Here is a 57,671-nt window from a genome sequence, read left to right as displayed (position 1 = left end):
TTAATTCTTGTCGAAAATAATCTATTTGAGACAGGGTGATTTCATTTACCAAGGTATTACCGAATTCGGGGATTAGGTATTTATCGAGTGTATTGCGGATGGTGCTTTTATAACTGTTTTTCCAAGCGCCTTTTTTGCGTTCAAACCATTGGTTGGCAAAATTATCAAAGAAAGGATATTCACGGTCAGGATGTTTGTCGCGTTGCAGTTGCTCAAATTTAGCGACTTTTTTACTTTTTGGAAAATAGTCACGATATTGAAAGCTGCCTAAATCAATCTCAGCATTCATTTTTTTGAGCATGGCTTTAGCTTTGGTGAGGTTTTTAGGGGTTGCCATCAGTTTGGTGCCTTCACGAAAGCGGCAGCCATAAAGATGCATGTCGAACTGAATGCGCCCGTTTGGACGTATGCGAATATGAGCCATAGTGGCCTCCATTGATTGCAGATCGTTAAATAGATCTGTCCCTTACCAATGGAATTCGTTAGAATTTGCCCATCGGCTGGGTTGGGTTAATAGCTAGTGCAGCCGGTACGGGGTAGAGTGGTTGCCGCCACTCTGCCCCAACTGCTTCTTTTTAAGTTTCTTTGGGTTAACAGGGCTTTTAAAACGCGCAAGTTAACTCATTACTGCCTACTTCTTACTTCTTAAATATTACCTTCCTATCTTTCATTTCGTATTTTTCCCAATAGCACTTATCTTAAACACTGCTGGTTAAAAATACATCTATCACTATAACTAACACTGTTTATTTGTCCAGTATTTTGTTGTCTGATATTTGTTTTTTATAACGTCATTACTAAAAAACCATTAACTCCAATTGTTCGTTCTTATCTAATCCATTTTCTTGCCGTATTGTTTCAAGTATTTCCTGGACAGTCTTTGTGACACAGCCATTTTTGATTTTTTTGATATCGCTTTCACTTATATCAATGGCTTCTACAGGAATTTGTACATAGGGCAGGCTTCCTTCTTTTGTGCTGCTATAAAACTCAAAAAAGCGTTCATGATTTTTATTGATGACGATACAAATTTTAACTTGCTTCATGCTAGTGAGATCATTTATGTGAGTGTTTATTAGTTCTTTGGGGTGAAAACGGTATAAACGGGTTTGATCGGATTTTATCGATTTGGCATATACAGCTTTTGATAAGCCGTCATCACTCATTGTCGAAGACATATATATTTTGCTATCGTCGATTAAGAAGTAACATTGGTCGGCTTTTTTTGCTTTCTTATAATCAGCGTGAGATTCGATTTCACCTTTAAAGGATTGAATATCTGCTATGAGAGTGACTTCAATCGTTGATTGGTTTTGTTGTGTTTCTATAAATGCAGTGAGCCCTGCAATTGAGCGTGTCACTGTTTTTTCAGGGCTACGGATGGTAATTAATTCACCTTCTTGCGCAATAGCCACTGTTTGTGATTGCGTTTCTTGGCAAATATGGCGCAATTGTTGATAGGTTTCATTATTAATTGTTAGAGTTACTGGCAGTGGGATATTGCTTGATAACGTTTCTATTCCAACGTTTCCTCCACGCTGAAAGCGTAGGTTATGTGAGTTGGTTTCGAGCTGTAAATATTCAAAGTTGCCTAATGGATTTACATTCATATCTAGCTTATCTAAATCAGCGATCGAAAACTCAACAACCGCACGTTGTGGCAGCGTATCAATATACTCAACATGCTTTTTAAAAGCAGCTAACAGGTCAAATTTACGACAAGATGGATAGATAGGATTGAGTGACGGTATCGATATATCGGGTATTTCAACATGAGTGGCATTTATGTATTTCCCATTCTTGTATTCCAATTCAAATATGAGTGGCAAAAGTAGGGAACCAGTGCTTTTTCTATTGAACGCAATTACTGATTTAAGTGAGTGTTTAAAAAAGTCACCTGGAATGTAAAACTTAGCCTGTTTAAGTCCATGGCCTTTTTCTATAGGTTGAACGATGAGCGAGTAGTTAGGGTTGCTACCGCCAACCCAGGTTACCGTTGCATCTTTTGGTGAAATGAAAACACTGACGCCGTAATCCACTTTTTTGGCTTGCAGTTGTTTACTAATCGCTTCAAAAGAGCGAAATAGCGTGTGTGGGATGACGAGCTCATTCATAAATACCTCTTCTACTGAAGTGATTGGAAGTTTGTTAAAAACTGATGTAAATGCTGATAAATACCTCGGTCTAGCGAGGGCTGGGACTTTGCCTTATTTTTAGTGTTTAACTTCAATTTAAAAGTAATGATTAAATGACTATTTCCAGTTGATTGTTTAATGCAGCGATAGGTGTCGCCTTTAATCATAAATTGTTCTTTAAGCAGCGTTTCTTGTCTTTGAATGTTGGTCTTTCGATTGCAGACTAATTCAAAATCAAGGGATAACCAGTGCCATTGATGAGTCCTAAAAACGCGAGTGATCAGTTGAGCATTCTTACTGTTACATGCCAAGATAATGTGCAAAGGAAACTCAGCTTGATTATTGCTATCGAGTACAAAAGCAGGAAGAAGCGACAATGCTGTTTTTTGCTTTTTAGTTAATGGCTTATAGGTGTGCTTTCCTGAACGTTGCCAAATTAGACTGAACATTTTCCAATTTAATTCTCCTAAGCGTACTTGCTTTAATAAATCATTTAGAAAATGGCCTGATGGACATGAGGCGCAGCTTGAAAGCCAAATAGATGCTAAGTCATTGCGTGCGATGTCATAGGAGTCAGTGGGTGGCAAATCTTGAACTGCAGGTATGCTTAACGTTGATTTTTGCGATGCTTTAAATAACCAATTTTTGAGCGTTACCTCAGTCAATAGAATAGCGTCTTGTTGCTTCTGACTAGGCATTTTATCCCGATAATCAGTATTAATTAGACTGAGTTGTCGTGATAGGTAATTTGATGTAGGACTAAGTCTTAGCAAGTACTTTAACTCATTGTGGTTAAATTCACGTTGTTGTCGCTCGCCAAAGCCATAGCGGTAAAAAGGGTATAGCCAATCAATACCATGAAGGTAAGACCAACGGGTTGTGGAGTAGTATTTATGCCCAATTTGCTGACAAATTTCACTTAGTAATAAATTGTCATTATATTGTGAGAAATGCTTGGTTTTTACCCAATATTGAAATCGCTTTGCTATGGCGCTTGGACTGAGTAAACGAGGTAAATAGCTTTCATCGGTGGTTTCATTAGGTGATATTTCATAAGCGAGATGCAGTGCCTGTTGCATAAAAAGGTAAATGCCACTGTGGCGAAGGTGATGAAATCTGACATCCTCACCAGCAACAGCCTTAATTGCTCTGGTAATAGGGAGTAGATAGTGTAACTGCCTAGAATGCATTTTTTCATCTGCAAACCCAATTAATGGTTCATTTACGGAGGCCGATTGCTTGATGTCGATAAGCATCCTGACTAAGCAAGCGTATTCTTCGGGGATCACGACATGTACCATTCTGGAACTTTTATTTTTTGTACTGCCTTCAGTGGTTTCTCTGATATCAAAATGAAACTGCTGTTTGTCTGTGCTGTAACAGAAGATATCTTGAATCCTAAGGCGTAATACTTCCCCTCTGCGTAACATTGCAAAGTAGCCAATGATGCAGGCTACTGCGCAGAACAGTCGTTGCATCATTTCTCCAGTGTCTTGCGTGAGCAAGGCGTTAATGACTTCGTCTAATTCCGCTAATGTGAGGTAATTAGGGTCAACACTGGGGGTGGATGTTGGTGGATCAAACTCTGAAATATCTAAATTCTCGGTTAAAGGATGGTGACTCATAAAGCGAAAAAGGTAGTGAACATATTTTTGATGTCCCTCATTGCTTAAGCTGTCATAAACCGTGTGCGCCCATAAGTGCAATGCGTCACTATCAAGTGTTTTTTCGTAAGGTAGTGGGTTATCTTCAAAAACTTGTTCAATATTGGTGTATGCATTAATTGTGTCATCAGACAACGTTTCTTTAATGACACCGCCATACTTGATTAAATCAGCTTTATAATGAAAAAGCATTGCTGGCAATATGTTATGAGGGTTCCACTCTGGGACTGGTGCTGGCTTTTGTGAACTGTTTAACGGTGTTTTTCGTAATGTTTTATGTGGCCATCGATTAACTTTGGCTTTTGAGCTGAGCCCTTCAAACCAATTTTCATTCCAATCCTTTTGATAAATGGCTGTTAAGGCAAGATGCTTTTCTTTTGTTTTGATGATTGGTTTATTAAACGCAACATGCCTTTCTGGATCACGAATGTCTTTTAAAAAACTCGGTACGATATTGTCTCTATATAGCCAAACCGATTGAAGGCGCAGGTGCCATTTTTGAGCATTTAGCTCTGGTAACGAAAAAGGCGTTACTGGTGTATATAGATTAAGTTTACGCACCAATTGGCTAGCAGTTACTTTTTTGTTCTTATGGTCTAAAGTTGAGTGCTTATCATTGGCAAAGGTTGTTGCGTAATAGTCCTGTAAAACACGGTATACAAACAAAGGTAAATGATAGCGGGTGAAATGCTGTTTTTGCTGTAGTTTACTTTTTTTTGCTAAGTGAGTGATATCAAGGTAAAGCGAAGTGCCTTCTTGTTTGATACTGCTAGGTTCATTGAGAACATGTGCTAGATACTCAATTGAAAGCGGGGCGACCTCTAAACCAATAACTAAAGCGGTAAATTCACTATTTACAGCCTGGCGTACTTTAATATATTGAGTACGAATTGCTTCGTATCCATCTTGAAGCATACCTGCTTGATGGGCAAATTGGTTGAGCTGATTAAACCACTGTAAATCTTTATCTTTTAACTGACTAACGACTTCTGTTGGTACTTGCCAGTGAAGTGCATCGCTTAAATAGCAGAGTAGATCATTGAGTGCATTTCTAAGCTTTTTTTGTCTCCCTGTAGGGATTGTCTTGATGATTTTTCTTAAGTAATTTATTTCATCAGAAGTGACTTCGCGTTGGTATGCAGATTGTTCACTTGCAGGCCTGATGCTATCAGGCCAATGATCAATAACCCATAAAAGTTCATCCTCTTCTGCGCAAGTGCCACCCCCACGTTGATAAAAGTGAATAATGTCGGCAGGTATTAAGCCATTAAACCGATTAGACATAGCAAACCTCTTTGATGTCAAAGCGACTAGCCAAACTGTTTAAATGCTGCTTTATCGTGGTTAAGTTTGCAGGAAAAAGATGATCACTTCCAAAGTGCTCACCATATTCTGAATGCCCCATTAATCGGTCGATCTGACTGGTTGTTAGCCTGATAGGATAAACACTGGTTAGTGCGCATTGAGCAAAAGTGTGCCTCAGCATGTAGGGGGTTTTATTTTTTAATCTGTCATGCATAAATAGCTTTAACTTTTTAGCCGTTAATGGGCAAGCTTGTCCACTAGGATCACATAAATACCATAGATAAGGACTGTTAAATGAGCTGGAAAGGTGAGTGCTTAATGAGCGTTGTAAACTGAGGTAGAGTCTGAGCTGTTGGCTAAAGTAATCACATAAAATGATTTGCCTCAGTCGCCCTTTATCACTGACGGCACAGGTACTTAATCTGTAACAACGTTCCTTTTCAATTGAAATCGCATGAGTTGGACGAACACCAGTGAGAAATACAAACAGTAAAGCAAGGTGGTAAGTACATAAGTTGTAATACTCAATATGCTGACTTAATTCAACTTTACCAACAGGCTTAGAGCGAATAATTTCATCATGTAATGAAGCAAAAAAATGAGTCACTTCATGTTCTTGTAGTACTTTTGAACTGCCTATTTGGATCGGAATATCAGCTCTTTCCTCAGTCCCTCCTTGGTATTGTATTTTACGCAGTTGGGCAATTCTGCCTTCTTCGATGAGTTCATCTGGCAATGATTGCCCTCGGTGTTTATTGATTAAGTAGAGTTCTGATTTTTGTTCTTTATTTGAGGACTTAATTGAAAGCATCGCTTCCCAATTGAACAACCTTACTTGAGTAAAAATATGCTCTAGATAACGTTCGTGCGCCTGATATATTCGATAGCGGATCCGATCACTGTCTTCAGCTTGATACGCTTTGGCGTTGCGGTGGTGCAATTTGTGCTCTCGTAGCAAGACATATTTACTCATGCTTGAAAGCTCATTATCAACCTGAGTGCAATTTGTGAAGTAATTGAATAATTTGTCTTTTCTTGCGCTAGGAAATCCTATGACAGATGTTGATTTTCTCCATTTTTTAGTCAGTATCTCAATAATTAAATTTATCTCACTTCTTGATAGCCAAGGCGTGTTATATCGTTGTTTTGAAATAAACGGCCTAAACAATGCATTTAACCCTTTAGGTATTGGTTGCCAGAGAAATACTTCACCTTGTTTTGTGGGGTAGGGTTGAGCATATTCAGCCCAAGAGTGACTACCGTCTTTGACCGTTCTAAAAGCATGTTCTTGGCACTCTTCACTGCCTGTTACACGAATACAGTCAGGGATAAAAAAATCGGCGGGTTTACCATTTTTATCGTTGGTCTTATCTTTTGTTAGCCGTTGAGTGAGCCATAAATAGATAATAACGACGAGAAACTTTTCTTTGTTCACTTTTTTATAGTTTCTATTGTTCAACGTGCTAAAAAGCTTTATGAGCGCCGTTGCAATTTTGATGGGGTCGGGCATCACTCCACCGGCGTTTCGTTGGCGATTTTTTTTGGCGATAGAACTCGACTTACCCATGGCTGCCCCCTTGTGAGTGGGTTATTTTACGAAAAGCAGAAGGGGATATTTGGGCTAGCTGGCTTATTTGATTTTTACTTGGAGTGACTAAGTTAATTGATTTTGCTTTATCAAGTCGGCTATGCAATATCTCAGGAAGTCGTTTATATTTTTGGTAAAACAATGCGGGTTTAATTAAGGCTAGGGTGGATAATGTCGGTTCGGGTTCGCTATAAATATTTAATGATGCTGTTAGTTTATGGGAATCAGGATGACCAAGTAGCTGTTTTAAGATGGGCATTGGAGCCAATAAGTAATAAGCATCAACTTTTGCTCTTTTCACTACAGGGATTGGGCAGGAATCAAGAATACTCTGCAGTTGTGCAAAGCTAATAAACTGAAGATCGGGAAGCGTCGATAGCTGATGGCAATCGCCAGACAACAAAGTTGTGAGCTTTGGATGCTGGTGCCATTCAAGTGAGTTTAGCGGCAACTTTTTTGTCTTTGGCATAACAATATTCTCCTAAGTCATCTTATGTCCTTATTTTTAGATGCATTTATTTAGTTATTAATTACTTGTACTGTTGATTTATACAGTTGTTTGGTTTATAAATCAACAGTGTTTTTTGATTATTATTCTATTTTTAGCAAGTTTACTTTTGTGATTATTAGTCGCTTAAGTTTTCAAGAATATGTTTTTGGTTTTTTGTAGGAGGCTGGTATGGAGCTTACACAGAAAGGTTTTAAAGTCGGACTTAAGGCCGTTTTAAAAATACTTGAAAAATGGGGCTGTAATGAAAATCAAATACTAGTCTTACTTTGCTTTAAGAATAAAGACGACATTAGCGCCGTTAATCAGCAAGACTTAAATCAAGATCAAGTCATACGTATAAGCTACATTTTGAATATCCATGGCGGGTTAAGACAGGTTTTTTCAAATCCAGATAATGTTTACGGCTTCATGACAATGAAAAATCAGCACTCATTATTTAACGGTCAAACGCCACTTTCGCTTTTATTGGAAGGGGAGCATGGAGACTTTGAAGCTGTTATGAACCATGTTTTAAATTTAGGGAACTTTTAACGTTCTGTACATTAGGGGGAAATATGATGGATCTAGAATATAAAAAGCAGCAGATTTTAGAGGCTTACTTTCCTGGCATTTCGAGCCTTAATGATGACGATGCGGATAATGTGTACCTTGATGCAAGCGATGCGCAGAAAAATAAGTATATTGCTGAATGTCAAAAACTGTTTGTAAAAGGCAAAGACCATTTAACTATGAATGAACCCTTTCGACCTGAGAGGGATATTTGTGATTTTCCTGATTTGCTTAGTTATGATATTCCCTACTGGCAATATCAAGAGTCCCATGATGACGCGATTTTAGAAGAAATGGAGCCCCCCAAATATATTGCAAAGGCGCCTGATAATTACGTAAGCAAGTTTTATGGCGACTGGGTGAGGCTGTATATTGATGGCATTTTTTATTACGGTTCCTTGTATACAGCGATGCATTTTATCCTACTCGCGGTAGAAGAAACGGTGACAAGCTGGATAGAACAGCGGTATCCATACCAACTACAACTCAATACTTATCAAAGCGAAAATCAAAAGGGTTGTGTGTCAGTCGAGTTTGCCACTAATAATGCAAGTAATGAAGAACAATCTTTTAAGGCTCGTTCGGTTATGCGGGAGTTTCTAAAAGAGTTAGCTCCAGAGCTTAATGATTACTTAAATTCACAAACGCCGGCAACGTATATTATTTATGGTGTTGATTATGATGGGGCGCAAACAGTTGACCTCATTTGTAAAAATGATCAAACACTGTCGTTAATTCGTCCTGCAACTTTTATGGATGATTTTTTACCTAAAACACAAAATCCAGCTTACTTAGATTTAATGACAAGACGCTATGCAAAACAAGCAATAGATAGGTTAATCGAGCTTGGTTTTTAAAGGGGTATATAAGGCGGGAGATAAAAACGAAAAGCCATTTAGAAATGGCTTTTCGCTTGTCTTCGGTGGGCTGCATTATTTAGCAGGGATATCCGAAGCTCATAGAATAAACCGTAGGGAGGTTTCAGCTTCCTGTCAACAGTACTAATCGAACGATATTTATTCAACTTTGTGGTGGTTACAGTGATGAATACTTATTGGCTTTACGCAAAACCCAAACAACTTAAGGAGTGTAACTTGCAATATATCTCTATTCCCACAAGTGCATTTGGCTTTGATTATGATATTGAATTACATGACTGGCACAGTAAATTACAGGCATATCGAGTCTTTAAAACTAAGGCCAAAGAGTTACTTGAAGGAGGTCTTGGACTGGGTTTTGATATTATCCACGATGAGCAATGCTTAGATGACTGGCTGAGTAACATTCCCACAGGGTATTTAGAACAAACTCAAGCATTTCCTGAGCATCAATATCAATTGTTATGGCTTGCTGCCAATAGTGACGTAGCAGCCCAATTACTCATCACTCGTCCACTATTGTTAGTGTTAATCTGTGAGCATTATACCGTAGATAACCAAATGGCATTAGCTGTTAGCCAATTAGGCCAACGACAAATATTGCATTGTCTAGGCTATGATGGTGCTAAGTCTGTGCTCAAGTTTATTGATAAATTAACCCTGACCTATGAACGAAATTTAGAGTTAGAGCATGTTAAAAAACAGCTAGATAAACACTGTCGACGCTATAGAGCTTTTAATCATTACCCTTCAGTTAACTATGTTGCATTAAGCTTAGATAATAAATACCCCTTTCTAACGGGCACTAAGCTAGGACTGGCGATAGCCAGTGAAAACCAACTAGGTAGAAGGGCATTACGTTCATGTTTATCAGATACCCTCGCATTGGGAGTCGAGCTGGGGGTAAATGACCCAGGTAAACGTGTTAGTCAGTTATCGTCATTTGCCGAGCTAGAGCATTTGCATCAGCAATGGATAAATAGGCGAAATGACATAAGGCGTGAAAAACTAAGACCTGTTGATGCCGACAAACCATACTCTATTCTAGTGCCAGATGAAGCAAACTTTGTAGCTATCAAGAATTATGATGAGCTTTTCACCGAAGGCGCTGAACAACACCACTGTATTGCGGTTTATCATACTCGTATTGTTTCTAGGCATTATTGTGTGTTCACTTTGAGCCAACCACAAAGAGTCACCATTGGTATCAAGCTTAACAAACAAACTGGCATTATCGAGCTGGACCAAATTGCAGGTTTGCGTAATTCGCTGCCTACAACTGAAACCCGAGAGTTAGTTTACAGCTGGTTTGAGAGAGTAAAAAAGGTGTTGAAATTGCAACAAGGTTCGGAATAAATATGTTTAATTAATAAGCGTCATAGGTTGACGTGAACTGACTGGAGTGATTGATTTTTAGGCGGCAGTTTAGTGATGCTTTGCCCTTATGAGGGGCGTCCTTTAAAGGGGCTTATTGTTATTTGCTTTTCTTCACCGTGAATTCAGGTGAGTTATGGCGCTCTCTGCCAAGCCACAACAATTTCTTATCGACAATGTCGATGAAATGTTTGAGTTCAATCGATGTGCTATCTACTATTGAATAATACTTTCCGTCCTTTAAACTTAGATTATCTGTTTTAGGTACTGTGTTCATAATTATAGTTCCTATTTAATTTATAGAGCAATTTTTTTATAATGGCTTCATAGGTTACTAATTCACTATGAGAGTGTAAATACGAAAAATGATAATTTTTATATGATCATAGAATGGTTAATAATGAATAAGTTACAACCAGAGATAGGGTCGTGGCCTATTTTATTAAATCTTAACGTTTTTTGGTTTTTTTAATTTGGGTTGTTCTGATTATTAGGGGGGCATACTGAAATGTACTTATGTGGCACTGCATAAGTAGCTGATTTTTTTGGATTTTATTTTATTTTTTATTTGCAAATTCTTGTGTTGAAGCGTATGGTGAGTCAACTAAAATTGAGTCTTAAGTAAATTTCTGATTAATTTTCGATGAAGATACGTTCAAAGTAATATTGAAAGGTTGAAACTAAAGTCTCTATTTGTTTGTTAGTAGATAAAAAATTGAGGAACGAGATAATGCATTTTTAAAATGAAAATTTAGCAAATGAATATATTAATAGTATGCGGTTCGTTGATGATTAAAATTTGTTTAGCGCGGCAAAGGTAACAATTTATATCATAGTTGTTAAATCTGGATTAAAGCGTTTAACTATAAGTCGTGTTGCTCGTAAATATAAAGTGCGTAAAGCTGAACTTACAGAACTTGTTGAGTCGTCAATTCCAATTTGTTTTTTTCGTGAACGAGCCAGAAAGGCTAAAGCTAAATATGAAAATTCATTTTATAAGCTTGAAAATACAGGTGCTATGACTAAAGAAGAAAAAGAAGCCGCAGAAAGAAATATTAAATCAATTAGACAAATATTAAAGCCAAAATGAATTTTTCAGAAGTGATTATTATTTCTTAGCAAGTAACTCGGAACGTGTTGAGTTGAAAAGAATGCGTAGAGAAAAGTCGTTTACTTAAGACTGAAAGTAGGAAGATTGATTGCATGATTGAAATTTTTGATAACAGAGAACAAAAAGTACATATGAAACTAGCCTTTAGAAGCAGTGTGGATCCTTTGGGAGCGCTCCAATTTTTTAATGATAACAGCCACTTTTCAACAATTTTCGCATTTAGACATGATTTTAAAGTTGAATCTGGGCCTTCTTTCAATGAAGGCGACTTTTTATTTACTACGGACAAATATCTAGCAGTAAAAGAGATTCTCGATTTTGATAAATATGCTTGTATTGAATTTGTGACGTGGCATGACGAAAACATAGCTGGACTGTCAGAGCTGGAAGCTAAGAGCTTGCAAACACAAGACGGCGGAACGTGGAAGCTTAGCTTCTCTGCTGGTGGAAATGACTTATTAACATGCCTAAGCTCTTGGGAATACTCTTATCTCGAGGATGTAGACGATAGAGTTTTCGAGATTAACGATGAAATTGAAGTGATCTCACACCTATTTATCGACCAACTTCTCAGTGCTGATGAATCACCATTTTTTATGTTGGATAGAGCTGAATTCGAAGAAGATATGATGAGTCTTGTTGAGGGGAGGATAAGATGGATAACATAAAAATAGAGCTAGCACCTGAAGTTAGCCACCTTTCTACAGAGCAAATTGAAGAGCTGTATCAGAAGTATTTATCTGGAGTGAAAAACTCAGAGCTAATTGAAGAGTTCTCAATAGAGGCTAACCCCAATAAGCTGATTAAGCTGTTGCCACCACAGTTACGTGATGACTGCTACTGTGATTACTGTGACCTCCCAATGCTACAGAAGCGTAAGAGTAAAAGCGGATACAGCAACTCTCACCCAATCGAATGTTCAACGTGCGACCATGAGATATACGAGAACAGTTACTCTAATCAGCAGTGCAGATGTCAGCAATGCGAACAAAAATGGATTGAAGCAAAAAGAGTAAAGGAGCTTGAAGACAGAGAGAAAATTGAAAGCAACTACTCTATTGAATCTAAGCAGCCTCTTCCATATTCATCTCTAAACTTCTTAAAAAAGCTCATACTGTTGACTTTATTCAGAGACCATACAGATGGGGAGTTTGACTGTATTCTTTCATTAAATGACTCAGTACGAGTTGACCCTTTATGTCCGAGTGAAAGCATGACAGATGAGTTCATAGAACAACTTTATAAAGCAGAAGTCATCATTGTTGACCCTAAGTCCCGTTTTAGTGCATTTAGTGAAGAGAAGAGTTTTGAGTCTTTCTACCCGTTCAGAGTGCAGTGGATTCCCAATATTTCTATTGATGAGGGCATACGTGCTGACTTAAAAACTCTTCATCTGGCTATCTATAGAGACCTAAGAGAAAGTGACAAGCGGAGCTGGGGAGAAGAACTATACGACCTACTGTATTCAGTCGCTACCGAAGAAGTTCTACAGTATCTTTACTATAAAGCTGATGAGCTAGACGTCCAATTCGGTGCAGATAAGAAAGCCCGTGAGATCATCCGAGTGCTACTAGAGAACTTTTCGGCATCTCAAATCTATTACTTTGTTCGCAAGGCTGTAGATAACGCTCACCTGTTTTATGCCAGAGGTAAATCCAAAGGTAAAAAACATGCTGGCAATACTATCCCTGGTGAGATGATGACTTGGGGAGAAAGAGCATTGAAAGAGGAATGGTCAATGTATACTCAAAGTCGGGTATCCGCTTGTCCTCAAAGTGCGTTGAGTAAAGTTCTTTTTGACCTATTACTTGAGGATGAAGACGCTGGTTTTACAAAGTCTCCAGAACTTTACTGGGTGGATGAATTAGCTCCTGCAATACTCCCTTGTGGAGATGATGAGCAGCAGCTAAAAGACACAGATGACTTATCTTGCTTAGAGTGCTCTTCTAAGACTGTAAATGCTGCTATGGATAGCGAGGGTGTAACTCTGACTTGTCACAATTGCGGGGCAGTACAAGAGTTTAAAGCACAATAACTTGACTGCAATACGCCCTTCATCATTAAGTGGTAAGCGTGTAGTGGTCACCGCACCACTTAATGATTATATTCAAGTTCTTCGCCTAGGTCCTGATGGATTGCGTTGTTACCGCGCATGATAGCCATGATTCTTATCAAGCTTTAATATAAATGCACAAGCGGAGGGTGGGGTAAACTGTCTCAAATGGCCATTTTAAGACAAATAAATGTCTCATGGTTAACGTGATTTCATTGTAAGTAACTGAATTTAATTTATAAAATCACTAATTGTAAAAAAGTCTAATAGGCCTAACTATTCGACATGTGACGCTAAGGTTTGTTTTCAAGCTTTAGCGTTTTTCATTTCTGTCTCAACATTAAAATATTGCGAAAAAAACTATCTCACGGTATTTTTATATACTGTGCAGACCACTGTGTAAGTCGAGACTGTCAAGTGGAATATCAATCCAAACCACATTGTAAGTGTAATCATCCCTTATATAGGTCATATTTTAAGAGAGGGTTACACTGGCATTTGCTGAGGCACAAAACTATGATTAATTGCATGGGAAATATCTACCAAAAGATTTATCCTTAAAATTGGTGTGGAATGTCGGCTGAATAATGTTAATTTGAAATTATTATCATGACTTATAGAGTAAAGAGGGAAATTTATAATTTATGCCGTCAACTAGCTTATCGTTCTACAGATTAAAAGAGCATTCTATTCATGTAAAAAATATAACTTTACCAATGAAATCTCAACCACTTAAAAGAAATTTTGAGGTCTTGCGCTCAGAAGGTGGTGAAGGATGCGAAGTTATTCAGTTTTATATCTTACCGGCAGAATGGGTAAATATATCACCAAGAACATCAATTGAACCGCTAGTTAGAGCACTCTATTTAATTGAAAAAGGTACGTTTACAATTAAGCTTTTTCAACCTGAAAAATTTGATACCTCTATTTCACGTTTACAATTAGAATCAATATTTTCCAGTTTGAAAATTAATTAGAAATAATTTAGGGCTGTTGAACTTTTACCTTGGCAGCCAATTTATCGTCCGATGTAGAGAAACCCTGTGTTCCAAAAACATAGGCAAGAATTAGAGCTTGAAATTGAAAAACATTTTAGCGAACGTCGAGTTCAATTTAATGCTTCTTTTGCTCAAATGGGTGAAGCCATAGATTCATGGAGCCCTGACAAAATGCTGCAAGGGCTCGAGTCTGTCAATAGCTGCTTTGGGGTCAGCCTTCAGTTTAAAAACTTTCAAGAGTTTGACGAGTTTATGCTCGATTCAAAAAGCACTTTTGAATTTTAAGCACATTGTTGGAGCGATTTTCTTTCCAATAACAATAAGAGGGTCGCTCGGCACAGAGATCCTTGAACTTTGCTCTTGCTATGCCCAAAACATAACATCTTTGTTAGGTGGCCAAATTAACTATGTCATTGCAAGTGATTAAATCCTGGCTTGAAGAATTACCCTGCCTCTCTTAAGTTATTTCTAGTTCATAGGGACAAAGGTACATATATATGTCCTAACTATGTCATATTTTGTCCTTATCATATGAATAAAAAAACGTTTCTACAACAAGAGAAATCATCAATTTTAGCACTCACTGCCGAGATAGGTGAGCCTATGGGGCTTGGTGAAATAGAATAATGGCTAACCTTTTCTATTTAACAAGAAAACCTTGCAAAGGCGTATGAAGTCGCTGGTTGAGGAAGGTGTGGTTCATATTGATGGAGAAAAAAATAACACTAAGTACTATGTCGATAAGGGCATAAGTGGGTTTTAAAGTGCCCCTATGGATCCGGTTGAGGACACTTCTGGGCAAAATGTAAGGACAAAAATAGAAGGTAAGGACAAACATCCTATCTTTTAGAGTGATGCGATGTCCTTAACTAGAAATATGACGATAAGGTTTTGTTTTTCATGCCTTAGTGTTTTTCATTTCTGTCTCAACATTGAAAAATCGCGAAAAAACTGTCTCACGGCATTTTCTTAGCTGTCATGGTGTGGTGAACAATCTGTTCCGCTTTGGTCGTCATCTACTACAAGCTAAGCATTATCGAACTCTACGTGATAGATCTTTTCTCAATGGATGCAGGTTAGTTGTGTACAGAAATTAGCTTATGGCTAAAATTTACAGCTTCAGTTGTCGATTTCAGATAAGTTGACAGTATCCTCATTCTTATTCGGTAAAATTGTTAGTGCAGGTTAGCTTACCTGCACATTTCAAATTCATTGATTTAGTCGTTTGCTTGCCATTGGTGACATTGGGTTTTAGTTTCTATTCGTAAAGTACGGGCTAAACTGATTATTGTCTTGGGTCATTAAGGTGACAAATTTAGGGTGAACAAATAGCTTCTCTTTACCCGATTGCACTTCTTGTAACTGTAGTGGTTCAGCAAAACTGGCCACGGCTTTATCCAGAAACGGGTTAGGGCGGCTAAATTATTTATGCCCCACTGTGAGTTACAAGCTATTCAAAGTCATTCAGAATAGTTCGCAAAGCAATGTAAATATAAGTGCTTATGGTTGCGTATAATAAAAATTATGCAAGCACTAAAGGTCATCAATATCAACGTCGATTTTAGGTTGGTTTAATCTGGATTTGACCAACTCAACTAGCCTTTTCTCATCTTCAGTCTCTGATTTAGCAATTCGCCTGTTAAATTCAGTAAATTCGGGCGCTGTATCCTCATAACGCTTAATGGGAGGACATAACACATCGAGCAAAATCGCATAGCTGTCTTTGTAGTCGTCTGTCAGTTCATCAGCTATAGCAAGTGCATGGGCGTACTCTTCGGGAGTAACAATCCCCTCGCTACCAAACGGTAAAGCGTTCTGTAATTCCTTAGCAAGAAACTTAATTTTTTTAATATCCACTGTTCAAACCTCTAGAACTACAGGTTAAGTTGAAGCCAAACCAAAGGAGTCATTTGGTAATTCTTTGTTATTATCAAACATTAGCATTGCTCTTCTATGTTCTTTGAGAGCGGAAACTGCTGTTTTAAAACACTTTTCACATAAGTCGAGGTGATAAATATTACCATCCTCCTGAGAGCCATATCCAAATCTAGCACTTAGCTCACCGAACTCAGCGTATCTATTTCCATGCACTTCAATCATAACGGTTTCCTCGCAAACATCACAAATTCTATTAACTTCGGTCTGAACCAGCTTTTCTTCAAAGACTTTCATTGTTAATCCTCATATTAGTTAGCCTAGATAGACCTTAGTAATGCAGTAATTTCATGCATCATTAAAATTGATTATGTTCAGAGACATGCCAGTGCGTAACTCGCTTTTGTCCAGAAATAAGCTAGGAAGCCTCTAAACTAGTGGTTTATGTTTATTGATCGCGACAGTTAAATTTAGCATCCGATATCAAGTAAGGGTAGGGTAACGGTCTCAAATCCCCATTTTCAGGAAAATAAATGTCTCATTATTCATTAGATTCCCTTTTTATCATCTATTCAAAAAACGCATCACTCTGTGTAGATATTCAACAAACCTTTCATTCCTTCATATTCCTTTTCGTTATACTAAACTCGTCATTAATAACTTTTACTATTGTTTGATACTGGTAATATAATTATATGTAAATTCAGCTTAACAATTATTAAAGGGATGACCCTGACATTTGGGTCTCTTTTTCTCATATGAATTATTGAAGGTTTATTGGAACTGATATGTCGACACAATTGACTCATTTAAAGCAACTTGAAGCAGAATCCATACAAATCATGCGTGAAGTAGCCGCTGAATTTGATAATCCCGTGATGTTGTACTCAGTGGGCAAAGACTCCTCAGTATTGCTTCATTTGGCTCGAAAAGCATTTTACCCAGGAAAAATTCCATTCCCGTTGATGCACGTCGACACCAACTGGAAATTTAAAGAAATGATCGCTTTTCGTGATCAAATGGCCGAAAAATATGGCTTTGATTTAATTGTGCACAAGAATCCCCGCGGAGTGGCGATGAATGTTGGCCCCTTTACACATGGTAGTGCCAAACACACCGACATTATGAAGACTGAAGGGCTTAAACAAGCGCTAGATGAACATGGCTTTGACGCTGCTTTTGGCGGTGCAAGACGTGATGAAGAAAAGTCTCGCGCTAAAGAACGGGTTTATTCATTCCGTGACAGTAAGCATCGCTGGGACCCAAAAAACCAGCGTCCTGAACTGTGGAATATCTATAACGGCAAGGTTGATAAAGGCGAAAGTATTCGCGTGTTTCCGCTTTCTAATTGGACTGAGTTGGATATCTGGCAGTACATCTACCTTGAAGGCATTGAAATTCCATCACTGTACTTATCTAAGCCGCGCCCTGTAGTAGAGCGCGATGGTACCTTGATTATGGTTGATGATGAGCGCATGCCAATTGAGCCTAATGAGGTGGTAGAACATAAAATGGTGCGTTTCCGCACTTTAGGTTGTTATCCATTAACGGGCGCAGTGGAGTCTGAAGCGACAACACTGCCTGAAATTATTCAAGAGATGTTGTTATGCACCACATCTGAGCGACAAGGCCGGGTTATTGATAATGACTCAGCAGGCTCAATGGAGAAGAAGAAAATGGAAGGCTATTTCTAACAGCAAAAATACATCTATTTTAATCCATCTAGTAAACCCTAAAAGAATTGATCAAGCTGCGCAGGATGTACGGCGATAGCTAAGGAAATAAAATGAGTGATAGCACAAGGTTAATCGCATCTGATATCGAAGCATATCTAAACGTTCATGAAAATAAAGACATGCTTAGAGTATTAACTTGCGGCAGTGTTGATGACGGTAAATCTACGTTAATAGGTCGTTTATTGTTTGATAGCAAAATGATTTTTGAAGATCAAATGGCGGCTATCGAGAAAGATTCAAAGCGTTTTAATACTACAGATGAGGCATTTGACTTAGCCCTATTAGTTGACGGCTTACAGTCTGAGCGTGAGCAAGGGATCACTATTGATGTGGCTTATCGCTATTTCGCGACTGAGCAACGTAAATTTATCATCGCTGATACACCAGGCCATGAGCAGTACACCCGCAATATGGCAACAGGTGCGTCAACATCCGATTTAGCAATTATTTTGATTGATGCTCGTCATGGAGTTCAAGTTCAAACGCGCAGACACAGTTTTATTTGTTCGCAATTAGGCATTAAGCACGTTGTTATCGCGATTAATAAAATGGATGCCGTTGATTATGACCAATCTGTTTATCAAAAAATTAAAAAAGATTACCGTGAATTTGCCCAAGACTTAGCCTTTGATGATATCCGTTTTGTGCCTATTTCTGCTTTAAAAGGCGATAACGTCGTCAACGAAAGTGACAACATGAAATGGTATCCAGGTTCTACCTTACTTAAGTTGCTTAATACGGTGTCTATTACTGAAGATACCAATGCATCTTTCCGTTTTCAGGTTCAATACGTTAATCGTCCAAACCTGAATTTTAGAGGTTTTTGCGGCACTGTAGCGTCAGGTGAAATCCGTGTCGGTGACACTATTGTTGCGCTGCCATCAGGTAAAGAAAGCAAGATTAAATCGATTGTGACCTTTGACGGTGATTTAGAAAAAGCCTCAACTGGAATGTCAGTAACGCTTACCTTAGAGGATGAGATTGATGTTGGCCGTGGCGATATGCTTGTTAGACCCCATGACCAACCTCATTCATCTAACCACCTTGAAGCAGATGTTGTTTGGATGGCTGAAGAGCCACTGCAACTAGACCGTGAGTATGAAATCAAAGCGGGCAGCAAGTCGGTTTACGGTTATGTGGATGCTTTTAACTTTAAAGTTGATGTGAACACATTAGCTACTGAAAGTAGCCAGCAACTGGCACTTAATGAAATGGGTAATTGTCACTTTACTCTAACAGCGCCTGTGCAATTCGACTCATACAGCCAAAATCGTTCAACGGGCGCGTTTATTATTATTGATAGGCTAACCAACGTGACAGTGGGCGCTGCAATGATCCGCTCTGCCATTGAAGGTGAGGTTAGTTCAAAGCACCAGTATTCTGAGTTTGAAGTTGAATTCAATGCATTGGTTCGCAAGCACTTTCCGCACTGGGGAGCCAAAGTTATTGGCTAGCTAGTGAAGTGGTCATTTAGAAGTGGTCATATAAAAGCGATCATATAGAAGCGCTCGTATGAAAGTGCTCTTACGAAAGTAAAAGTTCAGTGCGAGCACCTTGATTGTGCCAAGTTTACAAGTGACTAACGTTTGATGCGGGGGCTTATTGCTTGGGCTTAGTGCCTAGTGCTTTGGCTTATCGCTAACGAATTAGACGGCCATGAAGAGTGTTACCTTGAATCTGAGAATACTACATATAGCTGGCATTGATTAATGCTCTCCTTTAGTGATGTTCTTATTCCTATTATTTACTTAGCGTGAACCATTGTTATATGTCATTTGAAGCCTACGTTACAGTATTTATTTTTGTTGCCACTATCGTGGCATTATTGCGCTTTCAGAATCGGCCTGGCGCCGTTTTTGGCGTAACCTTATTACTACTAGTGGCTTCAGGCTTAGTAACCCAGCAACAGCTGTTATCTAGTATTGCTAATCCTGGGCTGATCACTTTAGTGTTATTGATCATTTGCTCTTTCGCATTAGAAAAAACCCGTCTCTTACGCCTTATAGCCTCTAAAGTGATTTTAAAAAGCTACAAGGCTACTTTTATTCGGCTGTTTTCGTTAACAACGATCAGTTCTGCTTTGTTAAATAATACCGCGGTCGTGGCGACACTACTTTCGCCGATTCGAAATAACCCACACCATTTTGCTAGTCGATTATTACTGCCCTTGTCCTATGCAGCCATTTTAGGGGGAACATTAACCCTGATTGGTACATCTACTAATTTAATTATCAACAGTCTCTATTTGGATACTGCAGGGCAATCGTTATCTTTTTTCTCATTTACAGCCATTGGTTGTTTATTGGTTGTTGGTTGTGGTGGGGTATTGGCCTTTTCTGTTCGATTTTTACCTGAAAATGCGCCCGTGTCGGATTGTAGTAAGGGCTATTTTATTGATGCCAAAATAACCGAGCATTCTGAGTTGATAGGAAGAACTGTCGAAAATAATGGCTTACGCAATTTAGAGTCATTATTTTTGGTGGAAGTGGTGCGTGATGGATGTTTAATCAGCCCTGTTTCTCCTAGTGAAATACTCAGGCAAGATGACAGATTAATTTTTTCAGGTGACATAACTAAAGTTGAACAACTAGCTCAATTTTCGGGCCTTAAAACCTTTGCTCACCAAAATGAACTGACAACCGCCAATTTAACTGAAGTGGTTGTGCGACCTGAAAGCATTTTAATTAGAAAAACACTTAAACATGTTGGCTTCAGAGCCTTATTCGATGCTGCTGTTGTTGCGATTAGACGTGATGGTGAGCAAGTGTCGGGTAAGTTAGGTGAAGTGTGCATTAAAGCGGGTGATTTTTTAGTACTTGCGGTCGGTGAAGATTTTAAATCTCGCCGTAATATCAGTAAAAACTTTATCTTTTTGAGTGGTGTTGAAACTGAAGTTAGATTAAATGGCTGGCGGGCGTGGTTAGCGGTGGGAGGTTTTGTTTCTACTGTTGCGTTAGCGGCTTTGGGATGGGTTGAATTATTTCAAGGGTTAGTGATTTTACTTGGCTGTCTTATTTTATCTCAGTCGATTAGCGTTAATGAAATTATGCGTAGGCTGCCCATTGATATTTGGTTAATTGTTTCAGCGGCTATTTTGTTATCTCATGCATTGGCCAATGCCGGTGTTGTGGGCTTGTTGGGTGATTGGATAAGTGATGGATTTGACAGTAATCATGTTTACTTAGCATTGATTATTATATATTTTTTAACTTGGTTTATGACGGAGCTTGTCACCAACAATGCCGCAGCCGCACTGATGTTTCCAATTGCGTACAGTGTGGCGTTGGGTTTTGGGGTCGATGTCTTACCGTTTGTGATGACGGTTGCATTTGCCGCCAGTGGCAGTTTTATTAGCCCCTATGGATATCAAACCAATTTGATGGTGTTTAACGCCGGTCAGTATAAGTTTAACGACTTTATTAAAGTTGGTTTGCCCGTCAGTATAGTTTATGGCGCGATTGTTATTATGGCAGTGCCTTATTTCTTTCCTTTTTAACGACTTAAGTATTACAAGGATTTACCATGTCACAAACGCCTTATCAGTCTATTGACGTTAGCGCTGAAAAATCAACCGATGTTGTCTGGCACCTTACTAGTGTTAGCAATGATGAACGCGCCAAGCTCAATGGACATAGCGCCGCGGTGTTGTGGTTTACAGGGTTAAGTGGCTCTGGTAAATCTACCGTCGCCAATGCTGTAGATAAAATGCTTTATGATTTGGGCTGTAAAACCTACGTGTTAGATGGTGATAACGTTCGCCACGGCTTAAATGGCGATTTAGGTTTTAGTGATACTGACCGAGTTGAAAATATTCGTCGTATTGGTGAAGTGTCAAAGCTATTTGTGGATGCCGGATTGATTGTTTCTACAGCATTTATCTCGCCATTTTTACAAGACAGAGAAGTGGTGCGAGCGCAGCTTAATCAAGGACAATTTATTGAAGTGTTTATTGATACGCCTATTGCAATTTGCGAGCAGCGAGACCCTAAAGGGCTTTATAAAAAAGCACGAGCGGGTGAGATTAAACACTTCACAGGTATCGACTCGGATTATGACATCCCTTTAACGCCTGAAATCCACGTTAAAACGGCCGAAAAAGACATTGAAGCCTGCGCCAAGCAAGTGATTAACTATTTAATTGCTAATCACTACATCACTGTGAAGTGATATGTCGATGGATTTTGATGTTTAATTCTATTCCCATAATGAATCTGCATTATGGGAAGTAAGTTATTTTATTTTATTACTAACAGCTAACAGCTAACAGCTAACAGCTAACAGCACTTCAGCTCAAACAAACCTCATCTTAACTCTTAATGTCAGCGCCTTTTGTAACTTCGCCTATAAAGCCGCTGGCATTAGCAAGACCTGTTTCATCGTGTTGAGTCATGTCCACATTGCGCCAAAGTTAACTACAGATAAGTTGTTTAGCTAATGCTACGTCGGTCACTGAAATTAAATTTAGTGCGACATAACTCGAACTCAATGATGTCCTGTCAATAAATATGGTTAAACTTGGCTAAAAATTAGGTAAACTTAGCCACAGTGAATCAAAGCATTCGATTTTTTAAAAGAGCTGTGAGCTGTTAGCTATGTGTTAAGTGCCATCAGCAGTCGGCCATGAGCTTGTAGTTTTTAATGGAGTGATAATGTCTCGTAAGTATTTTGGCACCGATGGGGTGCGTGGCAAAGTGGGTGAGTTTCCGATTAACCCATCGTTTGCGATGAAGTTAGGTTGGGCGGCAGGTACGGTTTTAGCCTCTGCTGGTACCAAAGAAGTGATTATTGGTAAAGATACCCGTATTAGTGGTTATATGCTTGAAACGGCAATGCAAGCTGGCTTTTCGGCGGCGGGTATTAATTGTGCGTTAGTTGGGCCGATGCCCACACCTGCGATTGCCTATTTAACCTCAACGTTCCGTGCTGACGCAGGAGTAGTGATTAGTGCGTCACATAACCCTTATTATGACAATGGCATTAAGCTGTTCTCAAATTCAGGCACTAAGCTTAATGATGCGCAAGAGTTAGAAATTGAGCATTTACTTGATCAAGCGATTAATCACGGCGCCATGACGTGTGTAGATTCTGCAAAGCTAGGTAAAGTACGTAGGATCAGCGATGCTGCAGGGCGTTATATTGAATTCTGTAAAGGCACGTTTGATAAAAACAAGTCATTAATGGGCCTCAAGATAGTGGTCGATTCAGCTAATGGCGCGGCATACCACATCGCTAAAGAAGTGTATGCTGAGCTTGGCGCTGAAGTGATTAGTATCAATGATAAGCCTGATGGTTTAAATATTAATGAACGTTGTGGTGCAACCCATTTAGATAGTCTTCAAACCGCTGTCATGGTTCATGAAGCTGACTTGGGCATTGCTCTTGATGGTGATGCCGACAGGGTGTTGTTTGTTGATCACAATGGTCACGCTGTAGACGGTGATGAGATATTATTTATCTTGGCACAAGCGGCTAAAACTTCTGGTGAACTAAGTGGCGGTGTCGTTGGTACATTAATGTCGAACCTAGGGCTAGAGTTAGCACTTAAAGAAATGGATATTCCTTTTGTTCGTGCAAAAGTTGGCGATCGTTATGTTGTTGAGCAACTTAAAAATACCGGTTGGCTTTTAGGTGGTGAAGGATCAGGTCATATATTAAGCCTTAAACATACCACCACAGGTGATGGTATTGTTGCTTCGCTTCAAGTGTTAAATGCTTTGATTGATTCAGGTAAAAACTTATCTGAAGTCAAATCTGGGATGACTAAACTGCCGCAAATCTTGATTAACGTGCGCCTTAAAGCAGATAACGCTGATGAAATTATTGCATCTGAGCAGGTTCAAGCAGCTGTTAAGGCTGCTGAGGTCGTAATGGGTGATAATGGCCGCGTCTTGTTACGAAAATCAGGCACAGAGCCGTTAATTCGCGTTATGGTTGAATCAACTTGTGAAGAGATGACGCAGACTCAAGCTCAAAGTATTGCTGATGCAGTTAAACTTGCGGGTTAATTGTTAGATTATAATTCAGCTTTAATTTGCTTCTGTAGCGATTAAAATTACAAAATGCCAGCGTAATGTACGCTGGCATTTTATTTTGTTTGATATAATCCGAAGCTTATTAGTCGCGACTTTACGCTGTTACAGGGACATTTATGTTTTTAATCACTGGTGGTGCAGGTTTCATTGGCGTTAATCTAATTCGCCATATTTTACACACAACCAATGAAACTGTGGTGAACCTTGATGCATTAAGTTATTCAGGCAATTTAGCCTCTTTAAAGAGTGTAGAATCAAATCCTAGATATCACTTCGTACATGGTAATATTTGTGATTCTGAGTCTTTGAAGCAAGTATTTTCGGACTTCAAACCTACAGCTGTTATGCATTTAGCTGCAGAGAGTCATGTGGATCGTTCCATAGATGGTCCTTCAGCGTTCATAGAGACGAATATTGTCGGCACATTTAAGTTATTAGAAGCAGCTAAAGACTATTGGCTATCTTTAAATCAGCAAGATAAAGATAATTTTCGGTTTATTCATATCTCCACTGATGAAGTTTATGGTGATTTAAGCCAAGATGAACCCGCATTCAATGAATTAACTTCCTATAAGCCAAGTTCACCTTATTCGGCTTCAAAAGCTTCCTCTGATCATTTAGTTAATGCATGGCATCGAACCTATGGTTTGCCTGTTGTAATAAGTCATTGCTCAAATAACTATGGCCAGTTTCAATACCCTGAAAAACTCATTCCCCATATGATTTTAAATGCCCTAGCTGGCAAACCTTTACCTATTTATGGTGATGGCTCACAAGTTCGAGATTGGCTGCATGTTGATGATCATGTTCATGGATTATTAAAGGTGATCACTCAAGGGAAAGTAGGCCAAGTGTATAATATTGGCGGGCAAAATCAGATCACTAATTTGGATGTAGTCAGCCAAGTTTGCGCGTTATTAGATGAGTTGGCGCCACGTAAAGGCGAGCATAAATCATATGCCGAGTTGATTACCTTTGTGACAGATAGACCAGGGCATGATGTGCGTTATGCTATTGATATCACTAAAATACACTCAGAGCTTGGTTGGCTGCCAAAAGAGTCCTTTAAATCGGGCTTACGAAAAACAGTACAATGGTATTTAAACCACTTAGATTGGTGCCAAAATATAATGGATGAGGGTTATCAATTAAAGCCATTTGACAGAGTGAATGCTAACTAATGACACACATTAAATCATCTGCTTATAAGGGTATTATTCTTGCTGGTGGCAGTGGCAGCCGGCTTTATCCTATTACCTTTGGCACTTCTAAACAGCTGTTACCTGTTTATGATAAGCCAATGATTTATTACCCTTTGTCAGTGCTTATGTTGGCGGGTATTCGAGATGTATTAATCATTTCAAGCCCTGATGATCTTGCTAATTTTAAACGACTATTGGGTAATGGCGAGCAATTCGGGATTAAGATTTGTTATGAAGAACAGGCTTCACCAGATGGGCTCGCGCAAGCTTTTTTAATTGGTGAATCATTTATCGGTGATAGTAATGTCGCATTAGTATTAGGTGATAATATTTTTTACGGCCAAAGCTTTAGTGAGCAACTTAAAAAAGCGGTGTCTAAACCATCTGGTGCGACGATATTTGGCTATAGAGTGAGTGACCCTGAACGTTTTGGAGTAATAGGTTTTGATGATGAAGGGCAAGTTACCGATATTGAAGAGAAACCGTTAAAACCGAAGTCAAATCATGTCGTTACAGGTTTGTACTTTTATGATAATGAAGTTATTGGAATAGCTAGGTCGATTAAGCCCTCTAAAAGAGGTGAGCTAGAGATTACAGATGTGAACTCTGCTTATTTGAACAAGAAGAAATTGAATGTTGAAATCTTAGGTCGAGGCTTCGCTTGGTTAGATACAGGTACCCATGACTCTTTGTTAGAGGCCAGCCATTTTGTGCAGACAGTAGAAAAACGTCAAGGGCTAAAAGTCGCCTGTTTAGAGGAAATTGCATTTATCAACCAATGGATAGATGTAGCACAAGTTAAGCAGCAAGCTTTAAGACATCAGCAGACGGCTTATGGTGATTATCTGATGCTGATTGAACAAGAACATGGCAATAAATATGACTAGTAACAGCATGAAAATCATTCCAACATCACTGGCAGGTGTCGATATTATCGAACCACAAGTATTCAATGATGACAGGGGATTCTTTTATGAAAGTTTTCAAGCTGAGCGCTATCAAAAAGCGTTAAATATTAATAAGCCTTTTGTGCAAAGTAATGTATCGCAATCTAAACAAGGTGTACTAAGAGGCCTTCACTTTCAAAGACGACAACCTCAGGGAAAATTGATTAGTGTCACTCGGGGAGGCATCTTTGATGTGGCAGTGGATCTTCGTAAAGACTCTGAGAGTTTTGGTAAGTGGATTGGTGTTGAGCTATCGGCTGAAAACAAACGCCAAATTTGGATCCCTGAAGGGTTTGCTCATGGCTTTGTTACTTTGTCTTCGCTTGCGGATGTTGAATATAAATGCACTGATTATTACGCGCCTCAACATGAAGTTTGCTTGCTTTGGAATGACCCTGATTTGGCGATAGATTGGCCGATTAAAGATCCTATATTATCAACCAAAGATACGCTTGGTTTAACGTTGGAAGAGTTAGTGCGTAAAGCCTTGATTTTTAAGGGTGAGATGTCGAAGGATTTAGTTCTGTGAAGGTTTGGTTAGTGGGTGCTGATGGTCAATTAGGCCAAAGCTTGATTGCCTATTTCAAACAAAACTCATCACTTCTCAGTGCTAGGTTCGAACTCCAGTCAACGAATAAATCTGATGTTGATATTTGTAATTCAGATTCAGTGTCACGATATATGGCAATGTTCAAACCAGACATTATTGTTAATGCTGCGGCTTATACGAATGTAGAACAAGCCGAAATTGATATTGAATTGTGCCGAGAAGTGAATCTTGTTGGTACCCGCAATTTAGCTAACACGGCAAGTCATCATAATATCCCACTTATCCATCTATCTACCGACTATGTATTCGATGGTGATTCAGTTACGCCTTACCTTGAAACGGATGAAGCTTGTCCTGTTAATACCTATGGCAAGACCAAGTTACAAAGTGAGGCACTGATCAGTGCTGCGTTAAAGCAGCATCTTATTATCCGTACATCTTGGCTCATTAGTCAGTATGGCAATAACTTTTCTAAAACAATACTCAGGTTATCCAAGCAGCTTTCTAAGTTAACAATGATTTCAGATCAACGAGGCTGCCCAACCTTTGCAGATGACTTATCTGCGGCAATATTTAAACTGTTGATGGCAATAGAAGCAGGGCAAGTTGATTGGGGAACATTTCATTATTGTGGTAATACTGCCATGACTTGGTTTGAGTTAACCCAGCAGATTTTGGATGAAGCTTTAGAGCAGAAAAAAATCACCTTTAAACCTGAGGTCGTGGCCATTTCATCAGAGGCGTTTGCTGTGCAAGCTAATACAAAAGCTATACGGCCAAAATATTCAGTGCTTGATTGTCAAAAAATCAAAGAGGTTTGGGGAATAACAAAGCCTGACTGGACTTGCTCTTTAAAACGGCTTGTTGAAAAACTCTAATTCGAACACCAGTTTTTTACTGTTTTTGTTGTCACGGCCAATAAAAAAGCCTTGTTTAGCCACATGACTCAACTGAGCAATAAGTGAACTAAAAAGGCTTTTAAATCAGATTTTAAGCAAAAAGCGCTCTCGTGCTATCGCTTCACCATTTTCGCGACAAACATGCCGTCACTATTGGCTTCATAAGGCCACACTGTTAGCATGTTTTTTTGCTGCAGCGTAAATGGATGAGTAATCGTTTCAAGCGAGAATTCTTTATTGTTTGCTAAAAATGCTTCAACCACGGCTTCATTTTCAAGAGGGGATAAAGAACAGGTAGCATAAACCAGAGTTGCACCAGATTTAACTGCTTTGGCGCTACGGGTGAGAATATCTAACTGAAGCTCAGGTTTATCATCGACACAACTTCTATCATCAATCCAGCGCATGTCAGGGTTTCTGCGCCAAGTACCTGTGCAGCTGCAAGGTGCGTCAACTAATACTCCATCAAAATGGTTAGTTTCAACTGGTAATGCTTCTGATTTCCAACGCGCAATTGAGATGTTGTTAAAACCTGCTCTTTTGGCACGTTTGTTTAGCTCCTCTAATGCTTTAGAGCGAATATCTGATGATATTATGCTACCAGTCGAAGTAGCGTTTGGTGCATCTTGCATCATCAATGATCTAAGCTGTAAGGTTTTACCGCCTGCACCACTGCAGGTATCCCACCAGTTTTCATCTGTTTTTGGTTGACAAATATTTCCGATGACTTGTGAGGCTAAGTCTTGAATTTCCAACTGGCCATTTTTATACAGTTTAACTTCATTCAAGTTAATGCTTTTACTGCCTAAGCTAATTGCATCGTTAAAGAATTCACTTGAAGTAGCATTAATTTCAGCTTGTTGAAGTTCAGCTAAAGCTTTATGAGTGTCATAACCTTGTACTCTAGCCCAAATAGGTGGTCTAGCACTCATGGCTTCTATTAGTTGTATTTGTGCCTTTTGATTTTCAACAGGGCAAACTTCCCAAAACCAATCAGGTAGTAATTGAGTTTCAGTGAATTCAAAATGAGTAAATAGCTTATTGAGTAGCTGATTTTTACCAACTACTGAGTCAGTATTTGCTATCTCAATAGAGGCTATATGGGCAGTTATGCTCTCTAGTTGAATATCTGATAGCTCAGCAAACACTTGCCAAGCATCAGCAAAGTTACGCCAGTTATGCTGCTCTAACAATGCACATGCACTGAGCATCTTGTACCAGGTTTGCTCGTCATGTTGCGAGCCTAACTGCTTAAGCCAACCCCACCAACGAAATAACCCGAATAAGGTTTCACGTATCACCCTGCGATCTTTTGAACCATGCTTTTTATGCTCACGGAAGTAATTGGCCACAATCCTATCCGCAGGCATTTTAGTGTCTAATACTTCATCAAACAGTTTTTTGATGGTAGCTGAATAACTTAAAGCTCTTTTTTCAGCGGGTGTATTGGCTTGGATATCTGCTTGGTTCATGGTTCACTCAAGAAAGGAATGAGGCGTTTACTCGGCCGCATATCAATAAAATAATAGGTGAGTTTAACATGGCTAATAGAGTGGATTAAAGTTATCGCTGAGATTATGTCGAGCTTAATAAATTCGGTGGAAAAACAAGCCACCTTTATCGTTAGATGACTGTGTTTTCGGTTATGTAATAGGTCCGTTTTAGCTTGCGTTCAAGCTAGGATACACGACAGAACTCATTCAAGACCTTAATGACATACCTTAATCATAGAAATATATGCCAATAAAATTAAAAAGGATGATCGACCATGACCCACGCATTAGTGCTTTCATCTGATTGGGCAACATCAAGTCTTACAACAATCCCTGCGGTTAATGCTCTTAGTGATACGCCATAATCGTATTTCATGTCAGTTAGTAGCTCATCGCTAGTGTAAGACTCTCCGACACGACCAGCTTCAACAAAACCAACCAATTGGAACCAGTCTAAACGAAGAAACTTGAGCCAGTTAACGTCTTCAATCGGATTGTATTTCAGGGTGTAACGGTACTCAGCACTGCCATAAATCACTGCTTTATCATGGAAGCGTTTATTATCAAATCCGCGCATACGATAAAAACCGCCCAAGGTTGCTCCTTCGCTGTAAGGTGCATTATTGGTAACAATTCTTCCGCCTTCATCGTTGTATTCAAGCTCCCAGGTGGGCGAATAACCTGTCCAAAAATTCATTGCAAGAATACGTTGCGAGGCATATTCAGACTCACCAAATGAAAAGTATTTACTGGCTTCAAACTCAATAAAGGTCCATTGCTTTTCTGATTCGAACCAACCTGCATCATGAGAGATAGCGATATACTGTTTACTACCGTAACTGGGGTTGATTGAAAAATCAGTGTTGTCGTATAAAAGCCCTAACTCAATAGCGTGAATTGCGCCATCAAGCTCACCATCATCAAGTTCAAAACTTTCGTAGCGGTTAAATTGCCTTAGTACGGCAACAGTAGCGCCTGATTCCATCGGGTTCCACACTCTGCCGCCAGTGGGCTCAGAGGTGAGTAAGCCTCTAGTTAAGTCATAGGTCACAGTGCTTTTATCACGTGTTGCGCCGATAGGTAGCGTGTATTCAATTTTTATATCCCACCAATTTGAGGCGCCATCCGCTTGTAGAAATTGCTCATTGGATGAGTCATTGCTGCCTGGCAATGGTGTTCCAACTGGAATGTATTCACCGGCTCCGCCAGCATAGGCTTTTTGTTGCGGGTAATAGCCCATAAAGCCGACCAAGCTCATAAAAAATCGGTCTGTTTTAGGTAAACGGTAATTCCAAACGCCAGCGCCCGCACCATAACTGACATCGCCGCCATAGACGGTACCACCAATGGTCATTTGCTCTTGATGGTAACCACTTACCATGGCGCCCACGCCCAAATTTAATCCCATAGAATCAGTGCTAAATACGTAAGGGAGGATCAGTTTCTCAACCCCAGTATCTTTGGTTTCGACGCGATTAACTGCTGATTTGACGTTTGCAGGTGCTGCTATGGCAGAAGGTAGGGTCAATAGCACGGTAAAGGCTATTAGGCTGATGAAACAAATGTGCTGCTGAATCGCTATCGCTTTGGCGGTACTGAGGTATTGTTTCATCATCTACTAGCCCTGTCGTTTCTTCGAACATAAAAGCTATCGAGTTCAAAGGGGAGAGTTCTAAGGAAGTGTTTTGTTGATTATTTGTTTCTATTACATTGAATAATATAGATTGTTATATCGGAAAGATACAGCTTAGAAATCAATTATCGCCACACAGCAACACAGTGTGACAATGTTTGAACTGTCGGCGGAATTTACAAAGCTTAGTTAGCCGTATAAATGACCGTAAACACATTAATGTTCAGTCGAAATTGCTTATTCTTTCTTTCAACAAGCTTTATCGCCTTGTATATAAAGGAAAAAGTATATTAAAGAAAAGGAATATTAAAGAAGAAGTACATTAAAGCTGGAGCATATTAAAAACTAAATGGCTCGGCGCTCCATATTGGCTTGCACCGAACCAAATCGTTAATTTAAAAATCTAAATCGAGTGCAAAGCAAAGGTAACTCATCAAGTTGATGGTCTTGTTAAATTCTTGGGCGCAATAATCGACAAAATCATTAGCGCAAACTTGTTCAATTGTAATGGGCTTTATAGCAATAAAATCTTTACGCTTTAGTTCATCAATAAGAGGGTGCGCTTTATCAAAACCTCGTGGTGGCCTTACTAAGCTATCACCAGATAATTCAAAACCTGCTTTTTCTAACGTTAGTAAGGCTTTTTGATAGCCGTTAGGGTTTTCATCAATACAATGTCTAATTGCATTTAATGCCTTTGATTCAGGGTGCCAAATGCCAGCAGCAAGAAAACAGCCATCATTAGCTAAGTGTAAATATAAGCCTGGAGCATGAACATCCTTACCCTGAAAGTGTCTAAACTGAATGCCAACATTCAACTTATAAGGGCTTTTGTCTTTACTAAAACGGCTGTCTCGTTGGGGGCGCATCATACTGCCGCCCACTTTTTTAGGGACTGCGGTTAGGCGAGGGGACAAATTTAAAATCGGGCCCTGCATTGCTTCGATAAATTTGAGTGTAGGGGTTCTGACTTTGTCTTCATAATCTTGTTGGTTGGTTTTAAACCATTCACGATCATTGTTATTGGCAAGTAAGGTGAGAAAATCGAAACTTTGCTGAGTATACATAACAAGTCCTAAAAATGATGAAGGTAAAGTGTGCCATAAAGGCATTGAATTTCAATCTATGATTAGCTTTAACTCGACAATATATGACCTTAACTCGCTATATTCAGTTGATGTATATGAGTCGCAATTATAAAGGCTGACTTATGCCTACACTCATACTCGAATGAGATGATTTATGTTGAGTGTTAAAACATCAAATTTAAGTTACAGGTGTACTTTTTTAGGAAATATATAAAGTTAGCTACTACTTTTGGCGCTTTGAGAATATAGCGTTAATGAGGTTAGCGACTGTTGGTGATAGTTTTTTTATATCATTTGTATTTTTTTAGTAGTATTTTTAATCTTTAGGAGTATTATGCGCTTCCAAACTGATTGAGAGTAATTTTTTAACTCGATATTAACTCTGTTAAATTGTTGTTTTGGCTTAAGTTGATGATGCTTGAACGGTGATATTACCTAACAAACTCATTTATTCTACTCTAGCTTTTCTAATTTAACGCTATTAAACAAGGTTCTGTAAAAAGGCTTGAACATGACAAAAAATGCATTACAAATTCTTGGCTGGTGTGAATGGGCGACGTTTCCTGAACTTGGCAATGAACGGATCAATATGAAAGTTGATTCCGGTGCTAAGACGTCATGTTTACACGCTTTCAGGATTAAACCGTTTACAAAAGCAGGTGAAGACTGGATTAAAGTCTGGTTTCACCCAGAGCAAGAGTCAGATAGAGAATTGATTTGTGAGTTTGCAGTGTTTGACCGTCGCCATGTAAAAGATTCAGGTGGTCATATTACTCATCGCTATGTCATTAAAACGCCAATCATTATTGGCGAACAACAATTTGATATTGAACTCACGCTTACACAGCGTGACAACATGCAATTTAGAATGCTATTAGGTCGCAGAGCACTAGCTGGACGCTACTTAGTTGACTCATCAGCATCATACTTAACAGGAGCCTAAGCCCATGCGCATTGCCATTATGTCTCGAAACGGGAATTTATATTCAACTCGTCGCCTTCGAGAAGCTGCGGTTGCTCGCGGTCATGATGTTCAAATCATCGATCCGTTAGCATGTTATATGAACATTAATATGATGGCGCCAAGCATTCATATGCGTGGTGAAGAGTTGCCTACATTTGATGCTGTTATTCCGCGTATTGGCGCATCAGTGACATTTTACGGTACAGCAGTATTACGTCAGTTTGAAATGATGGGTGTACACCCCTTAAATGAATCGGTAGCCATTTCTCGCTCGCGGGATAAATTACGTTCATTACAATTGTTGTCACGTAAAAACATCGGTTTACCAGTGACTGGTTTTGCGAATAAACCTGCAGATGTACCTGATTTATTAGACATGGTTGGCGGTGCCCCTTGCGTAATTAAACTGCTAGAAGGTACCCAAGGAATTGGCGTTGTTTTAGCTGAAACCCGTAAAGCTGCTGAAAGTGTGATTGAAGCTTTTATGGGCCTTAAAGCCAATATCATGGTGCAAGAATATATCGAAGAGGCTGGTGGTGCTGATATTCGTTGTTTTGTTATTGGCGATAAAGTGATTGCAGCAATGAAACGTCAAGGCGCTGAAGGCGAGTTTCGCTCTAACCTGCATCGAGGCGGCAGCGCTACAGTTGTTAAGTTAACACCAGAAGAGCGTTCAACCGCAATTCGAGCAGCTAAGACCATGGGGTTAAATGTGGCTGGTGTAGACATCTTACGTTCAAAACATGGTCCTTTAGTGATGGAGGTTAATTCATCTCCAGGTCTTGAAGGCATAGAGCAGTCTACAGGCATTGATGTGGCTGAAAAAATTATTCAGTTTATAGAGAAAAATGCCAAGCCAAGCAGCACCAAAACCAAAGGTATTGGTTAATGGCGCCAAAGCGTGAAGCGTTTACCATTGGTGAGTTTAGTATTGATGCTGGCACACGTGCCAGTATCAAACTGCCCGCAGCAAAATTGTATAACGACACGCCTTTAGAGCTGCATGCTGAAGTGTTTCATAGTAAAAAGCCTGGCCCTGTGCTGTTAGTGTGCGCCGCCATTCATGGTGATGAGTTAAATGGTATTGAGATATGCCGCAGGTTGATTGATAAGATGAGCATCAGAACCTTAACGGGGACTTTGGTGGTTGTTCCTATCGTCAATGTGTTTGGCTTTATTCATCAGTCTCGTTATCTGCCAGATAGACGCGATTTAAATCGCTGTTTTCCTGGTAGTGCGAAAGGGGCGCTTGCGAGTCGTTTAGCACATTTGTTTTCGAGCGAGTTGATTTCAAAGGCCACTCATATTGTTGATTTACACACTGGTGCAATCCATCGCGATAATTTTCCGCAGATCCGTTGTGATACTGATGATGAAACGATGATGGCAATGGCGACGGCGTTTGGTGCGCCAGTGATTATGGACTCTAAATCTGTAAAAGGCTCAATGCGTGGCTACGCTAATGATAAAGGTATTGCCTGTATTTTATATGAAGCTGGTGAAGCACTGCGTTTTAGCGAGCTATCGATAAAATCGGGTGTCACAGGTGTGCTTAACGTGATGCGCTATTTAGGTATGCTAAGCAGTAAGCTTAAACCCACCGCTTCGATTAATGCCAGTCGAAGTTATTGGTTAAGAAGTGAAGCGGATGGCTTAGTGAATGTGAAACGTAAAATTGGATCTCGGGTAAGCAAAGGTTGTTTGCTGGCTAATGTGGTCAACCCGTTCGGCAGCGAAGTAACCGAATTAAGATCGCCAACAGATGGCATCATTATTGGACTGACAAACATTCCAGTTGCCAATGAAGGTGAGGCGCTGTTTCATATTGCGCAGTTTGTTGGTGATGATATTGAAATAGCTAACGAGCACTTAGACGAGTTTATTTCAACTTACGCTTAACAGAATTACCTAGGATTAATCCTTTATGAGCCACTGATTAGTTATTTCTATTCAGTGGCTTATTGCTATATGCGTACAAATAACGTTATTGGTTGCTTGCTCGCTATTGAGGATACTTTTTAATAGATTCATCATCTAAACCTACCTTTTTTAGGATAACTTTAAATCTCTTTTCCTGATGGTATTTAACTAATCTCGGATCATTTCTACTAAATATAAGACAATTTGATTGATGGTAAACCGCATCTTCAAGGTACTGAAACATCAATTCTTTGTCGTCTAACAAGGCATAGACAACTGCTGTTTCATAAGGACAAACATATTGGTCCATTGATTGAGCTTGCGCGACTAAATTAAGCGCTTTAGAACCAAAATTTGATGCTGCATAGGACTGTGCTAATAATACGAGAGGTAATGAGTCGTTGAGACTTAAAGAGACTCCCTGTTCAGAAAGTTTGATGCTTTCTTGTCCCTGTTGATTTATATATTTTGCGACGGCTAAACTTAATAAAGGATAAGGTTGTTCAGGAAGTAATCGATGCTTTTCTGTTCCCCAGGCTATAGCACCCTCTATATCATTGACCATCATTAACGCCCACATCCCCCATTCTGCAATTTCTAAATTAAGGGGGTCAAGGGTATTGGCAGACTCTAATGCTTGCTTCAACTTTTTTTTATTCCCCAATGCTGCGTAATATAATGCAAATCCTAGTTCGGTCGTCGCTAAGTCTGGTTGAAGTTGTTTAGCCTTATTTAACATGTTCCAAGCTTCTTGCCATTGCCAGTTGTGTACGTAAGCTAAACCCAATGATGAAAGCACTTGTGCTGAATCTGGTTTAATTGCAAGAACTTGTAAGGATGAACTGATCACATCGGGCATGACTTTTTTTGGGGATTTAAAAAATGTCATTAATAGCCTGTAAGCATCTGACTTTGCTTTGTAAGCTTGGACGAACTTAGCGTCTAGTTCAATGGCCTGATTAAACATTGTAATCGCTTGCTCTGTGGAGGAAAGCGTCATTTTTGACAAGGCGTGCTGCCCTTTAATGTAAAACTGATAGGCTTGCATATTTTCGGTTGGCGGTGATGCTAGTTGCTTTTTTTGTTGTGAAAGTACCATAACTTTCAATGTGTCTGAGACCAATGTTGCTATTTTTGCCTGCACAGCAAATATATTGAGACTATCCGAGCTGATGTCAAAATCATTTACCCAGATGAGTTCCTTTGTTTGAATGTTCTCAAGTTCAACAGTTACACGTACTTGACCATTGACACTCTCGCTCACAGCACCGTCTAATACATATTCTATTTGAGGTAGTTTGTTCAGAATATGACTTCGAATTTTATTATTGCTAAAGGTGAAGGAAGTTGGTGGTGGGAGAGTTGTAATACCCTCAATTTTTCTGAGATCTTGAATGATTTCTCGGGTCATTTGTTCGGTAAAAGGCACCCAGCTTTCATTGTTCGTAATTGTTGAGAAGGGCACAACTAACAGTATTGGTTCGTGACTTTTTGTGCCAGTTTTTTGATAATAAAACCAGAAAGTAAGGATTATCACTGTGACTAATAAAGTCATTAGCCATTCCCACTTACGATGGTAGAGAGTGGCCAGTATAGGTACTTTATTGCTTAAACTAGAAGGTTGTACGTTAAATGATATTTGCTTTGGGTTTTCTTCAATCTGAGCTATAAACTGATAACCTCTTGAGCGTATTGTGTTGATAATTTGCTGCCTTTCACCATCATCACCTAATACATTGCGAGCGGTTTTAATATGGTTACTTAAGGTCGTATCTGAAACTTCTCTATTTGCCCAAATATTTCGAAATAACTCATCTCTTGAAATAACCCTTTGACGATTCTCAATTAAGTATACGATCAAATCGAATACTTTAGGTTCTACAGCAATAACGTTCCCATCAATACGGATTTCGAATTGAATGAGATCGATTTCTGTTTGGTTATATCGATAAATCACAATGAGTTTTCATCCTGAATCTGTTTGTCGACAGAAATGTGAACAAATAATTAGCTAAAGATTATCCAATCTTCATGTTGTTTAGCACCGCTAATTAATACTAGAAGTTCAATTCGCCAGTGAAAAGGACTAACACTATGCCGACATTAACTGAACTTATTCTAGATCCCGTATCGCTCACGCTGCTAGCGATATACGGCACATTAATTGTGATTGAAATTAGCTTCCCTGCACGAAAACTGCCGAAAGTGACGGGTTGGATCCCGATATCTTTAGCCGTATTTAGTTTTTATTTTTTGCTATCTAGCTACCTGCCATTATTGATTGACCCATACTTAAAACCGTTTCAGATAGCTAATTTAGATGACCGGAACTCTTTTCTTGGTACTATTTTCGCCATCTTAATTTTCGAGTTATTGATTTATATTTGGCATAAGGCAATGCATAAATATCAAAGCCTGTGGCGAATATTTCACCAGATGCATCATAGTGCTGAGCGGCTTGATAGTTTTGGCGCTTTTTACTTTAGTCCCTTCGACATGATTGGCTTTACTTTGATTGGAAGTATAGCTCTGAATATCTTTGTTGGCTTATCGCCAGAAGCAACAACTTGGTTTTTTTATAGCACTATGGTGTTAGCTATTTTTCCTCACCTCAATATTAATACACCCCAATGGCTCGGGTACATCATACAAAGGCCTGAAAGCCATTCAGTGCACCATGAAAAAGGCGTGCATGCTTTCAATTATTCTGATTTACCCATCTTTGATATTATTTTTGGCACGTTCAATAATCCTAAAACGTTTGCTAAGGAAATTGGTTTTTTTGATGGAGCTTCGAGAAAGCTGCCACAGATGTTAACGTTCCAAGATATAAACTCATTGAAAAGTAAATAAAGATGACTTTTTATAGGTGGTTTTTATGTTTATATTTCAATAATATAAAGCTGAATGCAATGATAAGGATGCTAAGTGACATTACAAGTAATTGAACAAAATGGGGGTGAAGCATCTTTTACCCCGTCTAAAATCGTATGCGTAGGGCGCAACTACGTCGATCATATCCGAGAGTTAGGTAACGAAATCCCTTCAGATATGGTGGTATTTGTTAAACCGAACTCAGCCATTGGTCAAAGTCTGCCGTCATTTATACAAGAGCCGATTCATTATGAAACAGAGCTTTGCTTTAAAGTGGAAAATGGTCAGTTTGCTGCAGTAGGGCTTGGGTTGGATCTTACTAAACGTGCTTTACAATCAAGCCTTAAAAGTCAGCAATTACCCTGGGAGCGTGCTAAGGCATTTGACGGCTCAGCAATATTTAGCCAATTTATCAGTTTATCGACATCATCACTCAAGGCGAATGCGAGTTTTTGCTTTATGCTCACGATTGATGATGAACTGATTCAATTAGGCCATAGTGATTTGATGATGTATTCGGTTGATCAGATCCACCGTTCTATTAGCGAGTTTATGTCATTGGTTGATGGTGATATTGTGATGACAGGTACGCCAAAAGGAGTCGGAGAGGTCACTAAAGGTGCAGTTTTTGAAGTGAAGCTTTGGCCTGGCATTGAATACCATTCTTATGAGCAATTATTAGCAGACCTTAACAAAGCTCAACCTATGATATGTCAGTCATGGGTCGCAGAATAGTTTGATTTAATTTAGCTGGCACGATAGCCCATGTTTGCGTGCGCCTAACTGATGTTGTTTGTCGTTATAGCGCTTAAAAGTTTGCAATCACCTGTTATGACACTCATAACAGATATTGTTGTTTTAGCTGAAGATATAAAGGGCAAGGTTGAAAGCCTAGCTATTGCCGCCCATAAAAGTGTAGCAAAGTGGTGAGTGTAAGCTTGGGTTTACTTCATGTACGCCGCAAAAGATCACTGCGCAGAGATCTGATTGAAAAGGCTGAAAATGAGCGATATTAAGCTAAGCAAACAGGCAAAAATCGATGTTGATAATTATGTATGAACACCAATTATGCCGTTAGCGATGTTTAATTATAAATCTTATGGTAATGCTTAATAACTAATGTCTAATTCGATTGGGCAAATATCTGGCTAAACGATGGGCGCTTGTGAATTTCTATAGGTTGATTGAGTTTTCTTGCCAGATCACTTGCTGCAATTAATCCTCTGATGTGATGCAATTCTTGATCGATTACCAGCATGTGGTGAAGGTTATTCTCTTGCAGTAATCGAACAATATCACTCACTTTTGCTGTTGATATTTGATTGTAATCAAAAGCTTGTAGTTCTTCTCTTGGCACCATAACTTCAGTTACCAATAACTCATCAATCGTTAAAGAGAGACGCTTAGCTGTGAGCATCAGATTGTGATGAGATAGTTCTTGTTGGGTAATGATACCCAGAAATTTATCATTTTTATCCACGACCAAGCGCATATATGCGTGAGTTTTTTCCATGATTTTAGCTGTACCAACTGCACTGGTAGAGGCATCAATAATGATGGGTCTAGATACATCAAAATCAGTAAAAATCTCTAAAGCTGAAGAGTCTAAATTGGGTGTTGTTGACTCTGATGACCATAAAAGGTGATCGATAGATGCTGTACTAAATAATTCTAAATTTCTCATGTGTTTTGTTCCGTTACGCTATGTAAACGGCTTAGGTTACTGAAAGTAGCGACCGCTATTATTCAGGATTGGTGCAACGTCCTTTATATGTTTAACATCAAAAAACCTTAACCTTGTGTTAATAACAATAGACCTGTGGATGCAAGTGAAGCAAGTACATGAAGAACAATTAATTTAGGTTAAGCTACTGTTGTGCATGTTAAATTTTGTGCTAACATTCTAGTGGGTAATAACGCAAGGACGACAAAATGCCGACCAAACAAATCACTAGCAAAGATGGATTATCGAAGGAGTTTAAGTATTTACTGGCAGGCACGTCAGTTAATATTGATATCGTCAGTCCAGCAGGGCAGAAAGGTCGGTTTAGAACCATTTTTATAGGCTACTTACCTGAGCAATTTATATTAATTCAATTTCCTGACTCTAATAAATTAGGTAACTTTGGCCAATATTTTGTTCAGGGGAGTGAAGTCATTGTTAGAGGGCTAGTTGAAGGTCACGAAGCATCTGTTATTGCATTTTCATCAACAATAAAACAAACCTTGAGCACGCCAACAAGAATGATGGCACTTAACTTTCCTGATAAAATGATCATTCATAATTTGCGTTCGACTAAACGTGTGTTAACAGAGCTCACCGCAAGTATAAAAATAAAAGAGGAGTCTTGGGGAGCACAGTTAACAGATGTCTCACTGACAGGCTGCCACGTAGAAGTCAGTGAAGGGGGGCAAGATGAACTTGTCGAAGGTGAAACTATTAATATTTATGTTGATGGAGATGATGAACCCCAAATCTCACTCATAGCCCGTATTTGTAACGCAAAAACTTCAGAAGAAGGGATTAAATTAGGCTGTCAGTTTATTAGCGAACAAGATAAACAGGTAGAAAAACTGGTTCATATAGCTCTCTTAGCTGAAAAGTAATTAGTTAAGAAAGAATCTAGATTACATGTGAAGCAATATCGATGTTTGTTCTTTTTTAGCCATCTTACTGACTACTAACATAAATGAATTATCAATTATCCTTTCTAACTCACCAGCGGGCACTAGATTAATTGGTGCAGAGTTATTTGCAACTGAACTTTCTATTATTCTCTGATTTTCAACATCATTTGGGTAATAAACTGAAATCCAGTGTTTTTTATCCATGTGATAACCAGTGGTAATTGAGTTGAAAATATCCCGTAAAGCACAAGATTCATCAGGATCGCATTTAAGGTTAATCATCAAAGCATTCTTACGCCAGCCAACTAATGCAAACATTTTCGAGTTTACTTTAAATACATGGGCTCCTTCGCCAAAAGGAAAGCTTTCTGTAGTGAATGGCTTCGAGAGTAAATAGGCTCTAACTTGATCAAACTCCATAATATATTCCAAAATTTAGCTGATTAGATTATTTCCTAAGTGATATATCACCGCTTATTACATTAAGGTACTCACCGTTTATCGTAACCAGTTTAGCTTCAATATGCATCGACATAGGGAACTTTATATCAGGTTGTTTTATTAACACCTGTGCATAGGTACGGTAATGATTAGAGAGCATATAAAACTGGCCGTCTACTTCACAATCTAAGTAAAAATTCTTTTCACTTAAATTTATATTTTCTAGCAGGTTATTTGAACTAAACATATGCTCTTCGGTAGTGATGATATTGCAATAATCATCACTATTTATATCAGTGAATTTAAATGTAAGAGCAGGTTTTCCTGCAAGTTCAGTACTATATCCCCCTATATATTTTTCAAGATTAATCGTAGTAGCATAGATGCTACTTGAATAAATAGAGCATAATATAATCAGTAAGTTAACATAAGAGTGAATACGAAAGGTTGTAATTAACGGAGCCTCTGTATTGAATGAAGGGAATTCAATAAAACCTAAATTTAAGTTTGTTAATTGCTTCATAAGATACTCCCTCTCTGACTAAATTAGCACCGTACACTCGCTTTAAATCATGATAGTTGATATTCACAATGCGGTTTTACATAAGTTAAATCAATCTCAAGTAAATCAACCGGAGCTAAATCAATAAAGAAGGTGATTATTTGTTGATAATTATTATGGGTTTTAAGTACGGTTTAACTTGAAGGGTAAAATGATCATTCATAATTTGCGTTCGACTAAACGTGTGTTGACAGACTTATCAATGAAAATTTGCACTACAACTGTTCAATTATCTGGGTCAATGACAGATGTTTCTTTATCAGGGTGCCAGCTTGAACTGGAGCAGCAAAAGAAAGGATTAAATGAAGGTGAAGAAATCGTCATAGAAGTCGCTGAAAACGAGCAAGAGACCATCAGGGTAAAGGCAAGGATTTGCAATGTGAAGCCCTCGGATGATGGCACCGCATTGGGGTGCCAGTTTTTGAATGAACAAGAAACTGAAATAGAGAAAATTGTTCATATGGCATTAATATGGCAGAACAATAATTATCTCAATTTGGCATCATTGATTAACTTGCGTTACACGCTAAGTTATTTTGCAAAAATAGCCTAATGCTTAGGTTTAACAGTATTAGGCTGCGAGTCATTGTTTTATCGTTTAATTAGCTGATTTTACTGTATTAGCTTAGCTATATTAGCTTTTCCAGAGGCGCTGTTTTGTCACCGCTCTTGGCTTTCCTTTTTTTATTAACCAATAAACGTAAACAAGGCTCAAAACAATGGTTAGGCCTTTAAATATGTTGGCGCTAGCTTCTCCCATTGCACCACCTGACATACCAAAAATACCGTAAGTGGCGTTCATAAAAAGATGCATCCACATAGGGTACCAAATGCTGTAACCACACTCACAATAGAGCCAAGCAAACCAAGAACCAGCGACAGCCATAAAAGCAAACAACATCAATGCAGATATGACATCATGGCTTTGGTAAAGGTGTCCAAAACCAAAAATCAGTGAAGTGGTTATTGCTGCAGGAATAAAGCCCCATTTACAAACCCGAAATAGTAGACCAAATAAAATGGCTCTAAAAATAATCTCTTCAAACAATGCAGGGTAAACCGATCCTGTTATTACTGCCGCGATAGATAGGTTTAAGTCTGTCGATAAATAAGCGTAACCGAGCGTCATAGGAACGCAACATAATAAGGCGGAGGTTAAGTAGCAGTCTTTGCGATCAGAATTGAGCCCTAACACGGCTAAAACAGGCTCATCTCGAAAGATGTACAAAGTGAAAAAAACAAAAGGGCCGTAGATAAAAAGCCATCTGGTTAGTGAGTGCAGAACATAAGAATGGTTATCTAAAGCTAGTAGTGTTTCTGTCCATGTTTCACCCCATAAATTTCTTATCAATAAATGGCTACAAATGAATGCCGCCAACAAAAGTGTTGCTCTGATTTTATTTGTCATCTTCTACCCAGTCGTCATTTAGTGTTTATCGAATGACAGTGTTAACAACGAGTGAGTAAGTCACAATACTTTTGGGATTAGCTTAAAATTTTAGTGGTGAAACCTGTCGAATAGGGACGAATAACATTAACTAGGGGCGAGTGACAAAGCGGTTTTAATTACAGCAATATATGATCGAGACACAGGAACGATAACGTCACTAAACTGCATTGTTAGTTTTAAACCATTGGCATTTCCGTGGAATGATTTCACGTGTGATAAATTTACCCCGTAAGAGCGATGGCATCGAACAATATCGCTATCGTGTGGTAATTGTTCTAGCGCTTTAATCAGTGTCATGCGCAGTAAGTTAACAGTCGCTTGGTTGTCTTTTATTGTAATGATTTCACAGTAGTTATCGGCTGATTTGATCAAAATAATATCGGCTAAGCTGACAGATAAAAAGTCTGACTTGTTCTCGCCCGTTATTTGAATGACAACAGAATTATCGGTTGTTTTTTGGGCTTTATCTTCTGTTAACGAAGCTTTTGTTAACCGAGAATTTGTTAACTGAGTATCTGTTGATTGAGTATCAGTTAAGCGAGAATTAGATAAAGGGGCAGATGGAGTGGGTTTACTCGTTGATGTCACATTATTATTGTTACGAAAATACATAATCGAAACTGGAAATATCGCAATAGTCGATACGTAAAATACAAATATCAGCTGATTTTCCCAGTGCCAACTATCATAAACGGCAACAACGAAATAGCTATGATTGAACAGCGCTGCGATTGTGATGTATAGGCTAATGATTAATAGAGGATAAGGTTTTATTTTGGCTCTATGGTGAGATAAGGCTATCTCAATCATCCCTGCAATAAAGACGGCTAGGAATGTGGCAACGCCATAGCCTGCTAAGCGTAGGTATTTAAATGATAACTCTGACTCATAAGTGCCAAAAGGCTGAAAGACACATAAGATCAGCACTGTAATACTGGCAGTTAGCAAAGCCCGTTTTTGTAAAGTAATGCGAGAGTTTAGTGAGTCGTTCAACCAAAACATGAAAGATATTCTAATGATAAACTTTACAAAACACTAACATAAAACTATCTCTAAGAGAAAATCAAAGACGGTTGAAATGAATTCCCTTCTAAGTTAAAAACTTAGCGAGTGTCAGTGATGTTTAGGGGCATATAACGTGAACTTATTCAATGTGTGTATTGGCCAACTAATATTGAGTTATTCCTTGAACATCCTTGCTTTATTATGTCTTTTAAAACGACAAAGTAATTACTTTGCCGTCTTAGCACTCTGTCACTATTTAACCCTTGAAATGGTGAACCTATCTAATAGGGTTAAAGTGGTGAAGCTTGTTTTAATTTATAACATCTAAACTTTAGGTTTTAGGTTTTAGGTTTAATGCCTTATCAATATCTTCAGCGCTATTGCGGTTAGGGACTTGTTCCCATTCTTCTCCCCATGAACGGTTCACAATTCTTCCGCGCTCTACAGCAGAGCGCTGCTCTATCTCTTTTGCCCAGCGAAGTAAGTTAGGATAACTTTCCACATCCAAAAATTCAGCGGCATCGTAGAGATTACCTAAGACTAAATTGCCATACCAAGGCCAGGTAGCAATATCGGCAATACTGTATTCGTCGCCTGCAAGATACTGATTATTTGCCAGTTGCTTATCTAATACATCTAGCTGTCTTTTGGCTTCCATTGAAAAGCGATTAATTGGGTATTCAAATTTTTCAGGCGCATAGGCATAGAAATGGCCAAAGCCACCACCAAGATAAGGTGCAGAGCCTTGAAGCCAAAATAGCCAATTCATTACTTGAGTACGACTCGCTAGTTCTTTAGGTAAAAAGTGACCAAACTTTTCAGCCAGATAAACTAAAATAGCACCAGACTCAAAAACATTAATAGGTTCATCCGTGGTGTTGTCGAGTAATGCAGGGATTTTAGAGTTAGGATTGACTGCAACAAAGCCTGAAGAGAATTGATCACTTTCGCCAATATTAATGATATAAGCATCATACTCGGCTTCAGTTACTCCAGCTGCCAGTAGTTCTTCAAGCATGATAGTGATTTTCTGTCCGTTAGGCGTGCCCAAAGAGTAAAGCTGCAGAGCATGCTTACCTTTAGGCAGCGCTTTATCAAAACGGGCACCAGAATCAGGTCGATTGATACTTGCCCATTTTCCACCATTTTCATCTTCCATTTTCCAAACTTTAGGCGGAGTGAATTCGTTCGTCATTGTAAAACCTCATTAATTTGACACTAGCTAAAAGATTACCATCAATGCTTTTATCTAGCTTCTGCCGACTGGGATACATTTCTCGTGCTATGTAAAAGATATTAGGGCAAAACTAAAATAAAAAAGTGTAGGACGAAAAATAGATTAGCAGAATTGGTTATTAATAAGGGAAATTTAGAATAATGAAACGCTGTGAACTGGGAGGATAACCGAGTCAATAATATGAGAGATGATTGGAGGGTGAAAAGTAACAATTGCTTGATATTAATACTTAACACCCACACCTAACACCCATAATAAAAATCCATACTCGATACCCATATATAATACCTATGGATAAGTAGGGCTTTATAACTTAGTTGTCACTTCAAAATTGACTCTGCGGATTTTTGAGCGCTCAGCTTTAGTAAGCTTTTTACCTTTATCTTGAATGATATGGGCACTTGAAGCTAACTGATTTGGAGAGGCACCAAGTACGACAAGATGTTCAACTAACCCTTCTGCACGACGTTTAGCAAGCGCTTTATTGTATTCAATGGTGCCTTTATCATCCGTGTAACCTTGAATATCAATCGATTTGTTAGGGTTGTTTGACAGGTAAGTCACGATACAAGACATGTTACTGTCTAATCGGCTGTATGGTTTGTCACTGTTCACCTCAAAAAATACCGGTCTAAAGCCTGTTACTTCGGTTTCTTGCTCATTTTGTAATGCGTAACTTAAGCAAGCTGGAGATAAAGAAACCTTTTGCGGCGTTTCGGGGGCTTTTTCTGGTGTTGATTTACACCCTGAAATGACAGTAAATGCTAATATTATCGCTGAATATTTTAAATGTTTCATATCTATATTTAGTCCATTAAAAAAGAAGTCGTAAAATTACCTATTCTATAATTGCGGGTCAATAGTAATTACATTAATTTTAGCGTTTGTTGATTAAAAAATTAATATCACAACATACTTAATGATTACTTTCGTTATTAGTACATACTATTGGGTGTGTTTGTTTTGTTTGATTGGTAATTTAAATTAATTGTAATTATTTTAAATGTTGTTTTTTTATATGCGATGCTGCACCATATTATAGTTTTTTTATTACTAGGTAGTTAGTTTACATACCTTTTGATTATATTTAGGGATAAACCTGTACTTATGGATAAGTGTCAAGAATCGAGCCCATCAATTGATGATAAAACTTTTGTGGCTGGAATAAACCAAACTAAAACAATTGAGAATAAAACTAATTTGATTGGAAAATGTTTGAAAAAACGTTATTTAATTGAATCTAGAATTGGCCATGGTGGCATGAGTGACATATATCGAGCAAAAGATTTATACCTCGAATCACTTAATGTTTCTGAGCCTTTTGTGGCAATAAAAGTATTATTATCGGAATTTGCTGATGCACCTGAGGCGCAGCAAGTGTTAATTAAAGAGTCGATTCAAACACAGCAACTTTCCCATCCAAATATTATTCGTGTTTATGATGTGGATAGCGATGATGCTTACCATTTTATGGTCATGGAGTGGCTAGATGGTGAGACATTAGAGCAGGTCATCAAGCGCTCTAAACCATCGGGCATTAACTTTAAAGGCACAATGCAAATCATTGAGCAGATTGGCTCGGCTCTGTCTTATGCACACAAACAAGGGATTGTTCATACCGATTTAAAACCTTCCAATATCTTTCTCACTCGAAAGGGTGACATTAAAGTCTTTGATTTTGGTGTTGCTAAAAACTTTCAGCAAAACGTAGATCAGTACGCATTAGCTGAAGCCGATTCTGATCCTTCTTTAACGGGTTATACCCCTGCATATGCGAGCTATGAACAGCTTTTAGGCGAAGAAGCATGTGCTGCGGATGATGTTTTTGCATTTTCTTGTATAACCTATGAATTATTAACAAGTAAACACCCATATTTAAGAGTCGCAGCTAACGAAGTCGATACCAACAAACAAAAACTGACTAAACCAAAACACCTCAGTTTTCGCCTTTGGTTAAGCTTAAAAAAAGGCTTAGCGATTCATAAAGCGCAAAGAGAACTCGACATACAATCATTAATCACCAAGTTTCAAAGTAAGAGCTGGCCTGTGCCTGTTTCATTAGCCGCTGCTGCTTTGATTGGTGTTGTAGGTTTTCAGGTGCATCAAGCTTCTGAACAAAAAATTGGCGTTTTAGAAAATATCATTTCAGCTAATGAGCAAGTCAAAAATGAGTCTGATGCATACGAGTTTATCACTGCCTCGACGCTATTTGAGCAAATTGATGGTCTTCCGAACGAGAAAAGTTTGATCCGCGATGGTTTATTGAGAAAACATCAAATCGAAGTCTTGGATTTAATTGAAAAGCAAATAGCAGCAGTGCCTAAAAGTGACAATGGCTTATATCAAAATTACGGTCAAATTGAGTTAATAATTGCAGACATTAGCCGTTACTACCCCGATTCTGTGAGGTTGTTGCAAATCAATAATCAGATGAAGCGTAGTAAACAATCAGTCATTGATTCTTTGTCTGATCGTCTGACTGTGTTGTTGTCGCAATCTCGCTATAACGAGACTGGGGATAACAATATTAAGTCGATTGTAGAAGGTTTAGCTTTCGTAGAACCTAAATTTAAGTATATGCCTAATGAAGAGGCGTTGGTTTTATATACTTCTGCATTTGAACAGTCGTTAAAACTTCGTGATGTTGAACAAATCAGTGCACTTATTACCACAGGAGAAGTTGTTTTTTCAGCAAGTCCTGAAGCTGAACCATTATTGAAATATGGCGCATCAATGCGTGTTGCTGTTAAAAAGCTTAATGATTTCAACCGTGATACTGAAAGTGGTTCTGCTGCTGAATATCCTTATGAAGCTGCCGAGGTATTTTATCGTGATACGTTCAAGGTGCTTACAGAACAACTTGATCTTATTGTTGATCCAAAGAAACTGCATGCTTTTGACAAAGAAGTAGCCATTTTAGCGACAAGTATGCCTGCCGACTTTGAACCCTTACTGACTCTTGAGAAACGTTTAGCGGCTTCTTTTTTACGTCAAGCGAATATCTATTTAGAAAAACAGTACTTAAAAACTGCTCGTGAATTATTTGCCCGCGGTAATGAGCTTTATGAACGTTTGAATGGCGTACAACGCTTATAAATATGTTGGTGAACGTGACTAAGTTTAATGGATTATGAGACGAGTAATAAAATGGAATTAACGTTAGAGATTGTAAGTTATCACAGACTATCGCCCGAGCAGGTCAAGGTTATTAATGTTGGTAATGTTTTGAGCTTAGGAAGGTCTGAGACTTGCGATTGGCATATGCCTGATCCTGATAAAGTGGTATCAGGTAAGCATGCTCAAATATCTAAACGAAATGATGGTTTTTACATCGAAGATTTATCAACTAATGGTTTATTCATCAATCGTGCTGTTGAAGCGCTAGGTTCGGGTGCCGCCCACAAGATTGAGCACGAAGATTTGTTAACTTTCGGTGACTATGAGGTCAGTGCGAAGCTAATTTCGGCAACTGACTCTGCTCATAATGGGCATATGTCTGCTGGAGTTCAGCAATCGAACATTTTACCTGCAGAGGCAGTTATTAGTTCGAGTGAGCCTGCTTTTAACAACGATTTTAATAATGATATTACTGGTTTTGATGCTCAAGAATTATTAGGTAAAGCGAGTTCAAACTCAGCACTATTATCTGAAGTTAATGCCGACCTACAGGATCACTTTAAGCCACCAGAATCTACAATCCCAGAAGAATGGGATAAGGATTTCTTTGAGCAAAAAAGCACTCCAGCAGCGACTCCAACAGTTGCTGCTAAACCTTTAGTGGAAACGCCAAGGCCTCAAGCGGCACCGCAAGCGCAAGCTCAAGTTAAACCCGTCGCTCGAAGCACGCCGCGTACAACACCAGCACAAGAAGCTAATACACAAGTTCAGCCGGTAACGTCTCTCACTCAAGCTTTTTTTAAAGGCTTGGGGGTAGATGAACAAGACTATGGCAAAGTGCTGAATGAATCGTTAATGCTGGAGTTAGGCCAAAGTATGCATTTAATGCTGACAGGTTTAATGGATTCTTTGCGTCAACGCTCTCAGCTTAAAATGGAATTCAGAATTAATCAGACGACATTTCAACAAAGAGAAAATAATCCGTTGAAATTTTCAGCCAATATTGATGATGTATTTCAAAATTTATTCTTACGTAACAGCGCGAGTTTCTTGTCTTCACAGCAGGCGATTACTGAAGCCTTCAATGACGGACGCAAGCATGATATTGCTTTAACTGCCGGCACCATTGGCGCATTGCAAGGCTTACTTAATGAGTTAGACCCTCAGGCGATAGAGCAAAAAAGTCAGAGTCAAACGATAACTGATATGTTGCCAGGTCAAAAGCAAACAAGACAATGGAAAGTCTACAAAAGCTTACATCAAGATTATAAAAATGAATTCATGAGAGATAATTCTGCAGCGTTATCAGATGATTTCGTGAAAGCATATGACAGTAAACTTAAATTACTTTAGGGAGAAACGGTAAAATGAAACTTAAAATTAGTATTTATTATATTGCATTGGTCTTCACGCTATTATTCAGCACTGGCTGCAAAACGATTAATGCTGTTGTACCGCCTTATACGGATATTACTTTTCAAGCCAGTAAAGATATTAATCCTGATATTAACCTTCGTCCATCACCGGTCGTGGTCAAAGTGTTCGAATTGTCTTCAAGAACCATTTTTGATACTCAAGACTTTTTTACTTTATATGAAGATGCTGAGTCTGTATTGGGCCCAGATTTAATACGCAAAGATCAATTAGAGCTTCAGCCTTCTGAAATTCGTGAGTACCCAATGTCTTTAGGGGCAAATACTCGCTATGTCGGTGTGGTTGTCGCGTATCGTGATATTGACTCATCGCGCTGGCGTTCAGTGGTTGAAGTTGATCCTACAGACTATGACAGTATTACGATAAACATCGAAAAAATAGCCGTTTATAACTCTGAACAATAATGCATTTTTGATGAAGCTTTCTGGTTTAGAGAAATTGCATTAACGTTTTATAGAATAAAAATAAAGACATTGAACGTCATTATATAATAGGGAAATTATGAGTGATTTTAGTCCTGTAGCATGGACGGAAGGGATGTTCCTGCGTCCACAACACATGCAACAACAAGAGCGATTCTTACAATATCAGCAAACTCATGCGGTCAATAAACTTAACCCTTTTGCGTGGGGAGTGACCAGCTTTGAAGTGAATCATGGATTATTACCCCTAGGACAATTTGGTTTAGACAGAATTGAATGTATGTTCCAGGATCACACGCTGGCATTATTACCAGAGCAAAGTCCTTTACCTAAAGCGATTTCGATTCCTGCTGGCACCATTGATCAATTGATTTATATTGTTCTGCCTGTATCTAAAAGTAACAGTCTTAATATTTCGTCGGAAGAACAAAATCAAATAACAAGATATGTGTTTGATGATCATAATATTGTGGATACCAGTTTTGGCTCTGATGCTACAGAAGTGCTGCAGGTGGCCAAATTAGATTGCCGACTGAAATTGCAAAGTGAAGACCGTTCAGGCTATGTATCCATAGCGATAGCAAGAGTCATTGATGTTTCTGATGAAGGTGTTGTTAAACTTGATAAAAAGTTTATTCCTGCCTGTACCGGTATTTCCCACATTAAAGCCTTGCAAAATATAAATACCGAAATCAATGGCATGATCCAGCAACGAGCTGATGCTATCGCTGGAAGATTAAATCAATCCCAAAGTGCTTCAAGTTCGATTGCAGACTTTTTAATGCTGCAATTGTTGAATAAGTATCAACCTATATTTGAACATTACTCTGTAGTTAGCCATGTTCACCCAGAAACCTTTTTTTGCTCTTTGCTGTCATTCTCTGGTGAATTAGCTACGTTTAGTAGCCCAGATAAACGCCCGCCTAAATTCCCTATTTACCAACATGACAATCTTACGTATGTATTCAGTAATGTGATGGTGATTACCAACCATGGTTTAAGTACTGTTCTTGAACAAAGTGCAACAGAGTTTGCGTTAGAAAAGACCAAGTTCGGCGTATATTTTGCCACCATTTCAGATAAAAGCATGCTTGATAATGCAGACTTTATTCTGGCTGTAAAAGCGAACGTGCCGAGTGAGGAGCTTCGCCAAAGGCTGCCATCACAAATAAAAATTGGTTCAGTAGAAACGATACGAGAATTAGTCAATAACCAACTGGCGGGTATCGGTATCTCAACCTTACCAATAGCACCACGACAAGTGCCGTATCATGCCGGTTATCACTACTTTCAGCTTGATAAAAATAACAGCCATTGGGTAAAGCTGAAATCTAGTGGTGGGTTAGCTATGCATATTTCAGGTGCATATCCTGAATTACAGATAGAGCTTTGGGCTATCAACACGTAATAAACACAATGTATAAGGATATTTGTTGTGGAAGATAAAACTATTGTTAAACCTCGCCCTGGGAGAGGGGCTGGATTAGCAACCAGTAAACCCAAAGTTAATGATGACAGTCAGAAAACATTGGTACAAGAAATCAAATTTGATAACCGTGCACAAAGTGCGGTGTTAAGTTTAGCGCAAAATCCGATTGTTGATTTTGCAGGAACATTATTATCGATATGTACCCAATTGCGCACCAGTGCTCAGCATGACGATATTGATACATTACGAGTTCATTGTGTTGAGTTAATTAAAAATTATGAGCAGCAACTACGAAGCGCTGATGTGAGTGCAGAAGATATAAAGTCTGCGCGTTACTGTTTGTGTTGTTTCATTGATGAAGTTGTATTGAATTCACCTTGGGGGGAACAAAGTTACTGGGCCTCCGACAGTTTATTATCAACTTTTCATAATGAAACCTTAGGTGGTGAGTACTTTTATACATTACTCGATGCATCATTAAGACAGCCCGAACAAAAGTGTAATTTATTAGAGTTAATGTATTTATGTTTAACCCTTGGATTTGTTGGAAAGATGCGCGTTGAGCCACAAGGCGATCAACAGTTAGAGGCATTAAGAGAAAGAACATTTTTGGTGATTCAATCGACGAAAGATGATTTACATCGTGAGTTGTCACCTTCTTGGCGACAGAACATAGCCTCAAACCAAACCTTTGAACAGCCATTTCCATTGTGGGTTATAGGTGCGCTTTTTGGTGTGTTGTTATTGTTTATTTACTTAGGATTTAGATACAGCATTAATGATTACTCATCAACAGCTTATAAGCAACTTACCAGTATCGTGCCATGGGAAGACACCGTTGAAGAACAGTTGATCAGTCGCGATGAAGCCTTGTTATTGCAGCAGTTATTACAAACTGAGATTTCTAAAAACTTATTAGAAGTTGAACAGTTAACCGATCGTGTGAGAATTAGAATTGAAGCGGGGGAGTTATTTGCATCAGGTAATACTCAGCCTCGTTCTGACTTTGAAGCTATTCTGGCAAAAATTGCCAGAACACTTGAAGGCACTTCAGGGAAAATTCTGATTACAGGTCATACTGACGATGAACCTATTTTTACCTCAAAATACCCTTCTAACTGGCACCTATCTCTAGCAAGAGCAACTTCAATAGGTAATGTTTTGGCTCAAAATGCGTCTTTACGAGGTCGTTTATGGCCAGAAGGAAGAGGCGAGTCAGAACCGAGAGTTGCCAATGACAGTGAGCAAAACCGCGCATTTAATCGTCGTATCGAAATAGACTTACTGTTTTAGCATTACACAAAGGAATTGTAATAATGTCTGCAAAATCAATTGGCAAAAGGATTGTCGATATTTTTAAATCCAAATGGGTTATCACAATCATTGGATTTACATGTTTAGCGTTATTGATTTGGTTTGGTGGCCCCTTAGTGGCTATTGCTGGTTATGAACCGCTTGCATCAACAGCAGTGAGAGTGATCGTACTATTGGTCATTGTCATCATTTGGGGTGGGCTGCACTTTATGCAGCAGGTCAAAAATAAAAAACAAAGTGATGAAATGGTAGATAGCCTCATTAATGGTGAGGGTGAAACGGTTTCTGGTGATGATCTCGTTAAAAACGAAATAGATGTTCTACAAAATAAGATGACCCAAGCTTTAGACATCTTAAAGCAGACTAAACTGACAAAGAATAAAAGTATTTACGAGCTCCCTTGGTACATCATGATTGGCCCCCCAGGTAGTGGTAAAACGACAGCTATTCAACATTCAGGTTTAGAGTACCCATTAAAAGAAAAAATGGGTGTGGATATGATTGAAGGCGTCGGCGGCACACGTCATTGTGATTGGTGGTTTACTAACAAAGCCGTGTTGATAGATACCGCAGGTCGCTATACCACGCAAGATAGTCATGTAAAACAAGATTCTAGAGCGTGGCAGGGCTTTTTGGGCTTACTGAAAAAGTATCGTCCAATTAGGCCTATTAATGGTGTGATTATTAGTATGGGAATGTCTGAATTGCTTAACCAGACTAAAACCGAACGTAACATGCATGCCAGAGCGATTAAACAACGTTTACAGGAGCTACAAAACCAATTAGGCATGACGTTTCCTGTTTATGTTTTGTTATCTAAATCGGATTTAGTAGCAGGCTTTAACGAGTTTTTTGATGATTTAACAAAGGAAGACTGTGAGCAAATTTGGGGCGTAACTTTCCCACTTGATGTGGATGAAGAAACTGACATTGTTAGTACATTCAATAAAGAGTTTCATCATTTACTGCTGACTTTAAACGCAAGATTAAATACCCGATTAAGGCATGAGCGAGATTTGGAACGTCGAGCTGCGATTTACGAGTTTCCTAAGCAATTAAGGCTCCTGCAAAGCTCGGCAGATGACTTTTTGAAAGAAATCTTTGCACCAAATGCATACGAAGAAGCACCGTTACTTCGTGGGGTTTACTTGACGAGTGCCACACAAGAAGGCACACCGATAGATCATCTTTCAACTCATTTATCGAGCGGGATTAAAAGTAAAACCAAGGCAAGTTCCAATGGCAAAGTAAGAAGCTACTTTATAAAACGTTTATTAGAAGATGTTGTTTTTCCAGAAAAAGACCTCGCTTCAAGCAACAGAAAACATACTAACCAAAACAAATTATTGAGAAAGGCATCGTTAGCTATTGCTGCTTCGGTCACTTTAGTCGCGAGTTATTTTTGGTGGGAGAGTTACGACTGGAATCGACAGCTGATAGACAATACTTACCAAGAGCTTGCTAAATATGAAGACGTTACCCAAGGTGGCTTGTCTTCTAAGACGGATATTGTCACTTTAACGAAAGGCTTAACGATTATTCGAGATTTACCTGTTGGCTATGGTACTGAAAAATCGGAAGATGCTCATACATTAGGGCTTTATCAAGGCGATAAATTAAAGCAGCCAGCGACAGCCGCTTATGTAAGGGCACTTGAGTCCCACTTAAGACCTTTAATGCTATCTATTCTCAGTGAAGAAATGGATGCTAATGGCCATCACCTTAATTATCTCTATGAAACATTAAAAACCTATTTAATGTTGTATTTACCTGAGTACTATCAAGCTGAAGACATTAAGATTTGGTTTTCTGCTTACATTGACCGCAATGTGATCGGCAATGTAAACGCTGAAGTGCGCCAACAGCTTAACCTTCATATTGAAACCTTACTTAATTTAGGGATTAGGGGCGACAACTATGACGACATGGTTGTTGGTGGTGCTAGGGCCAATTTAACCATGCTACCCCTAGTTGAACGTGCGTATCAGCGTTTAAAAAGTGACTATTCGCAAAGCAGTATTCCAGATTTTGAATTGGTCGATATCCTCAGTTCTGACAGTTTAGATGGGTTAGTTTTTGGAAGTGGACGTCAGTTTAATCAAGGTATTCCTGGCCTATACACCTTCAATGGTTTCCATGGCATTTTTAATATTGAGAAAAATAAAATTATTAAAAACTTAACGGCAGATAGTTGGGTTTATGGTGATGAGTTAGCAAATTTAGACGAGCAAGCACGAAACCGCTTAACAGCTGATCTTGAGAGAAAGTATATTCGAGATTATATTTTTTACTGGGAAGACTTTTTAAGTGATATCACGGTTAAACCCTACTCGACTCTCGAGGAAGCTGAAAGAGTTACTGCAGCATTAGCAAGTCCAGATCAACCGATTAAAACCATTATTGCAGCAGTGCAAAAAAATGTGCAATTGACAAAACTACCCATGGAATCCAATAACTTAAAAGCGGCATCTGAAGTGGCTGGCAATGTTACTGATGTTGCTTTTCGTTCTAAAAAAGCGCAGTTAAATCGCTTGTTACCTGATACCGCGATTGAATTAGATGTGGAATTACCAGGTAAAGAAGTTGAAGTGGCGTTTGCAGAGCTTATAGAAATCAATTTAACTGATGTCGATAAAATTCAAACAACCCTCAGAGCGCTTAACCGTAACTACGCCAAACTCATGTTGCAGTCAGATATTCGCGGTAACGTGATGAATCAATCTGTAGAAGAAAGTTTTGCTCAAATGGGCAGCAATCTATCAGAACAATTAATTGATCTTCCACATCCAGTGAAAGGTTGGCTAGGTGGGGTTGCATATCAAACACGTACTTTTGCCAAATCAAATCAAAATCAACGCTTTAATGGTATTTGGCGTTCACAGGTTTTAGCTGAGTTTAAAGGCGCGATTGATGGACGTTATCCATTTAATCGTAAATCTAAAGTTGATGTGAGATTGAATGACTTCAGTAAATTCTTTGGCTATGGCGGCACACTCGATAAGTTTTGGGATCAATATTTAGCAATGCATGTTGATACCAGTAAAAAGCCGTGGCGATTCATTCGAAATATTGGCATTCAAGATGATGTGTTGATTATGTATCAACGTGCTGAAGTGATTAAAGAAGCTTTTTTTGAGCCTGGTAGTAAACGCCCTAAAATCAATTTCTCGCTAGAGCCTCAGCTATTAGACCGAAGTGTCAGCTTGTTCTTATTAGAAATGGATAATCAACAGCTTAAGTATCAACATGGCCCAACCAGAAAGGAAATGTTTATTTGGCCTGGCCAAGGTGCAAACAACGAAACGCGCATCGCATTCTCGCCCCCTAATGGTGGCCGCTCAATTAATATGAAATATGAAGGTGAATGGTCTTTCTTCAAATTACTTGATGAGTTGAGTAATAAGCGTCCACAAACTAAAAAGGACGGAAAGTTGATGATTAACCTGAGTGGATATAACGCTGAACTAAAACTGATTGCTAATAGTGTGAACAATCCATTTTGGATGGCAAATATGGAGACATTTAGATGTCCTGCGAACCTTTAAAAAGTATTGGTTATTGTGGAAAAATCCCTGCTAAAGGAGATTTTATTCAACAACATTTGAATCAGGACTTTCTGAAAAATTGGAATGATTGGCTTCAAGCTGTGCTTGCTGTAAGTAAGGAACAAGCCGCAAATGAGTGGCTAGATTATTACCTTACAAGTCCAATATGGAATTTCTCTTTATCGGCAGGCATATGTTGTGAAGAGGCAGTGATAGGTACTGTTATACCGAGTGTGGATCAGGTCGGCAGGCATTATCCATTTACAGTCGCGGGTTTTCATTCTCAATCTGCACTTAGAGGTTGGTGCTCAAACACTTGTTCACCAGTGTTTGAGCAGCACATTTTATCGGTATTAGAGGATGACACTGCAATAGACACTTGGTTAATTGAATTACTTGATAACACATTGACAGTATCAATGGACAAGTATTCATTCTCTGAAGTGGAGTCAGAGGATCAAACCAAAACAGCTTGGGTGTTTACTGGTAGTCAAAGCCCTGAATTATTGTCACTACTGGATCAACAGTATAAGCGTAAATTTAATCGCTACAGTATTTGGTGGACGGAAGGTTCTGCTGATGTCGAGCCTTGCGTCATTATTACAGAAGGCTTGCCGCAGGTGAGCCAATTCATCTCGATGCTAAATGGACAATGGAAGCAAACTAGTTGGAATATGGCCGAACTTAATAAGGATGAACATACGTGCACTTAAGTCATGCTTTGACCCATCGGGGTACAATAAGAGAAATTAATGAAGATGCATTTTTAGAATTGCCATATTTAGGCGTTTGGGTTGTTGCTGATGGGATGGGTGGTCACGCAGCTGGTGATGTTGCAAGCCAAACTGTTATTGACGGAATTCAACAATCATTGGAACAGGTTGAGCCAAATGAAATCACTATCGAATTACTGAAATCATCTTTGCAGAACAGCAATCGTATTTTACAGCAAATGAGCGAAACTGAGTTTGAAGGTAAAGTCGCCGGTAGTACCGTGGTTGTGCTGTGGTTAGATAATGATCAGTATCATATGTTATGGGTTGGAGATAGCCGAGTATATCGGTTTAGAGAGCAACAGTTAACTCAACTGTCTAAAGATCACAGCCAAGTCAATGACATGGTAGACGAAGGTATACTTGCACCTGAAGAAGCTGAAACTCACCCCTTGGCTAATGTCATCACACGAGCAGTAGGCGTAGATGTCCATTTGGACATTGACTATCGCAGCGATAAAGTAAATGAAGGTGATATCTTTCTTTTATGCAGCGATGGCCTAAACAAAGAACTTAACGATAACGAAATTCAAAGAATCATTCAGTCTGAAAACATTATTGACTCAGGTTTAGCTTTGTTACATGCATCGCTAGTGAGAAATGCACGTGATAACGTGACATGTATATTAGTTAAACATACTAATAAAGTGTCTAGTTTAAGTGAAGAGTGCGATAAAACAATTCCGGTTTTTGTATAATCAGCGATTAATAAAAGTAATATTAATAAATATAGTTAAACCAAACTAATTAAAAAGAGTTTTAATTGTATATTTGCAATTAAAAAACATTATAAAGTATTAGTTTGATATTTAATTTACATTAATCTGTTTATTTAATCTTGTTATGTTTACTGATTTATATAAAATACATCAAATAGTATTATTGGAAAGTGTTTGGTTTTTAAATTTAAATAGTAAGTGTTATTTATGTCTATT

At 38.7% G+C, this 57,671-nt stretch carries 52 protein-coding genes (1 of these 52 running past the window's edge); 32 read left to right on the top strand and 20 right to left on the bottom strand.

All coding sequences use genetic code 11. From position 1 onward, the window contains the following. From AB4153_RS11955 to AB4153_RS11935, 5 genes are all read right to left on the bottom strand, one after another. Positions 1-424 carry the 5' portion of an Arm DNA-binding domain-containing protein gene (locus tag AB4153_RS11955; protein WP_371997581.1) on the bottom strand. 755 nt of this gene lie to the left of the window's left edge, so only the first 424 of its 1,179 coding nucleotides appear in the window; it begins with the start codon at positions 422-424; its stop codon lies beyond the left edge, outside the window. A 373-nt stretch (positions 425-797) separates the two neighbouring features. After that, positions 798-2,039: a hypothetical protein gene (locus AB4153_RS11950; RefSeq protein WP_371997580.1), complete on the bottom strand. Its 1,242-nt coding sequence runs from the start codon at positions 2,037-2,039 to the stop codon at positions 798-800. Between the two features lie 86 nt (positions 2,040-2,125). Next, the gene (locus tag AB4153_RS11945) at positions 2,126-5,083 is read right to left on the bottom strand and encodes a hypothetical protein (RefSeq protein WP_371997579.1); all 2,958 of its coding nucleotides are present in this window, start codon (positions 5,081-5,083) and stop codon (positions 2,126-2,128) included. Next, positions 5,076-6,671, bottom strand: a complete 1,596-nt coding sequence (locus tag AB4153_RS11940; protein ID WP_371997578.1) for a hypothetical protein — start codon at positions 6,669-6,671, stop codon at positions 5,076-5,078. The genes AB4153_RS11945 and AB4153_RS11940 overlap by 8 nt, the downstream gene beginning before the upstream one ends. Further along, positions 6,664-7,161, bottom strand: coding sequence for a hypothetical protein (locus AB4153_RS11935; protein WP_371997576.1), 498 nt, complete (start codon positions 7,159-7,161; stop codon positions 6,664-6,666). The genes AB4153_RS11940 and AB4153_RS11935 overlap by 8 nt, the downstream gene beginning before the upstream one ends. A gap of 210 nt (positions 7,162-7,371) precedes the next feature. Between AB4153_RS11935 and AB4153_RS11930 the strand changes: the two genes are divergently transcribed. The 3 genes from AB4153_RS11930 (at position 7,372) to AB4153_RS11920 (ending at position 9,986) form a co-directional block, all read left to right on the top strand. Beyond that, positions 7,372-7,734, top strand: coding sequence for an antitoxin Xre/MbcA/ParS toxin-binding domain-containing protein (locus AB4153_RS11930; RefSeq protein WP_371997574.1), 363 nt, complete (start codon positions 7,372-7,374; stop codon positions 7,732-7,734). 26 nt (positions 7,735-7,760) lie between these two features. After that, positions 7,761-8,609: a hypothetical protein gene (locus tag AB4153_RS11925; protein ID WP_371997572.1), complete on the top strand. Its 849-nt coding sequence runs from the start codon at positions 7,761-7,763 to the stop codon at positions 8,607-8,609. Positions 8,610-8,846: 237 nt separating this feature from the next. Further along, positions 8,847-9,986, top strand: coding sequence for a PcfJ domain-containing protein (locus tag AB4153_RS11920; RefSeq protein ID WP_371997571.1), 1,140 nt, complete (start codon positions 8,847-8,849; stop codon positions 9,984-9,986). A gap of 118 nt (positions 9,987-10,104) precedes the next feature. Here the strand turns inward: AB4153_RS11920 and AB4153_RS11915 are convergent, their stop codons facing one another. Further along, positions 10,105-10,281 (bottom strand): hypothetical protein, encoded by a 177-nt coding sequence (locus AB4153_RS11915; RefSeq protein WP_371997569.1) that lies wholly within the window; start codon positions 10,279-10,281, stop codon positions 10,105-10,107. Positions 10,282-10,803: 522 nt separating this feature from the next. Here AB4153_RS11915 and AB4153_RS11910 point away from each other — a divergent pair. The 5 genes from AB4153_RS11910 to AB4153_RS11890 all read left to right on the top strand — a co-directional run bounded on the left by AB4153_RS11910 (position 10,804) and on the right by AB4153_RS11890 (position 14,451). Continuing rightward, positions 10,804-11,094, top strand: coding sequence for a hypothetical protein (locus tag AB4153_RS11910; RefSeq protein ID WP_371997567.1), 291 nt, complete (start codon positions 10,804-10,806; stop codon positions 11,092-11,094). A 113-nt stretch (positions 11,095-11,207) separates the two neighbouring features. Next, positions 11,208-11,783, top strand: a complete 576-nt coding sequence (locus AB4153_RS11905) for a hypothetical protein (RefSeq protein ID WP_371997565.1) — start codon at positions 11,208-11,210, stop codon at positions 11,781-11,783. Beyond that, positions 11,771-13,150 (top strand): hypothetical protein, encoded by a 1,380-nt coding sequence (locus AB4153_RS11900; protein WP_371997563.1) that lies wholly within the window; start codon positions 11,771-11,773, stop codon positions 13,148-13,150. Before AB4153_RS11905 ends, AB4153_RS11900 begins: the two co-directional genes overlap by 13 nt. A 662-nt stretch (positions 13,151-13,812) precedes the next feature. Continuing rightward, a complete protein-coding gene (locus AB4153_RS11895) occupies positions 13,813-14,145 on the top strand; it encodes a hypothetical protein (protein WP_371997562.1) in 333 nt (110 codons plus the stop codon). A gap of 66 nt (positions 14,146-14,211) precedes the next feature. Continuing rightward, positions 14,212-14,451, top strand: a complete 240-nt coding sequence (locus tag AB4153_RS11890; protein ID WP_371997560.1) for a hypothetical protein — start codon at positions 14,212-14,214, stop codon at positions 14,449-14,451. Between the two features lie 966 nt (positions 14,452-15,417). Here the strand turns inward: AB4153_RS11890 and AB4153_RS11885 are convergent. From AB4153_RS11885 to AB4153_RS11875, 3 genes are all read right to left on the bottom strand, one after another. Then, on the bottom strand, positions 15,418-15,555 hold the full coding sequence (locus AB4153_RS11885) for a hypothetical protein (RefSeq protein ID WP_371997558.1): 138 nt from the start codon (positions 15,553-15,555) through the stop codon (positions 15,418-15,420). A gap of 144 nt (positions 15,556-15,699) precedes the next feature. Beyond that, positions 15,700-16,023, bottom strand: coding sequence for a hypothetical protein (locus AB4153_RS11880; protein WP_371997557.1), 324 nt, complete (start codon positions 16,021-16,023; stop codon positions 15,700-15,702). 24 nt (positions 16,024-16,047) lie between these two features. Next, positions 16,048-16,338, bottom strand: coding sequence for a hypothetical protein (locus AB4153_RS11875; RefSeq protein WP_371997555.1), 291 nt, complete (start codon positions 16,336-16,338; stop codon positions 16,048-16,050). A gap of 491 nt (positions 16,339-16,829) precedes the next feature. On the opposite strand from AB4153_RS11875, the gene cysD reads away from it, so the two are divergent. The 9 genes from cysD (at position 16,830) to rfbD (ending at position 27,386) form a co-directional block, all read left to right on the top strand. Beyond that, positions 16,830-17,735 (top strand): sulfate adenylyltransferase subunit CysD, encoded by a 906-nt coding sequence (gene cysD, locus AB4153_RS11870; RefSeq protein WP_371997553.1) that lies wholly within the window; start codon positions 16,830-16,832, stop codon positions 17,733-17,735. 92 nt (positions 17,736-17,827) lie between these two features. After that, positions 17,828-19,231, top strand: coding sequence for a sulfate adenylyltransferase subunit CysN (cysN, locus tag AB4153_RS11865; protein WP_371997552.1), 1,404 nt, complete (start codon positions 17,828-17,830; stop codon positions 19,229-19,231). A gap of 314 nt (positions 19,232-19,545) precedes the next feature. Further along, positions 19,546-21,273: an SLC13 family permease gene (locus AB4153_RS11860; RefSeq protein ID WP_371997551.1), complete on the top strand. Its 1,728-nt coding sequence runs from the start codon at positions 19,546-19,548 to the stop codon at positions 21,271-21,273. A 26-nt stretch (positions 21,274-21,299) separates the two neighbouring features. Next, a complete protein-coding gene (gene cysC, locus AB4153_RS11855) occupies positions 21,300-21,944 on the top strand; it encodes an adenylyl-sulfate kinase (protein ID WP_371997550.1) in 645 nt (214 codons plus the stop codon). A gap of 482 nt (positions 21,945-22,426) precedes the next feature. After that, positions 22,427-23,782, top strand: a complete 1,356-nt coding sequence (glmM, locus tag AB4153_RS11850) for a phosphoglucosamine mutase (protein ID WP_371997549.1) — start codon at positions 22,427-22,429, stop codon at positions 23,780-23,782. 143 nt (positions 23,783-23,925) lie between these two features. Next, complete coding sequence (rfbB, locus tag AB4153_RS11845; protein WP_371997548.1) at positions 23,926-24,990, top strand: dTDP-glucose 4,6-dehydratase; 1,065 nt, start codon at positions 23,926-23,928, stop codon at positions 24,988-24,990. Continuing rightward, a complete protein-coding gene (rfbA, locus tag AB4153_RS11840; protein ID WP_371997547.1) occupies positions 24,990-25,898 on the top strand; it encodes a glucose-1-phosphate thymidylyltransferase RfbA in 909 nt (302 codons plus the stop codon). Before rfbB ends, rfbA begins: the two co-directional genes overlap by 1 nt. Continuing rightward, the gene (gene rfbC, locus AB4153_RS11835) at positions 25,891-26,487 is read left to right on the top strand and encodes a dTDP-4-dehydrorhamnose 3,5-epimerase (protein WP_371997546.1); all 597 of its coding nucleotides are present in this window, start codon (positions 25,891-25,893) and stop codon (positions 26,485-26,487) included. The genes rfbA and rfbC overlap by 8 nt, the downstream gene beginning before the upstream one ends. Further along, the gene (gene rfbD, locus AB4153_RS11830) at positions 26,484-27,386 is read left to right on the top strand and encodes a dTDP-4-dehydrorhamnose reductase (protein ID WP_371997545.1); all 903 of its coding nucleotides are present in this window, start codon (positions 26,484-26,486) and stop codon (positions 27,384-27,386) included. Before rfbC ends, rfbD begins: the two co-directional genes overlap by 4 nt. A 134-nt stretch (positions 27,387-27,520) precedes the next feature. Here the strand turns inward: rfbD and AB4153_RS11825 are convergent, their stop codons facing one another. The 3 genes from AB4153_RS11825 to AB4153_RS11815 form a co-directional block, all read right to left on the bottom strand. Next, a complete protein-coding gene (locus tag AB4153_RS11825) occupies positions 27,521-28,879 on the bottom strand; it encodes an RsmB/NOP family class I SAM-dependent RNA methyltransferase (RefSeq protein WP_371997544.1) in 1,359 nt (452 codons plus the stop codon). A gap of 277 nt (positions 28,880-29,156) precedes the next feature. Next, positions 29,157-30,515, bottom strand: coding sequence for a BamA/TamA family outer membrane protein (locus tag AB4153_RS11820; RefSeq protein WP_371997543.1), 1,359 nt, complete (start codon positions 30,513-30,515; stop codon positions 29,157-29,159). Positions 30,516-30,928: 413 nt separating this feature from the next. Next, entirely contained in the window at positions 30,929-31,600 is a 672-nt protein-coding gene (locus tag AB4153_RS11815) for a DUF2461 domain-containing protein (RefSeq protein WP_371997542.1), read from the bottom strand. 532 nt (positions 31,601-32,132) lie between these two features. Between AB4153_RS11815 and AB4153_RS11810 the strand changes: the two genes are divergently transcribed. Genes AB4153_RS11810 through AB4153_RS11800 form a run of 3 tightly spaced genes read left to right on the top strand, consistent with a single transcriptional unit; the run spans position 32,133 to position 34,484 of the window. Further along, entirely contained in the window at positions 32,133-32,564 is a 432-nt protein-coding gene (locus tag AB4153_RS11810; RefSeq protein WP_102529175.1) for a RimK/LysX family protein, read from the top strand. A 4-nt stretch (positions 32,565-32,568) separates the two neighbouring features. Continuing rightward, complete coding sequence (gene rimK / locus AB4153_RS11805; RefSeq protein WP_102529174.1) at positions 32,569-33,474, top strand: 30S ribosomal protein S6--L-glutamate ligase; 906 nt, start codon at positions 32,569-32,571, stop codon at positions 33,472-33,474. Then, the gene (locus tag AB4153_RS11800) at positions 33,474-34,484 is read left to right on the top strand and encodes a succinylglutamate desuccinylase/aspartoacylase family protein (protein WP_102529173.1); all 1,011 of its coding nucleotides are present in this window, start codon (positions 33,474-33,476) and stop codon (positions 34,482-34,484) included. Before rimK ends, AB4153_RS11800 begins: the two co-directional genes overlap by 1 nt. A gap of 103 nt (positions 34,485-34,587) precedes the next feature. Here AB4153_RS11800 and AB4153_RS11795 read toward each other — a convergent pair whose 3' ends face one another. Next, a complete protein-coding gene (locus tag AB4153_RS11795) occupies positions 34,588-36,462 on the bottom strand; it encodes a winged helix-turn-helix domain-containing protein (protein ID WP_371997539.1) in 1,875 nt (624 codons plus the stop codon). Positions 36,463-36,599: 137 nt separating this feature from the next. On the opposite strand from AB4153_RS11795, the gene AB4153_RS11790 reads away from it, so the two are divergent. Both AB4153_RS11790 and AB4153_RS11785 read left to right on the top strand, forming a co-directional pair. Continuing rightward, a complete protein-coding gene (locus AB4153_RS11790) occupies positions 36,600-37,358 on the top strand; it encodes a sterol desaturase family protein (protein WP_371997537.1) in 759 nt (252 codons plus the stop codon). Between the two features lie 75 nt (positions 37,359-37,433). After that, on the top strand, positions 37,434-38,114 hold the full coding sequence (locus AB4153_RS11785; protein ID WP_371997536.1) for a fumarylacetoacetate hydrolase family protein: 681 nt from the start codon (positions 37,434-37,436) through the stop codon (positions 38,112-38,114). A gap of 388 nt (positions 38,115-38,502) precedes the next feature. Here the strand turns inward: AB4153_RS11785 and AB4153_RS11780 are convergent, their stop codons facing one another. Further along, positions 38,503-39,063, bottom strand: a complete 561-nt coding sequence (locus AB4153_RS11780) for a CBS domain-containing protein (RefSeq protein ID WP_371997534.1) — start codon at positions 39,061-39,063, stop codon at positions 38,503-38,505. Between the two features lie 248 nt (positions 39,064-39,311). Here AB4153_RS11780 and AB4153_RS11775 point away from each other — a divergent pair, with 248 nt between their 5' ends. After that, a complete protein-coding gene (locus AB4153_RS11775) occupies positions 39,312-39,986 on the top strand; it encodes a flagellar brake protein (protein WP_303512726.1) in 675 nt (224 codons plus the stop codon). Between the two features lie 21 nt (positions 39,987-40,007). Here the strand turns inward: AB4153_RS11775 and AB4153_RS11770 are convergent, their stop codons facing one another. Together AB4153_RS11770 and AB4153_RS11765 are read right to left on the bottom strand one after the other, a co-directional pair. After that, entirely contained in the window at positions 40,008-40,427 is a 420-nt protein-coding gene (locus AB4153_RS11770) for an MmcQ/YjbR family DNA-binding protein (RefSeq protein WP_303512728.1), read from the bottom strand. A gap of 28 nt (positions 40,428-40,455) precedes the next feature. Further along, a complete protein-coding gene (locus AB4153_RS11765; RefSeq protein ID WP_303512731.1) occupies positions 40,456-40,971 on the bottom strand; it encodes a hypothetical protein in 516 nt (171 codons plus the stop codon). Between the two features lie 190 nt (positions 40,972-41,161). On the opposite strand from AB4153_RS11765, the gene AB4153_RS11760 reads away from it, so the two are divergent. Further along, positions 41,162-41,563 carry a PilZ domain-containing protein gene (locus tag AB4153_RS11760; RefSeq protein WP_303512733.1) on the top strand — a complete coding sequence of 134 codons (402 nt, stop codon included), beginning with the start codon at positions 41,162-41,164 and terminating at the stop codon, positions 41,561-41,563. Between the two features lie 81 nt (positions 41,564-41,644). Here the strand turns inward: AB4153_RS11760 and AB4153_RS11755 are convergent, their stop codons facing one another. The 4 genes from AB4153_RS11755 to AB4153_RS11740 form a co-directional block, all read right to left on the bottom strand. Further along, positions 41,645-42,139: a CPBP family intramembrane glutamic endopeptidase gene (locus AB4153_RS11755; RefSeq protein WP_241906465.1), complete on the bottom strand. Its 495-nt coding sequence runs from the start codon at positions 42,137-42,139 to the stop codon at positions 41,645-41,647. Between the two features lie 405 nt (positions 42,140-42,544). Beyond that, positions 42,545-43,462 (bottom strand): LytTR family DNA-binding domain-containing protein, encoded by a 918-nt coding sequence (locus AB4153_RS11750; RefSeq protein WP_303512738.1) that lies wholly within the window; start codon positions 43,460-43,462, stop codon positions 42,545-42,547. Between the two features lie 334 nt (positions 43,463-43,796). Next, entirely contained in the window at positions 43,797-44,660 is an 864-nt protein-coding gene (yghU, locus tag AB4153_RS11745) for a glutathione-dependent disulfide-bond oxidoreductase (protein ID WP_303512741.1), read from the bottom strand. Positions 44,661-45,008: 348 nt separating this feature from the next. Then, positions 45,009-45,500: an OmpA family protein gene (locus tag AB4153_RS11740; protein WP_102529164.1), complete on the bottom strand. Its 492-nt coding sequence runs from the start codon at positions 45,498-45,500 to the stop codon at positions 45,009-45,011. 417 nt (positions 45,501-45,917) lie between these two features. Here AB4153_RS11740 and AB4153_RS11735 point away from each other — a divergent pair, with 417 nt between their 5' ends. The 8 genes from AB4153_RS11735 to AB4153_RS11700 all read left to right on the top strand — a co-directional run bounded on the left by AB4153_RS11735 (position 45,918) and on the right by AB4153_RS11700 (position 57,434). Then, on the top strand, positions 45,918-47,798 hold the full coding sequence (locus tag AB4153_RS11735; RefSeq protein WP_371997530.1) for a serine/threonine-protein kinase: 1,881 nt from the start codon (positions 45,918-45,920) through the stop codon (positions 47,796-47,798). A 27-nt stretch (positions 47,799-47,825) separates the two neighbouring features. Beyond that, a complete protein-coding gene (tagH, locus tag AB4153_RS11730; protein ID WP_371997529.1) occupies positions 47,826-49,172 on the top strand; it encodes a type VI secretion system-associated FHA domain protein TagH in 1,347 nt (448 codons plus the stop codon). Between the two features lie 14 nt (positions 49,173-49,186). Then, positions 49,187-49,657, top strand: coding sequence for a type VI secretion system lipoprotein TssJ (gene tssJ / locus AB4153_RS11725; RefSeq protein ID WP_371997528.1), 471 nt, complete (start codon positions 49,187-49,189; stop codon positions 49,655-49,657). 97 nt (positions 49,658-49,754) lie between these two features. Beyond that, the gene (tssK, locus tag AB4153_RS11720) at positions 49,755-51,083 is read left to right on the top strand and encodes a type VI secretion system baseplate subunit TssK (protein ID WP_102531752.1); all 1,329 of its coding nucleotides are present in this window, start codon (positions 49,755-49,757) and stop codon (positions 51,081-51,083) included. 27 nt (positions 51,084-51,110) lie between these two features. Then, complete coding sequence (gene tssL, locus AB4153_RS11715; protein ID WP_102528960.1) at positions 51,111-52,397, top strand: type VI secretion system protein TssL, long form; 1,287 nt, start codon at positions 51,111-51,113, stop codon at positions 52,395-52,397. A gap of 23 nt (positions 52,398-52,420) precedes the next feature. After that, entirely contained in the window at positions 52,421-55,963 is a 3,543-nt protein-coding gene (gene tssM, locus AB4153_RS11710) for a type VI secretion system membrane subunit TssM (protein ID WP_371997527.1), read from the top strand. After that, positions 55,945-56,676, top strand: coding sequence for a type VI secretion system-associated protein TagF (gene tagF, locus AB4153_RS11705; protein ID WP_371997526.1), 732 nt, complete (start codon positions 55,945-55,947; stop codon positions 56,674-56,676). The genes tssM and tagF overlap by 19 nt, the downstream gene beginning before the upstream one ends. Beyond that, positions 56,667-57,434 (top strand): PP2C family serine/threonine-protein phosphatase, encoded by a 768-nt coding sequence (locus AB4153_RS11700; RefSeq protein WP_102528963.1) that lies wholly within the window; start codon positions 56,667-56,669, stop codon positions 57,432-57,434. Before tagF ends, AB4153_RS11700 begins: the two co-directional genes overlap by 10 nt. Positions 57,435-57,671: the final 237 nt, after the last annotated feature.

Source organism: Shewanella sp. 10N.286.52.E4 (assembly GCF_041468785.1).
Lineage (GTDB): Bacteria > Pseudomonadota > Gammaproteobacteria > Enterobacterales > Shewanellaceae > Shewanella > Shewanella electrodiphila.
The sequence above is the reverse complement of the archived record's forward strand: the minus strand, read 5'-3'. Positions and strand labels throughout refer to the sequence as shown.

What these genes read in the sequence shown, in the direction of transcription:
- AB4153_RS11945 (WP_371997579.1), bottom strand. Translation starts at nt 5,083, where the DNA reads ATGTCTAATCGGTTTAATGGCTTAATACCTGCCGACATTATTCACTTT.
- AB4153_RS11940 (WP_371997578.1), bottom strand. Translation starts at nt 6,671, where the DNA reads ATGGGTAAGTCGAGTTCTATCGCCAAAAAAAATCGCCAACGAAACGCC.
- AB4153_RS11935 (WP_371997576.1), bottom strand. Translation starts at nt 7,161, where the DNA reads ATGCCAAAGACAAAAAAGTTGCCGCTAAACTCACTTGAATGGCACCAG.
- AB4153_RS11930 (WP_371997574.1), top strand. Translation starts at nt 7,372, where the DNA reads ATGGAGCTTACACAGAAAGGTTTTAAAGTCGGACTTAAGGCCGTTTTA.
- AB4153_RS11925 (WP_371997572.1), top strand. Translation starts at nt 7,761, where the DNA reads ATGGATCTAGAATATAAAAAGCAGCAGATTTTAGAGGCTTACTTTCCT.
- AB4153_RS11915 (WP_371997569.1), bottom strand. Translation starts at nt 10,281, where the DNA reads ATGAACACAGTACCTAAAACAGATAATCTAAGTTTAAAGGACGGAAAG.
- AB4153_RS11905 (WP_371997565.1), top strand. Translation starts at nt 11,208, where the DNA reads ATGATTGAAATTTTTGATAACAGAGAACAAAAAGTACATATGAAACTA.
- AB4153_RS11900 (WP_371997563.1), top strand. Translation starts at nt 11,771, where the DNA reads ATGGATAACATAAAAATAGAGCTAGCACCTGAAGTTAGCCACCTTTCT.
- AB4153_RS11895 (WP_371997562.1), top strand. Translation starts at nt 13,813, where the DNA reads ATGCCGTCAACTAGCTTATCGTTCTACAGATTAAAAGAGCATTCTATT.
- AB4153_RS11875 (WP_371997555.1), bottom strand. Translation starts at nt 16,338, where the DNA reads ATGAAAGTCTTTGAAGAAAAGCTGGTTCAGACCGAAGTTAATAGAATT.
- cysD (WP_371997553.1), top strand. Translation starts at nt 16,830, where the DNA reads ATGTCGACACAATTGACTCATTTAAAGCAACTTGAAGCAGAATCCATA.
- cysN (WP_371997552.1), top strand. Translation starts at nt 17,828, where the DNA reads ATGAGTGATAGCACAAGGTTAATCGCATCTGATATCGAAGCATATCTA.
- AB4153_RS11860 (WP_371997551.1), top strand. Translation starts at nt 19,546, where the DNA reads ATGTCATTTGAAGCCTACGTTACAGTATTTATTTTTGTTGCCACTATC.
- cysC (WP_371997550.1), top strand. Translation starts at nt 21,300, where the DNA reads ATGTCACAAACGCCTTATCAGTCTATTGACGTTAGCGCTGAAAAATCA.
- glmM (WP_371997549.1), top strand. Translation starts at nt 22,427, where the DNA reads ATGTCTCGTAAGTATTTTGGCACCGATGGGGTGCGTGGCAAAGTGGGT.
- rfbB (WP_371997548.1), top strand. Translation starts at nt 23,926, where the DNA reads ATGTTTTTAATCACTGGTGGTGCAGGTTTCATTGGCGTTAATCTAATT.
- rfbA (WP_371997547.1), top strand. Translation starts at nt 24,990, where the DNA reads ATGACACACATTAAATCATCTGCTTATAAGGGTATTATTCTTGCTGGT.
- rfbC (WP_371997546.1), top strand. Translation starts at nt 25,891, where the DNA reads ATGACTAGTAACAGCATGAAAATCATTCCAACATCACTGGCAGGTGTC.
- AB4153_RS11825 (WP_371997544.1), bottom strand. Translation starts at nt 28,879, where the DNA reads ATGAACCAAGCAGATATCCAAGCCAATACACCCGCTGAAAAAAGAGCT.
- AB4153_RS11820 (WP_371997543.1), bottom strand. Translation starts at nt 30,515, where the DNA reads ATGATGAAACAATACCTCAGTACCGCCAAAGCGATAGCGATTCAGCAG.
- AB4153_RS11815 (WP_371997542.1), bottom strand. Translation starts at nt 31,600, where the DNA reads ATGTATACTCAGCAAAGTTTCGATTTTCTCACCTTACTTGCCAATAAC.
- AB4153_RS11810 (WP_102529175.1), top strand. Translation starts at nt 32,133, where the DNA reads ATGACAAAAAATGCATTACAAATTCTTGGCTGGTGTGAATGGGCGACG.
- rimK (WP_102529174.1), top strand. Translation starts at nt 32,569, where the DNA reads ATGCGCATTGCCATTATGTCTCGAAACGGGAATTTATATTCAACTCGT.
- AB4153_RS11800 (WP_102529173.1), top strand. Translation starts at nt 33,474, where the DNA reads ATGGCGCCAAAGCGTGAAGCGTTTACCATTGGTGAGTTTAGTATTGAT.
- AB4153_RS11790 (WP_371997537.1), top strand. Translation starts at nt 36,600, where the DNA reads ATGCCGACATTAACTGAACTTATTCTAGATCCCGTATCGCTCACGCTG.
- AB4153_RS11780 (WP_371997534.1), bottom strand. Translation starts at nt 39,063, where the DNA reads ATGAGAAATTTAGAATTATTTAGTACAGCATCTATCGATCACCTTTTA.
- AB4153_RS11775 (WP_303512726.1), top strand. Translation starts at nt 39,312, where the DNA reads ATGCCGACCAAACAAATCACTAGCAAAGATGGATTATCGAAGGAGTTT.
- AB4153_RS11770 (WP_303512728.1), bottom strand. Translation starts at nt 40,427, where the DNA reads ATGGAGTTTGATCAAGTTAGAGCCTATTTACTCTCGAAGCCATTCACT.
- AB4153_RS11765 (WP_303512731.1), bottom strand. Translation starts at nt 40,971, where the DNA reads ATGAAGCAATTAACAAACTTAAATTTAGGTTTTATTGAATTCCCTTCA.
- AB4153_RS11760 (WP_303512733.1), top strand. Translation starts at nt 41,162, where the DNA reads ATGATCATTCATAATTTGCGTTCGACTAAACGTGTGTTGACAGACTTA.
- AB4153_RS11755 (WP_241906465.1), bottom strand. Translation starts at nt 42,139, where the DNA reads ATGACGCTCGGTTACGCTTATTTATCGACAGACTTAAACCTATCTATC.
- AB4153_RS11750 (WP_303512738.1), bottom strand. Translation starts at nt 43,462, where the DNA reads ATGTTTTGGTTGAACGACTCACTAAACTCTCGCATTACTTTACAAAAA.
- yghU (WP_303512741.1), bottom strand. Translation starts at nt 44,660, where the DNA reads ATGACGAACGAATTCACTCCGCCTAAAGTTTGGAAAATGGAAGATGAA.
- AB4153_RS11740 (WP_102529164.1), bottom strand. Translation starts at nt 45,500, where the DNA reads ATGAAACATTTAAAATATTCAGCGATAATATTAGCATTTACTGTCATT.
- tagH (WP_371997529.1), top strand. Translation starts at nt 47,826, where the DNA reads ATGGATTATGAGACGAGTAATAAAATGGAATTAACGTTAGAGATTGTA.
- tssJ (WP_371997528.1), top strand. Translation starts at nt 49,187, where the DNA reads ATGAAACTTAAAATTAGTATTTATTATATTGCATTGGTCTTCACGCTA.
- tssK (WP_102531752.1), top strand. Translation starts at nt 49,755, where the DNA reads ATGAGTGATTTTAGTCCTGTAGCATGGACGGAAGGGATGTTCCTGCGT.
- tssM (WP_371997527.1), top strand. Translation starts at nt 52,421, where the DNA reads ATGTCTGCAAAATCAATTGGCAAAAGGATTGTCGATATTTTTAAATCC.
- tagF (WP_371997526.1), top strand. Translation starts at nt 55,945, where the DNA reads ATGTCCTGCGAACCTTTAAAAAGTATTGGTTATTGTGGAAAAATCCCT.